The following is a 55,746-nucleotide window of genomic DNA, read 5'->3' as shown; positions in this document are numbered from 1 at the left end:
ATTTTTATTTTCTGATATTGCTAGATTTTTTAGTATAAATATAATATTTGGAGCATTAGTGTCAGGTATATTAATTGGAGTTATGCCTCCGGAGTTGTTTGATAGAGAAAAAAATTATATCAAAGATATATCTCTATCTTTCTTTATTCCAGTATATTTTGGGATTGTTGGATTAAAACTTAACTTAATTTATCACTTCGATATTCCATTCACTTCATTTTTTATATTATTTACAACAATTTTTCAATTTATTGGAACTATAATTGCAGCAAAGATTTTACGAAAAGATTGGTTGAGTAGCCTAAATTTAAGCGTTGCAATGACTACAAAAGGTGGTCCTGGAATTATTCTAGCGAATATCGCATATGATCTTAGAATTGTAAATGAAACTTTCTTTGTAACCATTGTGCTTACAGCAATAGTCACATCTTTGTTAGCAGGAGTTTGGTTTAGATATGTTTTAGCCAAAGGTTTTGTTCTTCTGGGGTAGTGTAAAATCAGGGAGCCGGTGCAGTTTAGTCTCTAGAAACTATTCGGGAAGTGTGTACTAGTATAACTGCTGAAATCCTTAATAAATAAACATTTCAGCAGTTTTTACTCCCGGTTTTTCAGAATTTGTGAGAAAACTGGGTTTTGCTCTCCAATTCAATCTCCAGTTGGGACGACTGTGCTCCCTTCAATCATCAGCATTGCTGTTCGCTCTGGTGCTCTAGTTCGATGCAGTACGCCTTTCGGAACTGTAAATCCTTGTTTGGGAGCAAGCTCGACGGTTTGATTTTCCAAATCAATGATGAGCCGACCATCGACTACATAAAAAAACTCGTCCTCGTTATCATGCTTATGCCAGTGAAATTCACCCTTCACAATGCCAAGCCGTACAACACAATCATTGACCTGGCATAACGTTTGATTAAACCAATCTTCTTTGCATTCTTCCTGTAGCTTTTGGACATCAATAAGATTTAGGAAGCCAAATTTTACCTCAGTGTTAATGGTGTATGGAAGTTGAGTACTCATATTCAGTCTCCATTATTAGAAAAACGTTGCACTAACGGGACTTAAACAAAAATTAAGCCCAAATCAAACCTATAGGACTTACGTATTGTGCATAAGTAGTAACCCAAGTTGCTGCTTATTTGCAGCCATTAATTTGGCCTCTTGTAGAACTTTCTCTGTAAAAGCAGAATTTTTCTGCATTTGTTCAAATAAGATAGTCAATGCTTCTGGGTTCCCTTCAACATTAATACGGACACCAGCATAGGTCAGTTCAAAAGTCTGAGCTATATTTGTGACTAACTTTGGGTTTTGATGTTCAATATTAAGGACACGTACATGATTGCTGTGCTCAGGCTGTAATTGGGCCGGAACTTCTAAGTATTGTTTGGGAACCGAGTCAATTTTTTCAATAGCTTTCTGCTCTAATCTCTTTTCCCATTCTATTGTCGCTGAATTAGCTTCATCTTTTGGTTCTAGTTGAGAATGAGTGTTTTGAGATTGGCATGGCTGTGATGGAGTAAATGAATTGCCTTCCTTAGCCTTGACAATTGCCTTAGCCTTGTTGAAGGTGATGTTCTCACCTTTTTTAGCAAGTTCTAAGGCTTGTTGACGAGCTTTTTGAGGGGTAGATGGTTCTGCCAAAAGATAAAGGGCTGAAACAGCAATGTTTAAATTTGCCAGTTCAGCAGATTTAAATTGAGTAGCTACTTGCATAAATCTACCTGCTGTTCTTACACTCCAATCAAACTCGGCTTTTAGCCAAACACCGAAATTTCCGTGACCTAACTGTTCTTTTACTTCGGTTAACTTTTGCCCAATATCAATTAGATCTTGAGCACTCCGACGCATTAAACTCTTCAGTTCAGAGGTTTTACTTTGGACAAGAATTCGGACTTGTGGGCTGAGAACAGCATAGTCAAAGTCTTTTTCTTGAGTTAACAGTTGTTGTGATTGTTTAGATGATAATCCATGATAAAACTCTGTTGTTTTATCCGAATTAGAAAAGCTCATAGTGATTTACCTCCAGTTATTAATTAGTGAAGATTCCTTACTGTGCGTTCGCTTATTTTGAGATCCGAAGGGGAATTAAAGCCTTAATGTAAAAGGAAAAAGGGGATTTTTACGTGAACCATTATTGTGATGTAAAATTTGCCACTATCACCAAAGGCTAAGAGAGGCGATGATTTAAGGCGTAGGCATAGGAGAAATCATAAAATGACTAAAAGCTCCATGCGACTAAAAATGCCTGAATCCACTGCAAAGCCTAAATTAATTGCCCTGTAAGGCTTAATTAAATCTTGCGGTTAAAAATGAGCGAACGTACAGTCCTCAAGTTAACTTTTTTCTAAAACTGCGCTTTTTTAGCCTCCCATACAAGGGATAATTTCGTCAAGCTGCCTACACACATTGAGGTAAAGCCCATGATGCAACATTTGAACTTCGAGATGCGATACTGTTGACGCGTAATGTCTACAGCTTGGCCGACTTATCTTTATCGCCAGTGTTTAGACGCTGAGGGGGAATTCCTTAACCGAGCAGTATTGCCTGCGGAGCCGCTTCGCGAACGCTATAATTAGAAGTAAAGATATTAAACGATTTCCGGAAACCTTACTATCCTCTAAACTATAACCGCCACTCTTGAAATCTCGAAACATTTCTTCAATATCAAACCTTTTTTTATAGCTAGCGATCGCTAACTCTAGATTATCCTTTCTTTGTGAGAAGAAACCATCCTTCATGAGATGCTGCTTCTCGAAGTTGACGCTAACTCACTTCTTTGATATCCTGCAAGATATTAATGAGAATTTTTAAAAACAATAATTTTGATGGCTTTAGTTGTTTTTCCAAATGCGTTTGATACAATAATGGCATCATATTATCAATCTTATTGGTCTTGTTGAGAATGACAGACCTATCTTTTCTACCACAATTCGGTCAAATCTTTACCCCGTATATATTTTGGGGCGCTTGTCGCCCCGTCAGGTTTAGACGCACTCCTGCCAAGTATCTATGAAGCCATACAAGATACCAAAACAACATTAGACTACTGAGAATTTAATCAAGTCCCATGCCAATGTTCCGCTTTGCCACCATGTAGCGAAAAATATACTCTGTTAGTTCCACATAGTTACTTGCGCCTTCCAGTGAAGAAGCCCATACAGTAACTCCGTGGTTGCGAATGAGCAGAGCTGGCACCTGCGGTACTGTGACCTTAAAGCGAGCGCAAATCTCATCAGCAATCTGAGACACCTCTAAATAATTGGCAAATATGGGCATTGTTATCTGTGGGTTTTCTTCCCTGACTCCTAGACCTTTGAGCATTTCCAAAGGCGGTAAAGGCAGGGCATCACCGATTACAAAGAGAGAAACCAAGTTGGCCTCAATGGAGTGGACGTGATAGCAGGCTTGGGCATCTGCAAACAGCCTGTAGATAGCTGCATGGATGCTCGTCTCAGCTGATGGTCGTCTGTCGGGATAAGGCAGCGTAAGGGCGAGGCATATCTCGTCCTTACAGGTATCCAAAGTCATAAGGACAAAGTCATCGGTGGTCAACTGACCTTTGGGGCGTCCACTAGCAGTAATCCAGAAGCTGCCATCCGGCATTCTCGCTGAGAGATTACCTGCTGTGCCCATCATCCAGCCCATCTGGTAGAACTGACGAGCAGCAGCCATGAGAGTGGGGCGGGGATCGATACTCATACGATTTTGGATTTTTGATTTGAGATTGGTTGCTCGCGCAAATCTAAAATTGCTTTTACCACATTTGGGTTAAGCGATCGCGCGCATCAAAAAAATCATTCCACGGGATGTAAGGCTAATGACACAGACTACTAGTGGGAAGCAGTAATCAACTTCAATAGCCATAAAACTGTTTTGGGTGTTGAGTGTTCGCTATGAGAAAAACCTTCTAATAACTAACAACTGAAGCAGGGCGCAAGCGAATTTCCGTATCAGTATACTCAGGTACCCAGCCCTCTGTGGTTGTAAAGTAGCGCACAGCTTTTATCTGACACGATGCTCTCAGATAGAACCAGTGTTCGGTACCGGAAGGCACGCTGATATAATCTTCAGGCTCCACTGTCAATTCTACCTGGCTGCCGTCAGGACGTACAAACCCAAACACGCCCTCACCGGCGATAATGTAGCGCACTTCGGGATCAGCGTGAGTATGGCATCGATCAAATTTTGATAGTAGAGCGTCGAGATTGGGGACGCCGGGATGCAGCACGATCAGGTCGCAGGACTGATAGCCAGCAGTTTGCAGCAACTGCTGGAAGTAGATGTTAAGCGCTGTGAGTACGTACTCCTTCTCGGCATCGCTGAGGACTTCCTGAGCGAGGATTGCCTTTAATTTTGGGTCGTCTACTATTGGCCAGCGGTTGATCTGGATATTCAGAGGAACAAGCTCACGCACAATGTTACTCAGTTGGGTGTAGGTAGTACCGTTCTCAAGTTGCAAGATAGCCATAGCTTACCTTATCATAGTACCAATGAACAATTGACAGGCAGACGTTACAGAAATTAGAGTTAATGTATCTTCCGGAGCTTCATAGCATAGTTCGTCACCATCAGCCCACAATTCTATATCTTTGGAGTGAAGATTTTCGAGCAACTCTGTTAAATTCATAATTTACCTCTAATTCTGCTTTTCTTAGTAGATGTGGTGGTGGATGGAACAGGTGCATTTGAAGTGGAATTATCTTCCACAAGTTGCTCACTTATAAATTGAGTTAAACCAACAACATTCACCCCATCCAAAAATTTCGTGATTGGGATATTGACTTCCAACTCTGCTCTCAGGCGATTTCTCAATTCAACAACCATGAGGGAATCAAGTCCCATTTTGTTGAGAGGCTCATCAACATTTAACGATAGAGCCGTGATTCCTAGCACTCTAGCTATGTGTTCCCCCAGGTAATTCATCAAAAGTGATTGGCTTTGCTCTAGTGAAGCAGCTTTAATTTGGTCTAAGAGTTGTGAGGTATTGACTTTCTGCTGAACAACTTGGGTACTAGCAACTTTCTGAGCTTGTGGAGCGATTTCGCAAAAGAAGCTCGGATAAGATGTGTTGGAGAATTGCTCAAAAAACTTTGACCAGTCAAGCTGCATCACCCCTACCTGAGTCGCATCTATTGAAAACAAATTTTCCAGGATGTCTAATGCTTGTTGTGGTTCTATAGGCTTTATTCCCTTGCTTGCCCATTGAACTTCACTCTTGCTAGCAGCAGTCTTTGCCATGCCTACCATTGACCAGGGTCCCCAGTTAATACTTAACCCTGGTAAAGAAAACGACTTCCGATAATGAGCCAAAGCATCTAGAAAGGCATTAGCAGCAGCATAATTTGCTATACCCGCAGAACCAAGTATGGATGCAACCGAAGAAAAAAGCACAAAGAAGTCCAAAGGTATGTCTTGTGTTTGAGTATGCAAATTCCATGCTCCACTTACCTTAGGTGCAAACACATTCGCGAACAGTTGCCATTGATGATCCACGAGTAGCCTATCTTCAACAACACCAGCAGCATGAATAATACCCCTTAACTGTGGCATCGATGCTTTAATTTGAGTTAGTAAAGAGGTAACTTCTTCCACTACGGACACATCAGTTTGAATGACTACAATCTGAGTTCCGTTCTCTTCAAGTTGCTTCAGGGTTTGTTGAACAGCTTCTTTAGGTTTGCTACGCCCTACTAGAACCAAGTGCTTCGCCCCGTGTTCAACTAGCCATTGTGCTAGCAGCAAACCAATTCCACCAATCCCACCTGTAATCAGGTAGGTACTATCGCCTTTGAGATGCAGAGATTTCTTGACAATTTTATTGCTACGTACTAATCGGTTGATATAGCGTTGTCCATTGCGAAAAGCGATATGAGTTTCACGAGGAGTTAACTTGGGTGAACAAATTTCTGCCAACAGGCTCTGTGCATTGTCATTTCCTTGTGGATCTAAATCCACCAGAGTACAGTTAAATTCTGGATGCTCGCTTGTAATGACTTTTCCTAATCCCCACATGGGCGATTGCGCCACTCCAACAAGAGTAGACTCTACACCCACACGTTGTGCTCCTTTTGTCACCAGCCATAAGGTAGGAGGCGAGGAAAACCCTTTACCGATCGCAGACTGGACTAAGGATAAAACACCACCACATCCTATAAGCGACGCAACTTCTAAGTCTGTGACTGTTAGGCTGTCTGCCTCAACTGTATTTAAGCTCCACAAATAAACGACTCCATGCAGTCGGGGACTCGGTAAAGATTTGCTCCCCGTTTCAAGGTCTGGCATTGACAATACGAGTCGCTGAAAGTCTTCTGGTAAAGCAGGGTTGAGCGTGAATTCTTGCTCTGCTATCTGTTTATACTCACTACCTGGAAAGACAAGGGTACAATTTTTTTGTTGCGATCGCAACAAAAAACTTAACTGCTCACCAATACCTTGATTGTCAGCAAAAATCAGCCAATGCTCTGCTCGAAGCTTTTGCCGATGCTCCCAAGCAACCGTTTCTCGATCGCTAATTTCTGGAGGAGATTGTATGTTCCCTTGATTGCGCCATACTACTTCATAGCACAAGTCTTGGATGTTGTCTAGGTGTTGGTATTGCTTGTGTTCCCTGACCAAAACTGCCAACACTTCAGGTAATAGTTTTATTTGTTCAGGTGAGAAATTTCCTGCCTTTTGCACTAGCTCAACTAACTCTTGAGTCTTTTCTTGATTGAGAAAGTTGGTAATGGGACTCTGGATATTTTCTGGTGATAAAGACTGTGCTTGTGGATGACGAGGGGGTGTATTCTCAATCCAATAGCGCTGTCGTTGAAATGGATAGGTTGGTAGTACCACTTTGTTGCGCTCATAGTCTCCCTCAAAACCTAACCAATCTACTGACACTCCCCGCACGTATAACTCACCCAAACTAGAGAGCAGTTGTTGCCACTCTGGCACTCCCGGACGTACAGAAGGTAACCACGAAAGAGCACTGTCTGGTAAACACTCACGCCCCATACCCAACAAAATTGGCTTCGGTCCTATCTCTAGGAAAACTTCACACCCAAGAGTACGCGATGTCTCCATACTTATAGCAAAAAGTACACACTGATTGACATGGTTTACCCAGTACTGTGCTGTGGCAATGTTCTCATCTGCTAGTTTTCCTGTAACATTAGAGACTAGCGGTATCCGGGGTTGATTGTAAGTGACACCATTGGCGACTTGCTCAAACTCCTTCAACATCGGTGCCATCAATGGAGAATGGAAGGCATGGGATACCTCTAAGCGCTTCGTCTTCACGGACAGAGTTGACAGCTGGTCGCAAATAGTACTAATATCTTCTGATGCCCCAGAAATCACCACACTTTCAGAACCATTAATGGCGGCGATCGCCACTGTGTTACGAAATGGCGCTATCACTTCCCTCACCAATTCATGTGAAGCAATCAGTGAAACCATTTCACCACAAGAGGGCAACTGTTGCATCAACCTTCCCCGTTGAGCAATCAGTTTCAGTCCATCTTCCAAGCTAAAAACCCCTGCTATAGTTGCAGCAACATATTCGCCTACGCTGTGCCCCATCACCACATCTGGTTCAATACCCCAAGATTTCCACAGTTGATAGAGAGCATACTCAAAGGCAAACAGCGCCGGCTGGGTAAAGGCTGTTTGATTGAGCAGTAATGAAACTTCCTCTCCTGCTTGGGTAGGATACAGAACCTCCAACACAGAATGCTCCAGGTAAGGGTGCAGGATTTCATCGCACTGCTGTAAAGTTTGGCGGAACAGGGGTTGGCTCTCGTAGAGTTGGCGTCCCATGTTTACATATTGGGAGCCTTGCCCAGTGAACAAGAATGCTATCTTTAGTGTCTTTTGATTGGGTGATTGACTCTTTGTGATTGTCAAATCAGCAAGTTGAGCAACCAACTGTTCTCTAGAGTCAGCCACAACAGCCAAGCGGTGGTTAAAATGCTCACGCCCCGTATTCGCCGTATAACAAACATCTGCCACCGATACTTCAGAATTAGATGTTAACAATTGTAAATAAAGGTGTTGTAAGGAAGCCAAAGCCTGCTCATTCTTAGCTGAAAGTGCCAGTAAGTGGTAAGGACGCTCAATTGCTCCCCCTGCTCCCCTACTCATTCTAGAGGGTGCTTCCTCCAGAATGACATGGGCATTCGTACCACCGATTCCCAAAGAATTGACTCCAGCACGACGAGGATAATCTTGAATCGGCCAATCCTTTAAAGTCGTATTAACGTAGAAAGGAGTATTGGGTAAATCGAGTTGAGGATTGGGCACATCAAAGTGCAGACTAGGTGGGAGCTTTTTATGGTACAGTGACAGAACTGTTTTCATAAAACCCACGACACCAGATGCAATTTGGAGATGACCGACATTAGTTTTTACTGAACCAATGGCACAAAAGTTCTTGGACTGAGTACTCGCACGAAATGCTTGGGTGAGTCCGCCAATTTCAATGGGATCTCCCAGTGGTGTTCCAGTTCCATGTGCTTCCACGTAGCTGATAGTGTTTGCATCAATTCCAGCCATTGCCATTGCTTCTGTGACTACAGCTGCTTGACCATCCCCATTGGGAGCCATGTAGCCAACTTTTGTACCACCATCATTATTAACAGCTGAGCCTTTGACAACAGCGTAGATGTTGTCACCATCGGCGAGCGCATCCTCCAGACGCTTCAAAACCACAATCCCCGCACCGCTACCAAAAATAGTCCCTTGAGCGCGAGCATCAAAAGCCCGACAATGTCCGTCAGAAGAAACAATCATCCCCTCTTGATACAAATGACCTACTTTTTGCGGTACATTCACAGAAACCCCACCTGCTAAAGCCATGTCACTTTCGCCACTCAGTAAGCTGCCGCAAGCCATGTGAATTGCTACCAAAGATGTAGAGCAAGCGGTTTGCACATTCACGCTCGGGCCAGTGAGGTTGAGTTTATAAGAAATCCGTGTAGTGAGATAATCTTTATCATTAGCAACCATCATTTGCAAACCACCCATGGAGTCCATGGTAGCGACATGCAAATTATCGTTCACATCAAGGTGATGGCGGTTGGGATAAATATTATTGAGTAAGTAAGTGTTCATAACGGCACCAGCATATATGCCAATGGCACCATCATAAGTCAGAGGATTATAGCCGGCATTTTCTAGACTTTCCCAAGCACATTCGAGTAAAAGACGCTGCTGAGGGTCCATTAATTCTGCTTCTTTGGTACTATAGCCGAAGAAATCAGCATCAAAGGATTCCACATCTGATAATATAGGCTTGGCTTTAACGTAATTAGGGTTTTTCACCAGTGCAGGGTCTACACCTGTGGCGATAATTTCTTCCGTAGTGAAAAACGAAATCGATTCAACGCCATTGCATAAATTTTGCCAGAATTCATCGATATTGTTAGCGCCGGGGAAACGACAGGACATCCCAATGACGGCAATATCTGATTTATGAGCAGCATGGCTTTGGCTACGAACCTTGGCGCGTTTTTGACCTTGCGCTACAGAAGCCGATTCTGTTTGTCCCTGACTTAAATACTTAGCTAAGCTACTGATGCTGGGATATTTAAACATATCCACAATGGACACGTTGGAACCAAACAATTGGTGCAATTTACTCTGAGCCTGTACCAGAAGCAGTGAATGTCCTCCAAGCTCGAAGAAATTATCATGAATCCCCACGGATTCTAAACCCAAAACTTCTTGCCAAATTTGTGCAACTTGACGTTCAATGTCTGTTACTGGTTGTGCTTGGTCGTTGGGGAGTTCACTTAAATTCCCTTTGGTGAGTTTTTCTCGATCAATAGTGCCTGTCTGGGTTAACGGCATCTGTTGTAGCTGCACAAAATCGCAAGTACTGGGTGAGCCAAAGTGATCGCGCACTACCAATTTGGACAATTGTTCTGTCACCGAGGAATCACTGCTTGCCGTAAAATAAGCAGTGAGTTTCTCCAATGGGTAAGTATCTTCCACACGACCACGAATATGTCGGTTGCTGCCATCTAATCCGATGAACAACTGCACCTGATTATGGTGTAAACCAACGAGCAAAGAATACAATCCTTGTCGTGGAGTTATGGCACAGTAACCCTTGCTAGTCGCCAATTTACTTCTTTGGGTATCTTGGCTAATGCCGATCCCATCCCATAAACTCCAGCTAAAGCAATAGCTTTTTAAGCCACACTGAGTGCGCTGGTAGTGTGCAAAACTTTCTAGAAACTGATTGGCACAGACAAATGCCCCAACAGTTGCTCCTCCCAAGAAACGACTCACCGAAGAAAAGCTGATGACAAATGCTTGGGGATGATTTTTGAGGAGTTCATTAAGTACCCAAGCTCCTCCTACTTTCGAGCGTAAGGCTGCTGACCAACTTTCTTGGTTTTCTTCGGTGAGCGATCGCTCCTGATAAGTCCCCGCCAAATGCAGCACCCCATCTAGTTGGCATCCCCAGCAGTTTAAGGTTTGTTCAACCACCTGTTGCAAAGCTTGCAAGTCACAGACATCCACTGTCTCATAGGCAATGTCTCCTCCTAACTGCTCTAGTTCTTGATAAGCCGCAATTTTTTGAGCTATGGAATCTTTGTGCCCTCTGTAAGTCTCCCATGTACTTCTTGAGGGTAAAGAAGTTCTACCAACCAACAACACCCGTACTTTGTAGTGCTTGAGCAAATACTTAGCAATTTCAACACCAACGCCTCCTAAACCACCGCTTATTAGGTACATTCCACCTGGTTTGAAGGCAACATCTTGCTTTTGTGGAGCGCGAAAATTCACTTTCTCTAATAGAGGAATCCAACGCTGTCCGTGGCGATAAGCGACCTCAGACTCCTCAGATAACACATGCATCTCTTGCAGAATCAGCTTAGCATTCACTGCTGGTTCATCAACACTCAGGTCTATATGACGACTTGTCAACCCTGGTATTTCCTGGGCTATGACTTTCACTAACCCAAGCAGAGGTGATTTTTCATAAGCAATCTCCTCATCAGGCGATGTAAATTGGGTGTTGTTGGAAACAACTAATAGCTCGATAGTCTGATGAGATTTGTGGATATTGGATAAGGCTTTAACTAAGGACAGTAGGCTGTAGACTCCATGGGTTTGAGCTTCTTCCAATGACTCTAGACTGGAAATCTGACGAATGCCACTTTCATAAGTCCACAAGTGTATAATTTTATCGATTTGAAAGTTGTTAGCTTTGAGAGCAGACAGCAACTGCTGATAATGTTCGGGATTATTTGGCGCAACGGAATAGCGATTGTTGCTTTTTTGTTTAAAGTCTACCCCTGCTTCAATGCCAATCCACTGCTGTCCACGGTTTTGAAGTTCTGTACCCAAAGACTCCCCTAACCCTAACCGATCGAGGAATATGAGGAACTGACCATTCATGGTAGGTATTTGGGTTATGGGTTGTTTCCTTCGCCAAGAGGGGCGATAAAACCAGTCTGGTAGCAAGTTAGGATTATCTAAATTAATGCCCAGTTGTTGAATGATAGTGTCAAATTCACCATCAGAGAACATTCTGCTCAATTGCGATCGCTGAATTTTACCAATCGCAGTTTTGGGTATCATCTCCTTTTTCACTGGAATAATGTAATTCGGATTGACCCCAATATTTTTGACAACTGTCCCACGAATTTTTTTGATAAGTTCTTTCACCCTGATTTTGTCAGAGATAGTAGAACTAAAAAAGATTGCCAGTTGCTCGGCGTTCTCACCAACTCGCACCGCACAAGCAGCTGTATACGAAACCTCTACACCCTCAACTTCTTCAACCACTGATTCAATTTCATGGCTGTAATAGTTGATCCCATTAATAATAATGTCATCTTTATCTCTGCCTGTCAGCACAATACGTCCTGACTGTAAATAGCCTAGATCTCCCGTGTTAAACCATCCATCTGGAGTAAAAGCCTCACGATTGCGTTGGGGATTTTCGTAGTAGCCGGAGGTAACAGAAAGCCCTTTCACTTGAAATTTACCAATCACCCCTTCAGCAACGATTTGATTATTTTCCTCAGTGATGCGGATTGATGCTCCAGGAATCGGTGAACCGAGTTCGACAAATGACATATCATCTGATGAAGTTTCCAAAGAAAACCCCTCAGATAAAAAGGTGATACCTGAGGAAGTTTCCGACATCCCAAAGGCGGGACGAACAGCATTAGATGGCAAACCATGTGGCTGGAGCAGATGAAGAGCGCGCCTTAAGGTTTTCGGGACTATTTGCTCCCCGCCGTTCACTAGACAGCGCATAGACGATAAATCCCATGAGCGCTGATTAATCTCGCTTGCTCGTTCATTAAGCAGTGAAAAAGCGAAATTTGGTACCCAGGAAATTGAAGCTTTATAGCGCTGAATCAACTCCAACCACCGGATGGGATTTTGCAGGATATATTCTGTAGATACATGGATTTGTGTACAACCTAAATCCACCGCCATCAATCCCAGAGATACAATTGCACCCACATGCTCTAATGGCATCCAATTCAAGATTATATCTTGAGCATCACAATTGTTCACTTGGGCTTTGCCAGCGGTCATGCTTAAAAGATTGCGATGAGTTAACATCACACCTTTGGGAAAACCAGTACTGCCTGAAGTGAGTAATATCAGAGCTAAATCATCTTCTTGGCTTTGATAAATATTGCTATCTGGTTGATTTTGGCGTAAGTTATCTACTGTTTCGACTTGAAAGTTTTCTATCTTTAAAAGTTTCGGTAATTTCTCAAGGCTTGAAGCCAATTTTGAGGTTGTCAGAACAATAGGTTGCTTTAGCATTTGCCAAGCACTGTGCAATTTACTGACAGCACTGTTCATCTGCTCGTAGGCTGGAGCAATAGAAATCGGTACAGGAATAAAACTACCTAATATACAGCCCCAAAAAGCGGGAATAAAATCTTGACTTTGAGGAATTTGAAATATTACTTTGTCTAATGGCTTTAAACCGAGTTTTCTTAACCCAGCCAATATTTTTTGAGCGTCTAATAATAAATCTTGATAAGATTGAACGATTTGAGAGCCATCAGATTGAATATAAATCAGTTGTTTGTCTGGGAATTCAACAACCGTTTTTTGCAGCGCTTGTGTCAATACCTTTGGGGCATTTTTTTCTCGCTTGAGTTCTCCTCCATGACTGATAGCTAGTCTGCTGGCACTGGAATCCTGGTTGTGAGTTGAGTGAGATAATTGAGTTCTTACTGGAGTCTTACTTTCTTCACTTGTCAGAGTTTTCCACTCAGTCAGCAAGTCTGATAGACGTAGTGACTGTTGCTGCTTGAGGTGTTCTTGAACGACTACCGCTACTTGTTTGACTTTAGGTACTAACTTGATTTGCTCTTCCCATTGCTGCGCTAAGTCAGTGTCTGTGATTTCCAGATGAGAAAGAGCAGTTTTATCTATCTCTCCGGAGAAGGTCAAAGGCAGAGCCGATACTGGTACTATTGTGGGTAAGCATTCACTAGGTAGAATGGTTTGCAGGTGAGATAATAACGCTTCTGCGGCAAATAAAGCCTCAGGGACTACATAAGCAATAAATTCTTGTTGGAAATTTTCTGTCTGCCTCTTTATGACTATACAATCCTCTACCGTCAAACTTGACCGGATAGCAACTTCTATTTCCCTGGGTATATACTCTTGTTGGCGCTTCTTTGCTAAAGAAGCACTTCTATCATCTAATTGCATTACTTTCTACATCCTGCCTAAACTTCGCTTTTGTTAGAATTGACATTTTTATGATTGCTCTACCGTAAATATCTTAGCCTATGTTTTTGCGATTAAGAATATTTTTTACATAAATTATGAGCCAAAGTTCTTGACAAATCAAGAATTAAAAGTTTAAGTTTGATTTGGGCTTGATTCTTGTTTAAGTCCAGTTAGTGTAACCTTTTTTCTCATAATGGAGACTGAATATAAGTACTCAACTTCCATACACCATTAATACTGATGTACAATTCGGCTTCCTAAATCTTATTGATGTACAGAAGCTACAGGAAGAATGCGAAGAAGATTAGTTTAATCAAACGTTATGTCAGGTCAACGATTGTGTTGTACGGCTTGGCATTGTGAAGGGTGAATTTCAGTGGCATAAGCATGATAACGAGGACGAGTTCTTTTATGTAGTCGATGGTAAGCTCATCATTGATTTGGAAAATAAAACTGTCGAGCTTGCTCCCAAACAAGGATTTACAGTTCCGAAAGGCGTACTGCATCGAACTAGGGCACCAGAGCGAACAGCAATGCTGATGATTGAAGGGAGCACGGTAGTCCCAACAGGAGGTTGAATTGAAGAGCCAATAAGTGCAGATAAATCAACTAAAAATTACTTTATCGTTGTATGACGAAAAAAGATGGTGAGCACTCTTTGGGCAAATTGAGAGCCTCGCGTTGGTGAGCGCGAGGGCAATTATTGACACTCAAAGCGTCACAAATGTGGTGATAGGTTGAAACAGCGCAGCTATGTTTAATTTTGCCAATTTGGCAGATTTAATTTGGGTGTTGCATACATCAAATAATTCGTCATCTCCCCCGCGACTCCGACCCACCCAGTGCTAAAAAGCGCCAAAAGAAAAAGAACAGGGGCGAAAAACGCGAGGGACAGACAGGGCATAAGGGTCACAGCAGATTTTTATACGAGCCATCTGAGTGTAAAGAGGTTTTCGACCATCATCAAGATATCTGTAGCTGTTGTGAGGAGAAATTAACATGAGTTGATGCTTTCCCTTATCGTTGTTCGGACGCAGCCAGAAATCTACTTGGTGAAGATTTTAGCGGTATTTTAAACTCAATCTTATTGAGCTTGTTGAGAATGACAAACCTATCTTTTTTACCACAATTAGGTCAAATCTTTACCCTGTATATATTTTGGGGCGCGTGTTGCCCCTTGAGATGAGTTACTGTTCATGAACCACTAAAGTCCAGTTGTTGCAGCAAGTAATTTGGCTTCTTCTAAAACTTTCTCTCTAAAAGCAGAATTTTTATGCATTTGTTCAAATAGAATAGTTAATACCTCTGGGTTCCCTTCAACATTAACACGGACACCAGCATAGGTCAGTTCAAAAGTCTGAGCTATATCTGTGACTAACTCTGGGTTTTGATGTTCGATATTAAGGACACGTACATAATTGCTGTACTCAGGCTGTGAGCGGGACAAGACTTCTAAGTATTGTTTGGGAACTGAGTTAATTTTCTCAGTAGCTTTCCGCCCCGATCTCTCGTCCAATTCTGTTGTCAATACAGTCTCAACCGACAATGGAATTGTCGCTGAATTAGCTTCTTCTTTTGGTTCTAATTGAGAATGAATCTTTTGAGATTGGCTTGGTTGTGATGGAGTAAATACATTACCTTCCATAGTCTCAGCAGAGATGTCAATAGTAGCAGACTTGAAAGTATTAGGTTGAGCTAGCTGCTGATGACGATTGACAATTGCCTTAGCCTTGGTGTGTGTGATGTTCTCACCTTTTTTAGCAAGTTCTAACGGTCGGTTCGCTTGTTTGAAGAACGTAGTAGCCTAAAAATTAGTTTAGGGTCTTGAGGCTGACTGATGGATTATTCCAAGACACCATTTTTCCATAGCTCTAACACTTCGTTGGCTGTAAAATAGCGTTCTTGTTCAGTAGCAAGAGATTTGATTGCCGATCGCATTTTCTCGTATTGCTCTCTCGGTTGGGGATTGTGCAGTTTCTTTTCAAATAGATACTGAAAATTACTGATTCCACTCCATTTGCCAAATACAACATCTATCGTATTATAAGGTAATGCTGCATAGCTGTTAGAATCGGAAAGCAAAGAATTGACATGAATACCTGATTCGTGGCGTTGAGCAGCTTGAGAATAAGGGGGGGCAGGACGAATGCCCAGTTGCTCAATGCGATCGGTCACGGCGGCGATCGCATCGTAGTTAATCCCCTTGACTTCAATTCCGAAGCGGACTCGCAACCCATTTAACACCTGTTCGAGAGCAACATTTCCGGCTCGCTCTCCTATACCACCAAATGTACCCGATACTAAAGTTGCTCCTGCCATAAGGGACTGGAGGGTATTTTCCAGTGCCATACCCATGTCATTGTGATAGTGTACTCCGAAAGCGACTCCTGTTGTGGATTGGAGCAGGTCGTTAACCCAGATGTAGCTTTTTTCTGGACTCAGAATCCCCACTGTATCGCAGAGCAAAAAGTGTTCGATATAAGGACTGCATGAACGGATACATTGCACCAAAAAGTCAAAATCGGCTCTAGAAGCATCTTCGGCTGCAAAGTCTACTCTAAGTCCAGCAACCCTTGTGGCATAGTGCAAATTTTCCACAATGACATTAATAGCATTTTGGCGGATTCTATTAATGACCTCAATTGAAATGCCATCATCAATGGTTTTCCCTTTGAACTCTCTCATAAGGCGGATTTGGGGATCTCGCAGAAACAGCAGTCGATCGGAAACAGCATGGAACAGGATGATGCGCTTAACTCCGTGGCTTTTGGCGCGATCGATGTGCTGCTTTCCCATCAAAGTAGAAGCAGCAATTAAATAATCGAGTCCCTCTGATACTAATGTTTTGACTAGCTCTTCTTCTTGTTCGCAAACACTAGGCATGATGGCAAGTCCATGAACTCCCGTTTGAGCAATTAAATGGGCAAGTTTTTGTTTGGTTGGGTAAGAGAAGAAAATCCCTGCTTGTTGTTCTCCATCCCGCAGGGTTTCATCATCAATTTTGAGAGTTGCGGTTTCCATTGTTGTATACCAATAAATTTTGGATTTTAGATTTTGGATTTTGGATTGAGAAATTATGTGTGGACTTGATTTCGACTCACTATCTATCTCATTCTTTGTCCAAATTGGTATGACTTTTTTATGAGTGTGTGCCTTGATTTGAAGTCATTTCTACCCTGTTGCTTCTACCATTGCTGCTTGTAATTCTTTGGCTAATATTTTTACATTGGGTTCATAAAGCATTCCACCGTGGTTTCCAGGTACAGATATCACTTTGACAGGTTTTTTAGTGTAAGATTGCCACCCCCAATCTGGTAGCTCGTAATCGGACATAGCTTGGAGTTCTTGTAAAAGAATCTCATGAACTTCTCGAGCGCGGAATAAAATTATGGGGGCAGCAATTCGATAGTGAGGACGATAATTTGCGTAATTGAGTGTCAGCATTTTCATCACTTTCATATTAGTTTTGAGTAAAGACAGGGTTGAGTGTTCTGGTAGGATATTATGATGGTATAAATATTTTGCTGCTTTGTCCCAACGAGCTTGGTCATCGACTTCTGTAGCTAAATCATTGTATTTCAGTCCTAAAGAAACTCCCTTTAAGGCTTCAATCCGTTGAATCAATTGCCAAATCCAATCAATATCTTCTCTATTAGTTAAATACTCAGGCTGAGAAACTAGTCCGGCGTCAAAGAGAGCCAGTAAACCTACCTTTTCACCAAGCTGTTCTAGTTGGGCAGCCATTTCAAAAGCAACAACACAACCCGAAGAGTATCCTGCTAATAAGTATGGGCTTTTGGCTTGCTGCTGGCGTAATAACTCAATGAGTTGGCTCGCATGAGCTGCTACTGAGTTAGGAATCGGGCTAAGTCCATCTCTTCCTGGTGTTTCGAGTCCATATACTGGTCGTTCAGTTCCTAAATTGATTGCCAAATCTCGAAAATAGAAGCCGTGTCCGTTTGCGCCAGGAAGACAAAATAGAGGGGCTGCATCTCCATCAACTGACCAGTGACCGGGTTGGAAAGATAGTAAATCGGGATGATACTGTTGATGGGTATGGCAAAGTTGTTGTGCCAGTTGAGCAATAGTTGGGTTCTGAAATAAACTGCTTAAGGGAAGTTGTTGCCCAAACGCTATTTGAATATTATTGAGCAGTTTCATTGCCAATAAAGAATGACCACCCAAGTCGAAAAAGCGATCGTGAATCCCAATTTCTTGACGTTCGAGTACAGCAGACCATATCTGTGCTAGTTGTTTTTCAACTTCGTTGCGTGGAGCTTCATATGAGCCTTCAACGCCAATATTGGGAGCAGGTAAAGCTTTACGGTCAATTTTGCCATTGGGAGTGAGAGGCAACTTATTTAGTACCACGATCTGAGCGGGTACCATGTAATCTGGCAGACGGGATTTGAGATGATTTTTAAGTTGGGTAGATAGATTGGTGGTAATTCCCGTTACGTAGGCAATTAAACTCTGGTTTCTCTCAGTTTTATATAAGGTGACAGCTGCTTCTTTAACTGATGGATATTGTAACAAAATTGATTCAATCTCACCGAGTTCAATTCTAAAGCCCCTGAGTTTAATTTGGTCGTCAATACGACCCATGTATTCTAAGTTACCGTCGTGCAACCATCGTGCCAGATCACCAGTTTTGTATATTCGCTCAGTTTTGCCAAATAATTCCACTTCAATGAATTTTCCCTTGGTAGTTTCAAGACGATTGAGATAGCCTCTTGCTAAACCAACGCCAGCGATACACAATTCTCCTGGTATTCCTAGGGTTAACGGTTGATTGTTTGCATCTAAAATGTAGATACGGGTATTGGGCAACGGTTGACCGATGGACGGTTTTTTGCCATTTGGTTCACAAAGAGCGATACTTGCACAAACTGTAGATTCCGTCGGTCCGTAGCCATTAAAAAAACGCCGTCCCTGCGCCCACCGGGTAACTAATTCTGTTGGGCAAGCTTCACCTGCAGTCACTACGATTTGCAAATCAGGTAACGTTGCTTGAGGTAATAGGGATAAGACTGAAGGAGGTAACGTGACATGGGAAATTTTGCATTCTCTTAAAAAGAGTAGTAAGTCAAGACTTGGTAACAAGATTTCTTTTTTAGCAAGATATAAACAAGCACCTGCGGCGAGGGCAGTAGAAATTTCCCAAATTGAAGCATCAAAGCTGAAAGAAGCAAACTGTAGCAAACGGCTTTGGGGTTGAATTTGCAAAATTTGACCAACTGCCAAAGTCATATTGACTAGTCCTCGATGCTCGATCGCCACCCCCTTGGGTGTTCCCGTCGAACCAGAGGTATAGATTGCATACGCTAAATCATGAGGTGTACTTTGAGGACTGGGATTATCTGTTAACTCTTTGGCAAAAGTTTCTCGATCTAAACAAATTATCTGAAGGGAGTTTTCCAGTTTAGTGAGTGGTAATTGGTCTAGTAGGGAACTTTGGGTCAACAACACCGATGTCCCAGAATCTTTTAGCATAAACTCAATACGCTCTTGGGGATAATTGGGATCGATCGGCACATAAGCAGCACCCGCTTTAAGGATACCGAGTACACCAACAATCATTTCCAATGACCGTTCAACGCATATACCAATTAATGTATCTGGCTGAATTTGGTAATTTTGAATGAGATAATGAGCCAGTTGGTTTGCTTTTTGATTCAATTGCTGGTACGTTAAGCTTTGGGATTCAAACACCAAAGCAAAACGATCGCGATTTTTTTCAACTTGAGCTTCAAACAGGTCAACTAAAGTTTGATTGAGAGGATAATCGGTGTGAGTTTGATTCCAGCGCTGTAGTTGCACAAGTTCTGCCACGGTCATTAAAGGCAGAGTCTTGATAGGTTCGTTTGGGCGATCGACAATTCCCTTAAGCAGAACTTCAAACTGTTCCGCCATTCGTTGTATGGTACTCTTCTCAAAGAGATCTGTAGCGTATTCCCAAGAGCAATTTAATTGGTTGTCAGATTCTATAACCAGAAGTGTTATGTCAAACTTAGCAAACGGACAGGTTGAGCCGAGCCATTGAATCTCCAGTCCTGGCAAACTTAGGTTCGGGCTTTCATTATTTTCCAGCGCCAACATGACTTGGAATAAGGGATTATGGCTCATGCTGCGCTCTGGTTGTAACCTTTCTACCAGAAGTTCAAAAGGAATATCTTGATGAGCATAAGCATCTAAACAAGTGTGGCGAGTTTGTTGCAGGAACTCAATAAAACTTTGTTCGGGGTTGATTTGGTTACGCAGTACCAATGTATTGACAAAAAAGCCAATTAATCCTTCCGTTTGGCTGTGAGTACGGTTAGCAATGGGAGAACCAATACACAGATCGTTTTGGCGACTGTAACGAGAAAGCAGAATACTAAAAGCTGCCAACAAGGTCATAAACACGCTTACCCCTTGTTGTTGGCTGAAGGTTTTAATGGCAGTGCTTAATTCCAGCGTGAGAGAGTAGAGATAGCGTGTACCTCGGTAGCTTTGCTGTGCTGGGCGAGGATAATCGGTAGGTAATTCCAGTAATGGGGAAGCATCCTTGAGTTGATTTTTCCAATAGTCGATCTGGTTTTCTAATACCTCCCCTTGTAACCAATTTCGTTGCCAGTTTGCGTAATCGCTGTATTGAATGGGTAGGGGAGCCAGGTTTGGGGTTTGACCTTGGGCAAAGGCGGTATAAGCTTGCCTTAACTCCCGGACAAACACCCCTATTGACCAGCCGTCACTGACAATATGATGCATATTAACAAGCAACACATATTTCTCCTCCTCCAGTTGCAGCAGTTTTGCTTTAAACAAAGGACCAGTATTTAAGTCCAACGGTTCATGAGCATGAGCATCAATTAGACTCTGGAGGGATTTTGGATTTTGGATTTTGGATTTTGAATTTTGGATTTTGGATTTTGGATTTTGGATTAGTAAAACTTCCCTGTCCCTAGTCCCCAGTCCCCAATCGCCAGTTCCTGATTTTATCGTTAGAACTTCGATTTCGTCTAAATTTTTGATAACAACTTGAGGTTGTCCCGCAACTGTAGGAAAACACATCCTAAGACTGGCATGACGGTTAAGCAGATAAGCTAAACTAGAGCGCAGGGCGTCAATATTGAGGTCGCCTTCCAGTTGTAACGCTATCGGCATATTGTAAGTTGCTGACGATCCTTGGAGTTGTGCTAACAACCACAGACGTTGTTGAGCATAGGAAAGGAGTTTTGGTTCATCAGCGCTCATGAGGGGAATTTCCTCTGCCATGACAGTTCTGGCTTTGGCAGCATTTAAGAATGCTAATATATCCGCTTTGTTGGTTTGAATTTCCTGCTTCAGCTCGGAAGTGAGGGCGTTTTTGCTAGTACGAATTCGTAACTTATCATCTTCAGCCCAAATTCGACAGCCTATGTTCTGCAAACGAAGCATTAAAGAAACTACTTGCTCGTTTTGTCTCATAGTTCAATTTCCTCTTCGTCTGAGTTTAAAGGTTGCATATCTACGGCGGCGGAATTAACCCAAATGCAAGTATCGAGATAATTTGCCAATTCGCTGAGGGTGGGGTACTCAAATATTTTACGCAGTGGCAATTCTATTTTGAATATGTTGCGGATACGGGCGCATAATTGAGTGGCTAATAGGGAATGTCCCCCCAAGTTGAAGAAGTTATCTTGGCGGCTAATCGCTTCATGTTTCAGCAACTTTGCCCATAATTGAGCTAGCAATTTTTCTGTCGGTGTTACGGGCAATTCAATGTCTGTTGATGAAACTGCTGTATCTATTGCAGGCAAAGCTTTGCGGTCTACTTTTCCATTTGGTGTGAGTGGCAGTCGTTCTAATACTATAAAATGACTGGGAATCATGTATTCGGGGAGATTTTTTTTCAGAAAATCTCGCCATTCGGCTAATAATACTGAATCGACTTGATTTGTGTGATGTTGTAACGGTTGATTTGCGTAATGTTGCCAAGGTTTCAACCGGAAATTTTCCTTTGTTGCAAATCGTGGTACTGCCACCTGTCCGGGAATATTCCTTTGAAAAACAACATCGTAATAGGAAAACCCTGTGGAGCTATATTGTATAAAAGGCGTATAAGGTAAATTTTGCACTAAAGTTCGGAATGCTTCAGGTTCTATCCCTAATTGGGCTTGTGCAACAGCTACTTTCAAATCTAAAACAGTACCATCTAATTGAGCAATTTGTTTTAACAGCACCATTTCCGAAGTCAGACGAGCATTGGGAATATCCTTGATGCCTAGCAAATCCGGTTGCTGAGTCGTTAAAATTCTCTCGATTGTTTCCAGATTTAACTGTTGATGGCTTTGCCAATCTAACCATTCGGGTTTAGCCAAGGGAATATCTGCCCGATCCAAATGTAAAATAACGTTATAACGAAAACGGCTCATCTCCGTTTGAGCGTAACCTCGTTGCAATTGAATCTCCACCTGACTAATCCGAGGAAATTTTTGTTTGAGGGCAATAAAGAAATCGGGATCAATGAGTAATTGGCTTTCAGTATTTATGCTTTTTTGAACGTGTTGACGCAAGTCCTGAATCGATAAGTCATCGGGGGCACGATAAAACTCAACTGTCGTGTGAAATGCTTCCAGCAGATTGAGATTTCGCACATCCCCAATAAAGATTGCTCCGTGCTTCGCGACAGCATTAACAGCCCCCTCCAAAACTTCCAAAAAGTAATCCAAGGAGGGAAAATACTGAATGACAGAATTCACGATCGCTAAGTCATAAGCACCTGTTTCAATCCCGTCAAACTGGTGGGCTGCACTGGCTTTTAAGGTCACTCTGTCATGAAAAGATTCTCCTTTGAGATGTTGTTCAATATACTGCAATGCGCTTGGTGAAAAATCTGTCCCTAGATAATGCTGACAATAAGGTGCAATTTTAAACAATAACATCCCCGTACCGCAACCAATTTCCCAAACTCGTTTTGGTTCAAGTTCTAGAATTTGGTCAACTATCGTATCTCTCCATTCTTGCATCGCCGCTTTGGAATACGGTTTTCCCGTATATCTGTCATTCCAGCCCGCTAGATTGAGAGTTGGATCGTCTAATGAATTCAGGTTTTTAAAGTAAGTATCATTGAATACTTTTTGCCAACAGGCTACCTGTTGACTTTGGAAATCTTCATCCTCTGTTGGTGTTGGGACAATATATGCTACCAGACAACGATCTCGATCGCTATCTTCTCGTACAATGACAACAGCTTCCTGAATTTTTGGATGTTTGACTAATGATGCTTCAATCTCACCCAACTCAATGCGAAAACCACGGAGTTTGATCTGATTATCAATGCGACCTAAGTATTGCAAATTGCCGTCAGGTAACCAACGGGCTAGATCGCCAGTTTTATAAACCCGCTCAGTTTGGTCGAACAAGTTAAGGTTAATGAATTTTTCAGCGCTCAGATCGGGACGGTTCAAATAATCCCGTGCTAAACCTGTACCTGCAATACAGAGTTCTCCAGGAATGCCAGGAGCAAGGGGTTGGTTGTAGCTATCTAAAATATAAATGCGGGTATTGGCGATCGGCTTACCGATAGTTGGTTCATGCTGAGCATTTTTAGCAACTTTTGTAAAAGTAGAATAAGTCGTGTCTTCAGAAGGACCGTAGAGATTATAAACTGCTGTCACAGATGTGCTTTGATATAAAGCTTGTACCAAACTATTTTTTAATGGTTCGCCAGCTAAATTGATAACTCGGACACTTGCTGGAATCACATTTATATTTAGCAATTCAACAGCAGCACTTGGTACAGTATTAATCAGCGTAATCGGTACAATACTCTTACGTGCTTGCTCAATATAGAGTGCATTTTCAACTACAATAACACTACCACCTTGAGTCAGTGGGACAAAAATTTCAAAAATAGAGAGGTCGAAACAAATTGAGGTTGATGCTAAAACTCCTGCAAGCTGTTCTGTGCTAAAGACGGAATGCGCCCACCCGAGCAGAACCACCGGACTATAGTGGGAAATGGCAACACCTTTAGGTCGCCCTGTGGAACCAGAAGTATACATGACATAAGCCAGATCGTGAGGGCTACTTTGTAAGTTGGGATTCTCTGTTGAGCGATCGCCCCTTGGACGGCTCTCTCTGGAAGCATCGCACCATGTTTCTTGCTCCAGACACACGGCTTGACAGGGATTTTGCAGTTTTTCTAGGGGAAGTTGCTTTTTAATAGAGTTTGTTGTTAGTAATACACAAGCATGACTATCTTCAAGCATTAAATGAATGCGTTCTTGGGGATAATTGGGATCGATCGGTACGTAAGCCCCACCTGCTTTGAGGATAGCGAATATACCAATGACCATTAACAGCGATCGCTCTACGCAGATCGCGATCGGTGGATTATTCGGTAACTGTTTTTCTCTTTTAAGTTGCAACAGGTAATGAGCAAGCTGATTGGCTTTTTGATTGAGTTCTTGATAGCTGAGGCTGCGATCTTCAAAAACTACTGCAATTTTATCGGGAGTTTTTGCCACCTGTTGTTCAAACAAAGTCACCAGAGTCTGGTCTTGAGGATAATCGATATCGGTTTGATTCCAAACTTGCAGTTGTTGGATTTCTGATGCTGTTATTAAGGGTAGCGTACCGATGGACTGTTGGGGATTTTGGGCAATCGCTTCGAGCAAAACTTCAAAGTGTTCTGCCATGCGCCTAATCGTTTCAGCCTCAAATAGATCGGTGGCATATTCCCACATACAGTGCAGTTGGTTGTCCCTTTCGCAAAGATCCAGTGTTAAATCAAACTTGGCAAATGGATAACTTTGCTCCAAGTATTGAATATCAAGCAGAGGTAAACTAACATTCGTCCCCGCACTTTCCGTGTTTTGCAACACCATCATGACTTGGAATAAGGGGTTATGACTCAGGCTGCGTTCTGGTTGTAACTGTTCTACCAAATACTCAAAGGGAATATCTTGATGAGCATAAGCATCTAAGCAAGTTTGGCGAGTTTGTTGAAGTAACTCGCTAAATCCTTGCTCTGGATTGACTTTACTCCGCAATACTAAGGTATTGACAAAAAAGCCAATTAACCCTTCTGTGTAGCTATGAGTGCGGTTAGCGATCGCAGTACCGACACATAAGTCTTCTTGGCGGCTGTAACGAGATAATAAAATACTAAAAGCCGTTAACAGGGTCATAAACAAACTAACCCCATGTTTTCGACTCACTATCTTAAGTTTCTGAGTCAGTTCATTACTCAAAGGATATTCCTCGCGCCCACCCTGATAACTTTGGGAAGTGGGGCGGGGACGATCGGTAGGCAAATTCAGCAATCGGGGAGCACCGCTAAGTTGTTGAAACCAGTAATTTTCCTGACTTTTCAAAATATGCCCTTGTAACCAACTGCGCTGCCAAGCTGCATAATCGCTATACTGAATCGGTAACTCCTCCCAATTCGGGGCTTGACCTTGAGCGAAAGCACAGTAAGCTTGTTGCCATTCCCGCTTAAATACACCCATTGACCAGCCATCGCTGATAATGTGGTGCATATTAACAAGCAGTACATATTTCTGCTGTTGTAGTTGTAGCAGTTTTGCTTTGAACAGGGGGCCAGTATTTAAATCAAAGGGTTCTTGGGCATGGCTATCGGCTAACCGTTGTACCGTTTCTGCTCGAGTCTGGAGATCGAGTTCTTGTAAATCTACAATCTCCAGCACTTCTATATCCTCTGGATTATGGACGAGTACTTGAGCTTTTCCTTCTAAGACTGGAAAATATGTGCGTAAACTTGCATGGCGTTTGAGGACATAGGCAAAACTTGCACGCAACGCTTCTATATTCAAATTGCCCTCAAGTTGCAGAGCGATTGGCATATTGTAGGTAGCCGAGGTTCCCTTCCCCTCAAGTTGGTCTAAAAACCAGAGTCTCGATTGGGCGAAGGACAGAACTTTGGGTTCATTTTCCGGTTGCGGTGCGATGGGGGTAGGGGCGCAAAGCGTTGCGTTCAGGGCGTAAGTAGGGGCGCAATGCCTTGCGCCCAAGGCGTCAATTTCTGTTGCTAACTCAGACAAAACGCTCTGCTCAAATACCTTGCGGACAGGCAATTCTACCCCAAAACTATCACGAATACGAGCCACCAATTGGGTAGCTAATAGAGAATGTCCGCCCAGTTCAAAAAAGTTATCTTGACGACCAACAGAGGGAGTTTTTAAGAGAGATTGCCATAAAATAGCCAGCAGTTCTTCTGTTGGAGTGACTGGCATTTCTTTCTCTACAGAAGTAGCTATATCTGGTGTTGGTAGCGATCGCCGATCGAGTTTGCCGTTAGGGGTCAGGGGCAACTTATCCAATACCATAATCTGGCTGGGAACCATATAATTCGGCAGCCGTGTTTTGAGGTAGTCCTTAAGTTGAGCCCTTAAATTGACAGATTTTTCTGCCGCCGTAACATATGCCACTAATATAGGATTATTATCATTTTGATATAAAATAACGATAGCTTCTGTAACTGATGGATAATGCAATAATAGCGATTCAATTTCACCCAATTCGATACGGAAGCCCCGCAGTTTTACTTGGTTGTCAATGCGTCCTAAGTATTCTAAGTTCCCATCGTACAACCATCTTGCCAAGTCACCCGTTTTGTAAATTCGCTCAGTTTTCCCAAATAATTCCACTTCCAAGAATTTTTCGGCAGTGATTTCAGGACGGTTGAGATAGCCTCTTGCTAAACCAACGCCAGCAATGCACAATTCTCCTGGTATTCCAGGGGGTAATGGTTGATGGCGTGCATCTAAAATGTAAATGCGGATATTGGGTAACGGTTTACCGATGGGTGGTTTTTTGCCATTGGGTTGACATTGAGCTACCGCCGCATTCACCGTCGCTTCCGTCGGTCCGTAGCAATTGAAGAAACACCGTCCCCTTGACCATTGTGCCACTAATTCTGCAGGGCAAGCCTCACCACCAACGGTTAAGCATTGCAAATCACTCAAGGTAGCTTTAGGTAAGACAGATAAGGCTGAAGGAGACAAAAAGCTGTGGGTAATTTTGTGCTCAGTTAAGAAGTCAACCAAGATTTGACTGGGTAACAAGGTGTCTTTGTTGGCAAGATACAAGCACGCACCAGTGACGAAGGTAGTCGCAATTTCCGCCACAGAGAGATCGAAACTAAAAGACCCAAACTGAAGCAAACGGCTTTGGGGTTGAACTTGAAAAGTGTTAGCCCAAGCCAAGCTGAGATTGACAATTGCGCGATGCTCAATCATTACCCCTTTAGGTTGTCCGGTGGAACCAGAGGTGTAGATGACGTAAGCTAAATTATCAGGCGTACTTTGGGGACTAGGATTATCTGTTGATTCAGAGGCAAAAGTTGCCTCATCTAAACAAATGACTTTATGTGGGTGTAAGGTGTTCGCGCCAAGTAATTGGTCAGTGAGGAAACTTTGGGTTAACAACACCGATGTCCCAGCATCTTCTAACATGAACTGAATCCGTTCTTGGGGATAATTGGGGTCAATCGGTACATAAGCCCCACCTGCTTTAAGGATACCGAGTACACCAATAATCATCTCACTAGACCGTTCAACGCAGATACCAATTAAAGTGTCTGGCTGAATGTGGTAATTTTGAATTAAATAATGAGCCAGTTGGTTAGCTTTTTGATTCAGTTGCTCGTAAGTGAGGCTTTGGGATTCAAACACCAAAGCGAGATGATTAGGGTTTTTTTCAACTTGAGCTTCAAATAGGTCAACCAAAGTTTGATTGACGAGATACTCCCGAACCGCTCTTAAATTACCTCTCTCTTTCTCTGCGTACTCTGCGCCTCTGCGGTTATTAATAAGTATTCTTTGGGCGGGAAAAGAGTAGTCGGTTTGAGTTTGATTCCAGCGTTGTAGTTGCAGAAGTTCCGCCACTGTCATCAAAGGCAGAGTATTAATAGGTTGGTTTAGGTTCTCAACAATTCCCCCAAGCAGAACTTCAAAATGTCCCGCCATCCGTTGAATGGTTTTAGCTTCAAACAAATCTGTTGCATATTCCCATTCTCCTCTCAATCCCTGGAGCGTTTCGCGAAACGTCACCAATAAATCCAACACAGTTGTTGTATTTTCCCACTGAAAACGGGTAACATTTAATCCATTGATTTCCAGTTTTTGCTCGGATTCATTTTGCAAGCTAAAAGCCACTTGAAACAGAGGATGGTGAGAAAGCGATCGCTCCTTACCCAGTTCATCGACTAATTTCTCAAAGGGTAAGTCTTGGTGGTCATAAGCATCCAGAGTGACTTGCTTCACCCGGTCAAGTAATTCTGAGAAGGTTGGATTCCCTTGCAAGTGAGTACGCAAAGCTAGAGTATTGACAAAAAAGCCAATCAGTGGTTCTATTTCCCGACGGTTGCGATTGGCGATCGCAGAACCAACGACAATATCCTCTTGTCCGCTATAGCGCGACAGTAAGAGCATAAATGCAGCCAGTAAAGTCATAAACAGGGTAGTTCCGGACTCCTGACTCAAACGCTTCAGTTTCTGTGTTAAATCTCGATCGAGTTGTAAGAAGATACTACGCCCCCTGAAACTTTGAACTGAAGGGCGGGGTCGATCTGTAGGTAATTCTAACAGGGGCGGGGCGGTGGCTAATTGTTTTTGCCAGTAATTGAGTTGGGTTTGAAGTACCTCACCCTGTAACCATTGTCTTTGCCAGTGGGCAAAATCAGCATACTGTAGCGGTAATTCAGGTAAGGGAGACGGTTCCTTAGCGCAAAACGCAGTATAAAGGGTGAACAATTCACGGCGGAATATGTTCATTGACCAACCATCACAAACAATATGATGGATGACAAGCAACAGCAGATGGGATAGGTCAGCCAATTGCAACAACTTTACCCGCAGCAAAGGCGGATTTGATAAATCAAAAGGTTGTTGCAATTCTGCTGTAGCTAACTGCTGCGCTTTGCTTAACCGATCTTTTTCCGTCAATTGTCGCCAGTCCAGCACTTGTATCATCAGTTGGGGATGAGCGTGAATTACCTGTATTGGGACTCCATCAACAACTGAGAAAGTCGTGCGTAATACCTCATGACGTTGAACAATTTCCCTAATAGCTTGTTCTAAAGCACTTGTATTCAGAAAGCCGCTAATTTGCCAGAAAAACGGGATATTATAGACACAGTTTTCGCCTTCTAATTGGTCGAGAAACCACAATCTTTGTTGGGCAAAAGAGAGAGGAAGAGGTTGTTCCCGCGATACGGTAAGCAGAGGAGTTAGCCTGCGATCGTTTTGGGGAGATTGCTGTTGCTTTTTCAGTTTTTGTAGGACTAATTCCCGCTTTTCTGGTGACAGAGTTTCAAGACGTTTTCTTATATCGCTCATAATAAATCCTCATACTAATTGCTCGTTAACTCTCTCACCTCTTACCTCTGTGTCCTCTGCGTCCTCTGCGGTTCAATAAATTACTTTTTAACCGCAGAGACGCAGAGAGCGCAGAGAGAAGAGTGGAAATAAAATTTTTCATAATTTTTAAAATCTAAATTTAAAGAAGTAATTGCTGCATGACTTCCTCCTCTGATAAATCATCAACTTCCCCTAAAATCTCTTCTAAGGCATCATTTTCTGCCTGTTCCAATTGCCGATCGCTCACTTTTTGGGCAAGCTCAGCAATCGTTGGATTGTCAAACAGCTCGCGCAAAGGAAAATCAATAGCAAAAGCTTCTCTTAATCGAGAAACAACTTGAGTTGCCAATAAAGAATGTCCTCCTAATTCAAAAAAATTATCATAAATTCCAACCTGTTTTAATCGAAGAACTTCAGCCCAAATTTTGGCTAATTCTTGTTCGCTCGGCGTGCGAGGAGCAACAAAATCAACTTCTAGATTTCTTTGAGAAATATCCGGAGCAGGTAAAGCACGGCGATTTATCTTACCATTAGGCGTTAGAGGGAATTCCTCAAGAAACACGAAAGCACTAGGAATCATGTAACCGGGTAGCTTGTTCTTAAGGAATTTTCGCAGTAGGGGCGCAATGCCTTGTGCCCCTACAGTTGGTGCATTCTCACTCAGAAGATAAGCAACCAAATACTTGTTTGCAGGCTCATCTTCCCGCACAACAACCAAGACTTGCTTTACATCTGGATGTTGAATTAAAACCGCTTCAATTTCTTCTAATTCAATGCGGAAACCCCGAATTTTTACTTGTGTATCAATTCGACCTATAAATTCCAGATTTCCATCAGGAAGATGGCGGGCTAAATCCCCTGTTTTGTAAAGCGTTTCACCCTCAACAAAAGGATTGGGAATAAATTTTTCACGGGTTAATGTTGGTTGATTTAAGTAACCTCTAGCAACACTTGTTCCACCCACATAAAGTTCTCCAGGAACCTCAAGAGGAACCCTGCGTAAATCACTATCCAGTAAATACACTGTCCTGTCGCCAATGGGTTTTCCGATGGGAATTGAACGGACATTTTGAGGAAGTTGTTTGGGGAGCGGGTAACAAGAAGTGAAAACTGTACATTCCGAAGGACCATAAGCATGAATAATTTGGGTTTTGGGCAATAATTCCAAGGCGCGACGAACATGAAGTATAGAAACAACTTCACCTCCAAACAGCAGTTGTTTCACTCCTGACAAACCTTCCGGCATTTTATCAATTGTAAGATTGAATAAAGCCGTAGTCAAAAACAGGGTGTTCACTCCTTGCTCTTGAATAATGCGGCTTAAGCCTTCTGGTGTGGGAATTTTATCTGGGTAAAGCACGCAACGCCCCCCATAAAGCAGGGGTGGCCATAGTTCTAGGGTTAGTCCATCCCAGGAAATGGATGAATGTTGTAACCAAACTAGCTCTGCATCAAGGTGAATGTAATCAACCCCAAACATAAAACCAATGAAGCTACGATGAGGAACTTCTGTTCCTTTTGGTGTTCCCGTTGAGCCAGAGGTATAAATGATATAAGCTAAATTTTCACAGATTACTTCAGTGGATAAATTTTCTTCTTTGTATTGAGCAATTATTTCCCAATCTGAATCAAGATTCACTACAGTTTGATTTTGGATGGGAAGGCGATCGCACAAATGAGTTTGTGTGAGTAAGATGGATGCCTGTACATCTCCTAACATAAACGCCAGTCTTTCGGAAGGATAAGCCGGATCTAGAGGAACATACACCCCACCCGCTTTGAGAATAGCAAGTATTCCTATTACCATTAAAGGCGATCGCTCGACACAAATTCCCACTCGCACTTCGGGTTTAACTCCCAACGCTTGTAGGTAATGGGCTAATTGATTGGCACGGTTATTCAACTCCCGATACGTTAAGTTTTGCTTTTCATACACAACTGCGACTGCCTTGGGAGTTTTTTCTACCTGTTCTTCAAATAAACTATGAATACATTTATAATGAATAGAATCTATTTTTTGTTGATTCTCTAGCAAAATTATTTGTTCTTCTTCGGCTCTACTAAGCAGAGATAATTGGGAAATCTCTTGTTGTAGACTGGCTGTCATTCCTTCTAACAACGTTTGGAAATGTCCGATCGCACGGGCAATTGTTTGTTCCTCGAAGCGACTGGTATCGTAGATAATCCTGCCAGACAACTGCGAGCCTGGATTAATCACTACCGTTAAAGGATAATTCGTGCGTTCAAAACAACGAAGATGGTTAATTTCTAAAGTTTTTTTGCTTTCTTTTTTGGTAGAATCAAGCGGATAATTCTCAAATACTAAAAGGCTCTCGAACAATGAAATTCCTGGGGTAACGTCACTGAGGCGTTGAATTTCCGCTAGGGAGAAGTAAGCATACTGTTCCTGCTCAAGTGCTTGGGTTTGTAAATTCTTGAGCCAGAGCAATAATTCTGTCTTGGCTGTAACTTGTACTCGTATGGGGATGGTGTTGATTAATAGCCCGACTATTGAATCCACTCCCGTCAACTTCGGTGGGCGACCCGATACAGTTGCCCCAAAGACCACATCGCTTTCCCCACTGTACCGGGAAAGGAGCAACCCCCATGCCCCTTGCACTAAATTATTCAAGGTTAAATGGTGCTGTCGCGCCGCATCTTGCAGTTTGTCAGTTAATGTTTGAGATAATTGAAAAAGGTGCTCATCGTATCTTCTTTCTTCCCTGTCCCCTATCCCCTGTCCCCTATTCCCTCCTAAAGAGGTAGGAGCCTCAAACCCCTGCAGATTTTGTTGCCAAAAATTCTTTGCCCGATCGCTATCCTGTTGTTGTAACCAATCAATATACTCTCGATAGGGGCGAGCCGGAAGCAGGTGTAAATGTTCGCCTCGATGATTGGCTTCATAAAGAGCTAAAACTTCTTTAAGGACAATCTGCATCGACCAACCATCAAAGAGAATATGATGATGGCTCCAAATAAATTGGTAAGTCTGTTCCTTTAGGTGGATGACAGTAAAGCGCATCAGGGGAGCAACATCTAGCTCGAAACCTTTTTGGCGATCGCTTTTGAGAAAATCCTCTAGATGCTGTTGTTGTTCGTTGGGTGTTAAATGACGCCAATCCAGTTCCACCCAGGGAAGTTCGACTTGCTTGCTCACCATTTGCAAAGGCTTTTCTATCTCTTCCCAATAAAAAGAACTGCGTAAAACTGGGTGTCGCGCAGCAACCTGTTGCCAAGCTTGTTGAAATGCAGGAACGTTCAATTCCCCAGAGAGAGTGCAAACCAACTGCTCGAAATAAAGTTCTGATTTTGGCGCATAAAGGGTATGAAAGAGCATACCCTGTTGCATCGGTGATAGTTCATAAAGGTCTTCAATATTTTTCATGGGATTGGGAATTGGACATTGGGAATTGGGAATTGGGCATTATGAAAATAACAACTAACAACTAACAATTAACAACTAACTTTTATCTTTGTTAATTTTGGTTAAAAATTTATCAAGCTGTTTTTGATTGAGTTTGGCAGCTGAAAAGTCAGAAGGGGTATAGCCTTGTGATTCTGGGGACTTACAGTGAGCAATCAGAATTTTTAATGCCTCCATAAATCCAAAAGCCAAACGTTCAATGGTGTCTTTGTTGTGAACTTTCTCGCTGTAAGCCCAAGTCATTTCTAGTTTTCCTCCACGAATGAATCCACTGATTCCTAACAAATGGCTGCGACGATTCAATAAGCTCTGTTCGGCTTTAAATTCTTTAACCAAACCCAACATCTCAGATGCTAATAGCACCCGATCGAACTGACCGAGGTAGTTAAAACTCACTTGTGCTTGAGGTAACGCCTGTAGTTTTTTGCGTATCGCAGCGTTTTTGTTCAAATAACGTAACACACCATAACCAATACCTCGGTTAGGAATATGCCGCAGTTGTTCTTTGACTGACTTTAAAATCTCCCCTGGATGGTCAACTTCTTCTAGCTGTAGGCAAATGGGGAACAACGTGGTAAACCAACCCAAAGTGCGCGACAAATCCACATCCTCAAATAAGTCTTCCCGTCCATGTCCTTCTAAATCAACGACTAAAGAACTTTCTCCTGTCCATTGGGCAAAACTTTGTACTAGAGCAGTCAACAGCACATCATTAATTTGAGTGTTGTAGGCAGAAGGTACATCTTGCAATAGGGCGCGGGTCTGTTCTTCACTTAAAGAAAGTGACACAGTAGCGGTTGAGTCTATGGTGTTGTCTTCTGTGGCTGAAAGATAATCTACTGGCAATGCGGGTACTTTAAAATTAGACTCACTCAGCCAGTAGTCCAACTCTCTGAGGAGCACCTCTGATTGTCCGTATTCTATCAGGCGATCGCTCCAATATTGGAAGGAAGTTGTCTTTGGTGGTAGTTTAATAGCTTCACCACGACTCACTTGCTGGTAAGCAGTAGCCAAGTCTTCGAGCAAAATCCGCCAGGAGATTCCATCTACTGCTAGGTGATGGATAATAAACAGTAACCGACCTGGTTGATTGTTGCCCAATTGAAACAGCGCCACTCGTGCGATCGGGCCAGTCGATAAGTTCAGACTAGCTTGAAGTTCTGCATTCGAAGCATTTATCGCTATTTCTTGTGCTTCTGGTGACAAGTGTGATATGTCAAAAACACTCAATAGCAGGGTTTCCTCGGCGGCGTTAATTTGCTGCCAGTGGTCTCCTTCCCGCACAAACCGCAGACGCAGGGCATCATGATGCAGTAACAATTGTTGCACGATTTGCTGCAGTTTCTTGCGTGTCAATTCTGGTGGCACTTCTAGTAGGACTGACTGATTAAAGTAATGAGGTTCGGATAATTTTTGCTCGAAAAACCACTGCTGGATTGGTGTCAGCACTATCTTACCAGTCACTAACCCCTGCTCGGCTTTGACAGAGCGAGTGATACCTGCCACAACAGCTAACTCAGCAATGGTTTGGTACTTAAATAACTGTTTGGGAGCAATTTGGATACCTGCCTGATTGGCACGGGAAATGATTTGAATGCTGAGGATAGAGTCTCCACCCAATTCAAAAAAGTTATCGTGGATGCCGACTTTTTCTAGTCTTAAGATTTCTGACCAGATTGCCGCTAATTTCTCTTCTGTAAGTGTGCGCGGAGCAATAAATGTATCTTCGACACTGCGAGAAAAGTCGGGGGCTGGAAGGGCGCGGTAGTCTACCTTCTGGTTGGGTGTCATGGGCAGCGTTTTTAGCAGAACGAACGCTGAGGGCACCATGTAATTAGGCAATTTCTGCTTGAGGAAATGGCGGCATTCATCGGTGGTTGGTTGCGGTTGGTGCGGTACGATATAAGCTACTAGGCGCTTTTGTCCGGGTATATCTTCACGGGCAATGACAACAGCTTGAAATACCTGTGGATGTTGACGCAGTATTGTCTCAATTTCTCCCAACTCAATGCGGAAGCCCCGCACCTTCACTTGATCGTCAACTCGACCAAGATATTCTAAAGTGCCATCTGCTCGAAATTTTGCTAAATCCCCTGTTTTGTATAATTTTGGATTTTGGATTTTGGATTTTGGATTTTGGATTTTGGATTGGGGATTGTCAAAGGGATTTTCGATAAATTTTTCTGCCGTGAGTTCAGGACGTTGCCAATATCCTCTTGCTAATCCTGCTCCGGCAATGTGCAGTTCTCCAGCAACTCCTATGGGTACTCTTTGCAAATATCGATCTAAAATATAAACTTGAGCATTGCTTATGGGTCTTCCAATTGGAACAGAGGTGGCGGTTGAGGAATTGAGGTGGTGTAGGGTGGTGATAACTGTTGCTTCCGTTGGTCCGTAGCTATTAAATAATCGGGGAGGATAGGGGAGATGAGCAACACTATGATACCAATGCTTGACTTTTTCTACTTGAGCTTCTTCTCCTCCAACGATCGCTATTCTTAAACTTGCTGGAATTCGCGAGTCTTGAGGGTTAAGTTCTGCTACCAATTGATGCCAGTATGCTGTAGGCAGATCCAAAACAGTTAACTGCCATTCTTGGCAACATCGCCAAAATTCATCACTGGAGTGCAACATCTGTTCGGTGCGGAGCACTAATGTTGCACCCACTAATAGAGTAGGAAAAATTTCTTCAATGGATGTATCAAAGCAGATGGAGGCAAATTGGAGAATGCGATTGCTTGCATCAATTCCATATTCATGGATGGCGGTCATGACAAAATTTCTCAGCGACCGATGTTCGATGGCCACTCCCTTGGGTTTGCCTGTGGAACCAGAGGTGTAAATAATGTAGGCAAGGTTGTGGAGTTGAACGTCACTCGTCGGATTGGCTGTACTGTGTTGACTGATAACTGACCAGTCCGTATCCAAACAGATTGTTTTTCCGGTATAATCTGGTAGCTGAGACCGGAATCTTTCTTGAGTCAGCAGAATCCTCAGTTGCGTATCTTGGAGAATGTCAGCCAGTCGCTCCTGGGGATAAGCAGGGTCGAGGGGAACATAAGCACCACCTGCTTTGAGAATGCCGAGTAAGCCAACGATCGCGTCCAGGGAACGGTCAACGCAGATGCCAACTAGGGTTTCTGGTTTGACTCCCAAACTTTGCAAATGGTGTGCCAGTTGATTGGCGCGATCGCTCAATTCACGGTATGTTAATTGTTGACCTGACTGCTCTACTGCCACCGCTTGAGGCGTTAGCGAAGCTCCTCCGAAGGAGGCTCGCTCCACTCGCTCTGCAAATAACTGATGGATACACTCAGTTCCAGGATATTCCCTGTGTGTTTGATTCCATTTCACTAACAACTGTTGTTCAAACTGAGTTAACAGAGGTAATTCTCCAATCTGCTGCTCTGGGTTAGCAATAATTCCCTTCAGTACGATTTGATACTGCTCTAGCATCCGTTGAATTGTGGCAGTATCGAAGAGGTCGCTGTTATATTCTAAGACCAGCGTGATGCCCTTGGCTCCTGTTTTAGAACCGTTCTGCACGCTTTGTTCAAAGCGCGGTATGACTAGGAAATCCAAATCGAACTTTGAAGATTTGTTGCCGATTGGTTCGTGCAAGCTGATGTCCAAACCAGGGAGACTCAAGTTTGGCATGGGGGAATCATGGAAGCTGAACATCACTTGAAACAGGGGATTGTGGCTCAAGTTGCGTATTGGCTTGAGAACTTCCACCACTTTATCAAAGGGTAGGTCTTCGTTAGCATAAGCTTCCAGGGTCACTTGGCACACTCGACTCAGTAATTCCCGAAACGTGGGATTGCCTGACAAATTGGTGCGTAAAACCAAGTTATTGACCATCATGCCAATTAACCCCTCAACCTCACGCATCCGCCGATTGGCAACAGCCGTGCCTACGCTAATGTCGTCTTGCCCTGAATATCGATGCAAGATGACTAGAAACGCTGCCAGCATCGTCATGAAGAGGGTACAACCCTCTCGACGACTGAGAACTCTGAGCGATTCACACAAGTCGATAGGAAGTTCGATCCTGATTTGATCGCCTTGGTAAGTTTGCTCTGTTGGTCGCGGGCGGTCTAATGGTAATTCCAACAGCGGTGAACTGCCTGATAACTTCTGTTGCCAGTAAGCCAGTTGGGCTTGGGCTTCTTGGCTTTTGACCCACTGTCGCTGCCAACTGGCAAAGTCCGCGAACTGCAAGAGTGGTTCGGAAAGCGGGGAAGGATGACTCAAAGAGAATGCTTGATAAAATTGTATTAACTCACCCAGAAAGACGTTGAATGACCAACCATCATGAACCATGTGATGTTCGATGTGGAGCAACAGGTGTTCGCAATCGCTCAACTTCAACAACACCCACCTTACTAATGGTAGTTGATTCAAGTCAAAAGGCTTCTGCACTTCTGTCTCAACTACCTTCTGAGCCTGGGCTTCACGCTCGGTTTCAGGGAATGACTGGAGGTCGATCGCGATAAAATCAATTGGTTGGTGTGGGTGAATGACCTGAAATAGCCGCCCATTGATTGCTGGATAAGTCGTGCGAAAGATTTCATGACGCAGCACAATCTCATTGAGACACCGTTGTAGTACTGCTACATCTAGCTGACCGTGAAATCTCAGAGTTGCCTGGAATTGGTAGGCGTTACTTTCTGGAGCCAATTGCTGGATGAAGTACACTCGCTCTTGGGCAAAGGAAACGGGCAAGAATCCTTCATGAGAAATTCTTTCTATAGCAAGACGTTGCCATTGTTGCTCTGGGTGACCTTGTGCTATGAGTTGAGCTAAACTCCCTATGGTGGGGTTTTCAAATATCTGGTGAAAGGATAACTCGACTTGGAATACTTCGCGCACGCGAGAAAGCATTTGAGTTGCAATTAGGGAATGACCCCCCAGATGGAAAAAATTATCGTTGACTCCAATTTGTTCGAGTCTGAGTAACTCAGCCCAGATGAGCGCTAACTTCTCTTCAATTGGATGACTCGGCGCGATGAAGCTTTCTTCGAGATCGGGGCGCGAGCGCTCGGGGACTGGAAGGTTTTTACGATCCACCTTACCATTAGAGGTAAGGGGTAAAGAGTCGAGAATTACAAAAACTGCTGGCACCATGTAATTGGGCAGCTTTTCTTCAAGGAAGCGTTTTAGGGTACTAGCGTTTGCTTCCGATTTTTGGTTAAGGACAATATAGGCAACAAGGCGCTTATCACCGGGAACATCTTCACGGGCGATGACTGCTACCTGACTTACATCTGGGTTTTGACTCAAAAGCGCCTCAATTTCTCCTAATTCAATGCGGAAGCCGCGAATCTTCACTTGACTATCAACTCGACCAATGAAGATAATAGTGCCATCCGGTAAGAAGCGGGCTAAATCACCTGTTTTGTAAAGCCGTTCAGAACAGGATTGGTCTTCCTGAGCTTCCCTGCTCCCCTGCTCCCCTGCTCCCCTGCTTCTTCTAAAGGGATTGGGAATGAATTTTTCTTCAGTTAACTTTGGGCGGTTGAGGTAGCCTCGTGCTAAGCCGTCGCCGCCAATGTATAATTCGCCAGGAGTCCCAATAGGGACTGGTTGAAGTTTGGAGTCCAGTATATATATTTGTGTATTGGAAATCGGGCGACCAATTGGCAAATGAGTTGCTCCTTCTGCAACGTCTTGCACTAGGTACCAACATGAGAATGTTGTACTCTCGGTCGGACCATAAGCATTTAGCAATTGCTGTGGCGGTTCATTCCTCAGAACCGTTTTAACCGACTTGGGATCTAAAGCGTCGCCGCCAATTAACAAGTATCGCAGGTTTTTAAATGCGTCGGGAACAATGCTTGCTAAGCGATTAAATAAGGCTGGGGTCAAGAATAATACATCAATCTTTTGTTCGCGAATGTACGTTGCGAAATGGTGGGGCGAAAGCACAACATTTTGGGGAACAATGACCAGCTTAGCACCGTGCAGGAGAGCACCCCAGATCTCGAAAGTGGCTGCGTCAAAGGAAGCATTTGAGGCTTGGGCAATACGTAGTTTACCGCCGCAGGCATCGCTCTTGTCTAACTGCACGTAGTTCGTGTTGCATACTAGTCGATTGACAGCCCGATGCGGTACAGCAACTCCCTTTGGTGTTCCTGTAGAACCAGATGTGTAAATAACATAAGCTAGGTTTTCCGCCGTTACGTCGGTAGTAGGGTTCTCTTGGCTGTGGCGATCGAGCAATTCCCAGTCAGTATCCAGACAAACCGTCTTCACGCCGCTTTCGCTAAACCCTGCAACAAACTTTCCCTGCGTCAACAGCACCTGCACCTGCGAATCTGATACCATGAAGCTCAGACGTTCTTGAGGATACGTTGGATCTAGCGGCACATAAGCTCCACCCGCCTTGAGAATAGCTAAGTTCCCCACTACCATTTCCCAAGAGCGCTCAACGCAAATCCCTACCAGAACTTCTGTTCCTACACCCAAAGATTGCAGATAATGCGCTAGTTTGTTAGCTCGGTGGTTCAACTCTTGATAGGTAAATTTCTGCTCATTGAAGACGACAGCAATACTGTCTGGAGTTTTTTCCACTTGTGCTTCAAATAACTGATGTATACACAAATGTTTGGGATAATCTACCGTTGTATCATTCCATTCCACTAACATTTTATGTTTCTCCTGCTCAGTTAAAGCAGAAAAACCATCAACAGAATGAGCAGAACCAATCACAATTTCTTGCATACAAAGATAATTTAACAGTTGAGTCAATTGAAAAAATTAGTCAGAATCAATCTGCAATCATTTTTTCATATCCATCAGCTTGAGCTTGATAGGTTATGAAGAATGGTGAGCGTTCTCGCCCACCAATTTCTTTCATCCTTTAGCTTTCATATTTCAGCCTTTTTGTACAGTGCTATTCGCTCTCAAACAACACCAAATTGAACAGTGAAATTATTCATCAACAATTTCAACTGTCCTTGGTGTATTAGGGACTTCATAAGTATTTTCTGGTGGGCTCAGGTGATGTTTTAGTTTAAGTTTTAGCTCATCTGTAATGGGTAGATCTTTAATTTCTTTAAGGAGAACTCTCACGGATTCGGTTTTGCTGCGTTCTGAATAGATTGCCTTCAGAAGGGCTTCAAGTCCAAATCCGGCGACAGCATCCCCTACAACTGATATCAGACCAAGCAGGGCTATACCACCTACGATGCCAAACGGTCCTCCCCAGGCTGTGAGGGCAGCAGCAACAGCCGCAGAACTACCTCCTAATGAGGCTGTTAAAACTACGAGAATTATGCCAGGAAGACCTAGAGCGGCAATTTTTTTAGCAATTTCGTCCATTGGAACTACCTAAAATCCTTACGTTTTGGTTAAAAAATGACTCAGGGTAAGAGACTAGAACTGTTGTCAAGAAAGAAACTTGTTTCACAACCTAGACTAAGCTAAATAAGAGCCACCCACACTCAGTAATGGTTAAAATTTTACAAATTTTTCTATTTGTCCCGATCTAGGAATTGAGTCTTTAATCAAGATTGTGGCTGATTTTTCCTTTTACGGCTGAGATTGCTACCGTTCTTGGAGAAGCCAAATAGTTTTTGCCTGTTGGATCGCCACTGCGTCCTTTAAAATTGCGATTGGTTGCATAAACCCCCGTTTCTTCTTTTGCCAAAACCCCAAGTCCAGAATTGATACAAGCCCCACAACCTGACTTGAGAATTTGCGCTCCTGCTTGTTCAAAAATCTCAAGATAGCCTAATGCTTTAGCTTTTTCGCGAATCTCCACAGAGGCAGGTACAATAAACAAATTAACTCCATCTGCTAGTTGGCGACCCTTCAAAACTGCCGCAGCCTGAGCCAGATCGTAGAGTTTTCCTCCGGTGCAAGAGCCAATAAAAGCTTTGGTAATGGGAGTGTCTTCTAACTGGCTAATAGGTACTACCCGATCTGGTTTCGACGGGCGAGCAACTTGAGGTTCTAGATGACTGAGGTCAAATTGATACAACCTTTCGTATTCGGCATCAGGATCGGCAATCATTTCTTCAAATTCTTGTGAAGTTCGGCTTCTCACATAATTCCGGGTCATTTCATCGGGAACAATCAAGCCACATATTGCACCGCATTCAACGGCCATATTGGCTAGAGTCAACCGTTCATCAAAGGGCAGTTTTGCAAGAATCGATCCTCTAAACTCCATGACCTTACCAGTCGCCCCAGCGCAACCGATTTGCCCTAGAATAAACAGGATAATATCTTTGGCGCTGATTTGGGGAGGTAGGGTTCCAGACAACTCGAACACTAGGGTTTGGGGAACGCGAATCCACATATCCCCCATAGCATAAATATTCGCCATATCTGTTGTGCCTACGCCTGTGGAAAAGGCTCCCAATGCTCCATAAGTGCAGGTATGGGAATCTGTACCGACAATTACCATCCCCGGTCGGACAAATCCTTTTTCTGGTAGTAAAACGTGGCAAATGCCTGCTGCTTCACCGGGTGAAATTATATCAAATAAGTGGCATCCTTGGTCTTTGGCAAACTGAACCATCTGTTCGTACATGAGATGGGCTTTTTTGTCAGGACGGATGTCGTTGACTTGAATAAAGTGATCTGCTACCAAAACCACCCGTTGAGCATCCCATAACTTTGCTTCTTCTCCATAATGTTTGTAAAACGTCTTGGCGACAGGGGAAGCTACAGCATCATGGGATAACGCTAAATCGACAGAGGCAAACACCACTTCTCCAGGCTGAACGTAAGGATTGCCGGAGGCTTTAGCCAAAAGTTTTTCAACTAAAGTCATGGGTCTTTTTGGAGTTAGGCTCGGAGGAATAGTCATTTTCCCCTGACGACGCATTTGGTTAAAAGACATCAGTCCACCAGCTGCGGCGATCGCATCCACAACTGCGTTCTGTTTTTTTTCCCCCAGAATTTCTATAGACAGTCCAATATTAACACTGTTACGATAAAAAATTTCGGCAAACGACTGCGCTCGAATCTTCTCAATTCCAGCAGCTTTGAGGGCAATGGGGGCAATTTCTCGACTGGAACCACACCCGAAATTTGCTCCGGCTTCAATCGCATTGTATTTTAGGAGTTCTCCGACTCCAATAATATGTTCTAAAGCATACTGTTTTAAATAATCGGGATCGTCTGTGGTTGCTCGATTGGCGGGAATAATATCATCGGTATTGATATCATCTCCTAGGTATAAAACTTTATTTGCATGACTCATGAAGCACTCCTAATTCAGAATGTTGCTCTGCGGAAAGTTCTTCCAGCAAAAGCTCAACTAGGATTTCAGTGTTGACAAAAATTTCCCCTTCTTGAGGAGATAAATCGGCTGTCCGATATCCTTTGGCTAAAATTCGGTCTTGCGCTGCAATCATTCGTTGGGCTGCTCGCGTTTCTCCCCATTGCTCAAGCATTAAAATACAAGCTGCAAAAGTTCCAAGGGGATTAGCAATTCCTTTACCTGCAATGTCACAGGCTGTGCCGTGAATCGCTTCGTATAGCCCAAATCCATCAGCGTTCAGGCTAGCCGAGCCTAACAAGCCAATGGAGCCAACTAATGCACCGCCAATATCGCTTAGTATATCTCCAAACAGATTGCCTGCTAAAATTACATCAAATCTCTGGGGATTTAGAACCATTTGCATGGCTAGGTTATCGACTAGCATTGGTTCAACGAGCACACCAGGAAAGTGCGTGGCTTCTTCTTGCACCAGGCGAGTCCAGGGCAAGTGGGGTAAGGCGTTTTCTTTGTGGGCTACGGTGAGCAGTCCCCGGCGGTGTTGGGCTTGCTCTAAAGCTTTGCGAGCAATTCGCCGAATCTCTTCATCGTAATAGAGCATGGTATGGTAGCCATAACCTCCCCGCTCATCCCAAGACCGTCCACATGGGCCAAAATAAATCCCACTCACCAGTTCTCGAACGATCAGTATATCGAGTCCTTGAACTTTCTCTGGTCGGAGGCTGGATTTATGCAGCAAACTGTTAACAATACGGATTGGACGAAGATTGCAAAAAAAATCGAAATGCTTTCGCAGTTCTAGCAGTCCGGATTGGCTTGTTGCACCAAATACAATCCCATCAGATCCTTCACAGAGTTGAACCGTAGCTTGAGGGAAGTTGCTCCCAAATCGCTCTAAGGCTACAGAACCGAGCCAACCATAATCTACCTGTAAGGTGAATCTTTCAAGTTTAGCAACGTGTTGCAGAATTTTTAAGGAAGATTCTACAACTTCTGGTCCAATTCCTTCTCCTGGAATGGCGACAATCCGATAAGACGGCTTATTTAATGACCTCATTGTTCTATAACAATACGCTTCATACAGATGCCCTGCACCCGATCGACAAACTGCCGATTCATAGATGAGTTTTGAATTGTGCGATCGCGTTTACTCTAGCAAGTACTATACAACTTATCGATTTTTGTAAGTTGAAACTTGCTTACTTTAACAAAAATATAGCACTCCTAAATCATTCGTGAGAATTTGAAATTATTGCGATCCCCCTGTAGTCCCCCCTTACCAAGGGGGAACGGCGTTAGCCAGGATGGTGAATTTTCTCATAAATCACATAGGATTGCTATAGATATTAACCTAAATTTTCGAATAGGTTTATCAGCATTAAGTTATCAAGTTTACCTAGAAAACGCAATAGCATATAGGACAAGATAACTGAATACTTTGCATTAAAAAGCACAATATGTTTATTGTAATAAAATATACAAAATAAAACAAGATTTACTGATAAATAGTTCTCAAAAATCCTGAATTCTGAAGTTTTCAGTTTACTAACATGACTTGTTAGAAGCTAGAAAAAGCAAGCTTGAATTTATCTTTCCACAAATTTTAATCTCTTGTTTTTTACTTATAAGCGAACAAATAGTTTCTTATACTTGGTTTTATTTTTTACATTTATTTTCTCTTTTCGAGTGCAACATGTGAGATGGGTTTGCAGACATTTAAGACAGTTAAGACAGTTAAGAAGATAATTAAAATGTTGGGAGTATCCCAATTTGGAAAAAATACGTGTTTTAAGTATCTGTTTAAATATCCAACTGCCCACTTAAATGTCTAAACTTTCCCTTAAGTATCCTAAGCGTTTAGTTGACGGTTTTAAGTTCTATTGCATTTTTTTGATAAAACTGGGATGATTTATTGTGATAGCTGTCGCTTCCAGTCCCCTCAATAATTTGCCGCCTTACGGATGAGTTTTGAATTGTGCGATCGCCCTTGGCGCAAGCCGTACCCGGCTTATCGCTTTCAGCTTGCTAAAATACTACACAACTCATCGATTTGTTGACTTTGTGCTGCAATCAGTTGGTGGGCTGAGGCTTGTAGCTGACGAATGTTTTCCAGCTTGGCATTATCGATGAGTTCCAATTCTCCTGTGAGGAATGTTTGAAACCGATAATAAGAACCGCTGAGTTCTTTTTGACTCGCCTCAAACCAGCGCTCTAATTCTCCGGCTACCACTTCACTACCACCATCAAATACAATATTTAAAAGCGGTTGTCCCCATTGCAATTGCCCCCAATGTTTGACTTTGTCATAAGAATAGATACTCGTCAGGGAACCCGTTCCCAAGGAAACTATCAACAGATCGTCTGGAGCGACTGGCTTTGTGTCTTGTCTGCTGATTTTCGCCTCCATAATTGCTAAATAGGTGGGATTATTAGCAATTAATCCACCATCCACTAAAGTATAGAAGCCGCTAAAATTCTGAGAACTCGCAACGCGATAGGGAGGAAAATAAGTTGGAATCGCAGTTGTTGCCATGGCTGCATCTGTGAGTGTCAAGCCAACAGATAACTTGCGAAACCTTTTCGATTCTGTCTGTTGTTTTTCAATTTTGTTTGTAAATAATATGGGAATTCGCTGCTCGATATCGTAGCTAGTTACAAACACTTCTTTGAGATTCCCCTCTAGAGGTGCATCTCCAAAATATTCTCGGAAAATTTCCTCTCTGCTCTCCGCCGCATATTTTGGCTGGATAAATACATCTTCTATCGGTCCGAATATTTTTTCCCATGCTGGCTCGTAAAACATGGACGGTCCATACTCAACAAAGAGTTCTACCAGATCCTCTGCACTGTATTGAGCGACTGGCGTGCTATCGGATAGCTCTAAATTTAATTGGGGTTTAGTCAGTCCAAGCGCTAGAACTCCTCCGGTGGAAGTGCCTGCAATTAAATCAAACAAACTAAATATCTGCTTTTGTGTCCGCTTTTCAATTTCTGCTAGTATCAGGGCTGGAATAATCGCCCGAATACCGCCTCCATCGATGGCTAGGATTTTATATTTAGCATTGGCTTTTGGATTCATAGCTTCTTGGGATTGCTCCTGAGTCAATGCTTCCGAACGCTCCTGCTGTGGGATATTCTCCGAGACTTCGCTTTGACTTAAAGCTGTCGTCTCTTGAGGTGCGGTCTCTTCCTCCCGCACCACAGTTTCTGTTAAAGGAGTGTTTTCCTCTAAACAATTTGCTGTCTCATCTTGTGTTTCGCCCTCATTGGAGGATTGTGCGGTTATATACGGAAGTTCTGCTAAATCCCAAGTGGGATTGCCATGCAACGTTCCACCATAGCCATTTCCAGTTTGGTCTCGGACAATTGCCCCTTCTCCTTCGTTTAATCTCCAGTAAGCGACTAATCCAAGTTCATTTCCAACTAGTGGCTGATACCGTTGTGTTTGGATTTGCGTTTGATTACAAGCGTAATTCCAGACACTTATGTTAGCTATTTGGCCTGTATAATAGTTGTTGTTGTGTAAAGTCGCGCCCAGAGTTACAAAACTCGTTGCTTTGTTTAACGAGGCTCCTCTCAACGAGCCTGAATACTCATGCTCATCAAGATATATAGTGAGTTGACCCCGATCGAAGACAATTGCAAAGAAGTGCCATTTTCCGATTGTTAGTTCTCCGTTGCCAAAGGTTTTGAGAGCGTTGTCGAGCTTCTCATCAATATAAACATCCAGATTTCCTGTCTCACTGATGCCAAACTCAAAATTATCACTGTATCTATCTGAAGAACGGGCAAAAAAAACATTGCGTGTCCCATAGGTAGTGGCTTTACTTGTGAGCTGATGCGGATTCACCCATCCTGAAATTGTAAAGGCAGAACTCCCCTCAGCAAAAACACCACTGATATCATTTTTACCAAAATCTATGTAATCATCCTGACCGTCAAATGTCAGAACTGCTTGCGTATATACCTTGTTTGTCACAACATTTTCATCTCCAAATCATACCTGGACTTACGCATTGATAGAAAGCTGACGAAAGTAGATTGAAACTTGTTTAGTATAACTCCACTAGATTTTAACCTAAGCTTCCTAATAATGAGGATGTCTCAAAAGTATCAAATCTGAATATCCCCCTAGCACCCTTAAAAAGGGGAGAAAATACTCTCAAATTTCCCCTTTTTAAGGAGGATTTAGGAGGAACTGTGAAACTTTGATACATCACTCAAAACTTTTCAGACATCTTCCGATCCAATACTGCAAGGGATCTCGGAAATTGTAGGTTGGGTAAACCCAGTGTGAAACCCAACAAATGTTGGGTTTCGTTCCTCAACCCAACCTACGTGTTTTCGTATTTTTAGGCTTAACCGACAAGTATTGTTTTCCGATGGGCATCAAGGTATCAAGTTTATCAAGAAAATGCAATAGAAGTTATTCCTCGACAACTTCAACTGTTCTGGGTTCGTTAGGTGTTCCAGGATAAGTACTAGTGGTTTCCGGGCTAAGGTGATTTTTCAGTTTGAGTTTTAGCTCATCTGTAATGGGTAAATCTCTAATTTCTTTGAGGAGAACTCTTATAGATTCGGTTTTGCTGCGTTCTGAATAGATGGCCTGAAGAAGGGCTTCAACTCCAAATCCGGCTACAACATCCCCTACAACTGATATTAGACCAAGCAGGGCTATACCGCCTACGATACCAAACGGCCCTCCCCATGCTGTTAAGGCAGCAGCAACAGCCGCAGAACTACCTCCTGATGAGACTGTTAGAATCACTAGAATTATGCCAGGAAGACCTAGACCGGCAAGTTTTTTAACGATTTCGTCCATTGCAATTACCTAAAATCCTTACGTTTCGGTTGAAAAATGACTCAGGGTATGAGACGGTTGTCGCGCTTGACGATGAAACCTGTTTCAAAACCTAGACTAAGCTAAATAAAAGCTGTCCACGCTCCGATCGGTTAACATTTTACAAATTTTTTCTATTTTAAGGAGGCTTCTACAACTTCTGGCTTAATCCCTTCCCCTAGAATGGCGACAATCCGATAAAATCGCCTTCAGCTTGCTAAAATACTACACAACTCATCGATTTGTTGACTTTGTGCTGCAATCAGTTGATGGGCCAAAGCTTGTAACTGACGAATGTTTTCCAACTTGACATTATCGATGAGTTCCAATTCTCCTGTGAGGAATGTTTGAAACCGATAATAAGAACCGCTGAGTTCTTTTTGACTCGCCTCAAACCAGCGCTCTAATTCTCCGGCTACCACTTCACTACCACCATCAAATACAATATTTAAAAGCGGTTGTCCCCATTGCAATTGCCCCCAATGTTTGACTTTGTCATAAGAATAGATACTCGTCAGGGAACCCGTTCCCAAGGAAACTATCAACAGATCGTCTGGAGCGACTGGCTTTGTGTCTTGTCTGCTGATTTTCGCCTCCATAATTGCTAAATAGGTGGGATTATTAGCAATTAATCCACCATCCACTAAAGTATAGAAGCCGCTAAAATTCTGAGAACTCGCAACGCGATAGGGAGGAAAATAAGTTGGAATCGCAGTTGTTGCCATGGCTGCATCTGTGAGTGTCAAGCCAACAGATAACTTGCGAAACCTTTTCGATTCTGTCTGTTGTTTTTCAATTTTGTTTGTAAATAATATGGGAATTCGCTGCTCGATATCGTAGCTAGTTACAAACACTTCTTTGAGATTCCCCTCTAGAGGTGCATCTCCAAAATATTCTCGGAAAATTTCCTCTCTGCTCTCCGCCGCATATTTTGGCTGGATAAATACATCTTCTATCGGTCCGAATATTTTTTCCCATGCTGGCTCGTAAAACATGGACGGTCCATACTCAACAAAGAGTTCTACCAGATCCTCTGCACTGTATTGAGCGACTGGCGTGCTATCGGATAGCTCTAAATTTAATTGGGGTTTAGTCAGTCCAAGCGCTAGAACTCCTCCGGTGGAAGTGCCTGCAATTAAATCAAACAAACTAAATATCTGCTTTTGCGTTCGCTTTTCAATTTCTGCTAGTATCAGAGCTGGGATAATAGCCCGAATACCGCCTCCATCGATGGCTAGGATTTTATACTTAGCATTGGCTGTTGGATTCATAACTTCTTGCGATTGCTCCTGAGTGAATGTTTGCGATCGCTCCTGCTGTGGGATATTCTCTGAGACTTCGCTTTGACTGGTTTGGTCTATTTTTATTTCCCCCGCCTGTTGTTCGGGGGTTGAAGATGTTTGGTCGCGAGCAGATTTTTTCCTTGTCTCTTTTTTTGCTTTTGGTTGACCCTCATCCCTAGCGACCACTGGGGCTAAAGCCGTCGTCTCTTGAGTCGGGGTATCTTCCTCCCGCACCGCAGTTTCTGTTAAAGGAGGGTTGTCCTCTAAAGGATTCGCTGTCTCATCTTGTGTTTCGCCCTCATGGGATGCTTGTGAAAGCAGCTCTTGGCTTGAAGCTTGGCCAAAGGTCGGCAGTTCGGCTATATCCCAAGTCGGATTGCCACGCAACTTGCCATCATGAGCGTTTGCGGTTAAGTCGCGGACAGTTGTCCCTTCTCCTTCGTTTAATCTCCAGTAAGCGACTAATCCTTCTTCATTTCCAACTAAAGGCTCAGACCGTTGCCTCTGGATTTCTACCTGAGAACAAGCGTAATTCCAGACACTTATGTTAGCTATTTGACCTGTATAATAGTTGTTGTTGTGTAAAGTCGCGCCCAGAGTTACAGAACTCGTTGCTTTGTTTAACGAGGTACCTCTCAATGAGTCTGTATACTCATGCTCATCAAGATATATAGTGAGTTGACCCCGATCGAAGACAATTGCAAAGAAGTGCCATTGTCCGGTCGTTAGTTCTCCGTTGCCAAAGGTTTTGATAACGTTGTCGAGCTTCTCATCAATATAGACATCGAGATTTCCTGATTCACTGATGCCGAACTCAAAATTATCACTGTATCTATCTGAAGAACGAGCAAAAAAAACATTGCGCGTCCCATAAGTAGTGGCTTTACTCGCGAGCTGATGCGGATTCACCCATCCTGAAATTGTAAAGGCGGAACTCCCCTCAGCAAAAACACCACCGATATCATTTTTACCAAAATCTATGTAATCATCCTGACCATCAAATGTCAGAACTGCTTGCGTGTGTACATTGTTTGTCACAACATTTTCATCTCCAAATAATACGAGGGCTTACGCACTGGTAGAAAGCTGGCTTTGTAGCTCGAAACTTGTTTACTATAACTAAAGTAGATTTTAACCCAAGCCTCCTATTAATGAGGATGCCTCAAAAGTATCAAATTTTATTTATATTCTGCCCAACCACCCTTAAAAGGGGAGGACAATACTCTTAAAGTCCCCCCTTTTTTAGAAAATACTCTCAAAGTCTCGCTTTTTCAGAAAATACTCTCAAAGTTCCCTTTTTTCAAAGGAATTTTGGTGGCTCTGCGAAACTTTGACACATTGCTCAAAAATTTTCAGACATTTTCTAAGCTTATCAGCATCAAGGTATCAAGTTTATCAAGAAAATGCAATAGCAGATAAGACAAGATACCAATATTTTGCCTTTAGCAGAATTAGCACTGAATCTACAATTTCAATATAAAAAATATATACAAATTATTAAATTTTTTTAACAAAACAAAGATGTTGGAAAGGCTTAATTCCAAATTTTTCTGTTTACTGACCTGACTGGGTGGAAGCAGCGCAAACTCAGCTTGAATTTATCTTTCCGCAAATTGTATAGTCTTGTTTCTTACTTGAGAGCGAACAAATATTACCTCTTCCACGCAGTCACGTATTTGATATTTATATTTCCCAGTGCAAGATGTGGGATAGGGCCGGTGATTGTTAAGATAGTTAAGACATTTAAGACCTTTAAGACATTTAAGTGATTGATTAACACAGTTAAAATATGCCGCTTTAAAGTTGATTTTAAATTAGTAAACATATAGATGACTATTGAGAATTTCGCAGGCAGCTAGTTTTACCAAGCATACATCAGGCAATCTACTTTTAGACATATAACTAAAGATTTAAGCTTTGAATATACACTTCACTTTATTAAAAGTCTTAAATGTCTTATTTGTCTGCAGACCCAGCCATCGGTATGATGACTTGATATTTTGATTTCTTGTGTTTTTTTTGAAGAAATGGTATAAATAAAACGGTCAAGTAAATTTTCCAGGGGAAAATAATATGTCTACAAAGACAGTAGAATCACCAGGTATCAAGACCGTCCCATTTTTTGCCCGCTTCTTGGAAGATCAATCTCCATTATTAGCAGAGTCAGACAAACCTCCTGCAGATGCTCCTACAGAGCCTCCTAAAGTTCCTCCTTATCTTCCTCCTTTGCCTTTCACCTACAAGTTTCCCTCTGATTGGGAAGATTTCTAGATTTAGTACAAAAAGGTTGAAGTATAAAGGCTAAAGTGATGAAAGTAATAGCCTTATACTGCAAGCTGTATACAAATTTACAATGATAGTCTTATTTCTCTGACTGATGTACTAGTGGTCTATCGCATTAATTTTGATAGGCTGCCACCTCGTTCCCATGCTCCGCCTGGGAATGCCTTGCCATGGGCTGCCGCCTCCCGAATGCGAGGCAGCAGCCCACCCGAGTGCATTCTGTGGTAGAACCACCGGAACGAGAGAGGAAAAATCCTTTTACCCATCGAAATTAATGTGGTAGACCACTAGTAGTCAATCATACCCGCTATAATGGGTTAAGTGGATAGATTTCCAACTAGAGAAAAAAATCGTTTCACCCCTCAAAACTTGATTTCGTCCTAACAGTACTCTAAGAAAATGTTTTATGCACCTATCGCGTAATATTGTTTTATTAATCACCCACAGTGGTGATTTCTTCACAATAGATAGAGTAGCAGAAGCTTTGTCAAAGAGAGGAGCGCAGCCATTTCGCTTGAACACTGATAAATTTCCTTTAGACCTACAACTAACAGCACATTTTGACAAGTCCAAAAGCTATCACAAGATAGAAGATGGCATCCACTCTATAAGCACAGAGCAGGTGCAAGCTGTTTGGATGCGTCGCATTTGGGAACCACAATTGGGTAAAGAATTAGCTCCAAAGTTCCAAGAAGCCTGCATTCGAGAATCACAGGCAACCTTAGATGGTTTTTGGGACAGTCTCAGGGAAGCTCATTGGGTAGATGATTTAGAGCGGATAAATTTTGCACACAATAAGCTGCGTCAACTGCGGGTTGCTTCTGAAATAGGTTTTGTCACTCCTCGGACTCTTATCACCAACAAAGCTGAAGCAGTACGGGAGTTTTTCCAACACGTCAACGGAAGAATGGTGAGTAAGTTGCTAACTACTCTTTCTCGCAGTATGGAACCTACCTCGTTCTTCCTTTACACTAGCATCGTTAAAGAAGAAGATTTGCACGATGCTGAGTCACTGCGCTATTGTCCTATGGTTTTTCAAGAACAAATTCCCAAGCAATGGGAATTGCGGGTAGTGTATGTGAATGGCAATGTCTTTGTGGGGGCGCTTAATGCGTCTGTCGATCCAGCATCACAAGTGGATTGGCGTGTTCCTGGTGTTGAGCTTGGTTCATGGCAACATCACGAGCTTCCTGATGAAGTCGTTTGTCGTCTCAAAACCTTTATGGCTAGATTTGGGCTTTTGTTTGGAGCCTTTGATTTTATTCTTACACCCTCAGGAGAATATGTCTTTTTGGAAATTAACCCCATAGGAGAATGGGGAATGTTGGAACGAGATTTAGACTTGCCTATATCTGATGCGATCGCAGACACATTAATGGCTAATGGCTAATGGCTAATGGCTAAAATTTTATAATTCATAATTCATAATTCATAATTCATAATTCATAATTCATAATTCATAATTCCTATGACAGTCTTAATAGTTACTTTTAGTCAAGACAATGAAAGCATTCCTCTGGTTATTAAAGCAATTGAGGCTTTAGGAGAAAAAGCATTTCGTTTTGACACAGACAGATTTCCGAGTGAAGTGCAGTTAGATATTTACCATGGTGATTCGGAGCAAGCAATTATTACTGATGGCGCACAGAAGTTAGATTTAAGTGAAGTGTCTTCCGTTTGGTATCGGCGGATGCGCTACGGAGAAAAAATTCCCGACACGATGGACAAGCAATTTAGAGAAGCCTCTATTAAAGAATCTCGCGCTACTGTTAGGGGTTTGATTGCTAGCATCAAGGGATTCCACTTTGACAAAATGTCAAATGTGGATCTGACCAATAATAAGCAATTACAGCTGCAAGTCGCACGAGAGGTTGGTCTTTTGACTCCGCGTACCTTAACTTCAAACAATCCAGAAGCAGTGAAGCAATTTGCCTCTGAGTGTCAGGAGCAGGGGATAGTCACAAAAATGCTTTCTTCCTTTGCCATCTTTGGCGATCGCGGGGAAGAGTTCGTGGTTTTCACCAATCCAGTGACAGATGACGATTTGGAAAATCTTGAAGGATTGCGTTTTTGTCCGATGACGTTTCAAGAAAATGTGCCAAAGGCGCTAGAGTTGCGGACGACTATTGTGGGACACCGTGTATTTACTGCCGCAGTAGATTCCCAACGATTGGAGAGGGCTACTTACGACTGGCGCAAAGAGGGGAGAGCTTTAAGCGAGAGTTGGCAACCTTACAACTTACCTGAGGATGTTGAGAAAAAGCTTCTTAATCTAATGGCTTATTTTGGTTTAAACTATGGAGCGATAGATATTATCGTCACACCTGATGGCCGACATATATTTCTTGAGATTAACCCAGTTGGGGAATTTTTCTGGTTGGAGTTGTTTTCACCACACTTTCCCATTTCTCAAGCAATTGCCGAAATTCTGCTTACTGGTGTGCATTTGTCAAGAGGATGTTTGTAACGCCTTGACGAATAGAATTCGCACGGCAGGTGCTACAACGGGGGGAACCCCCGCAACGCACTGCCTTGGCTATACAAGCAAAACCCACCTGCGTGGGTTTTTACAATCCTTAATTTTTCATGAGTCCGCGCAGGCGGACTTTATTTGTGTAGTAGTGAATTCTATTCGCTCAATACTTTTATTCGCCCAATACTTTACAAAGGTCTTTATTCACAATTCTATTTTTAGAATATGCAAACTCAAGTTGCTCGCGATCGAGAAATGACAAATCCTCTTTCAGGTTTTACTCAATTTTGGGAGGATGTCCGCGTGGTAGCTCAACCTTATTGGTACCCAACAGACCCAAAAGGAAGAGCATTTTCAGAAGTGATTCGCTCATGGGGGATGCTTGCTCTCCTGATATTATTAATAATCTCGCTCGTGGGCGTAACTGCCTTTAACAGCTTCTGGAATCGCCGTGTACTGGATATAGTTATCGAAGAAAAAGACCTTGCTAAATATCTTGATACGTTATGGGTTTCTACCCTTGGTATTGTGGTAGTAACACTCTTGGTAGCATTTTCTAAGTATATCAGAAAAAGAATTGCTCTTGATTGGTATACATGGCTGAACAATCACATTTTAGAAAAATATTTGAGCAAGCAAGCCTATTATAAAATTAATTTTAAATCTGATATTGGTAATCCAGATCAACGCATATCTCAAGAAATTGAACCAATTACTGGCAGTGCTTTGAGCTTTTCAGCTACTTTCCTAGAAAAAGTGCTGGAAATGTTGAGTGTTTTAATCATTCTCTGGACAATTTCCTCACAAATCACAATTTATCTAGTTATTTATACGATTGTAGGTAATTTGATAGCTGTTTACTTAACTCAAAAACTCAATAAAATTAGTCAAGAAGAACTTGAGTTTAAAGCTGACTTTGCTTATTGTCTGACTCATGTTCGCAAACACGCTGAATCGATAGCTTTTTTTCAGGGAGAAGAAAAAGAATTAAATATAATTAACCGAAGATTTAATAATGTTCTGAAAAGTGTTGAACACAGGCTGAGTTGGGAAAGAGGGCAAGATGTTTTTTACAGAGCATATCAGTCTGCAATCACTGTATTTTCGATGTTTATACTCACACCTTTATTTATTAAAGGTGAAATTGATTATGGAGAAATTAACCAAATCAGTTTCTGTTGCTTTCTGTTTTCTAGTGCTCTAGGAGAATTAATAGCTCAATTCGGGAATTCAGGGCGCTTTTCTAGTTACGTTGAACGTTTGGCTGAGTTTTCGGATGCCCTAGAAGTTGTTACTCAAAAACCAGATAATGTAAGTAATATTAAAGTCATAGAAGATAAGCGTTTGGCTTTTGAGAATGTCACCTTACAAACACCAAACTACGAACAGGCGATTGTCGAAAACTTGTCATTGTCTGTTCGAGCGGGAGAAGGGCTATTGATTGTAGGACCAAGTGGAAGAGGAAAAAGTTCTCTATTGAGAGCGATCGCTGGGTTGTGGGATGCAGGAACTGGTCGTTTGGTGCGACCTCCCCGACAAGAAATCCTATTTTTGCCCCAACGTCCTTATATAATTCTAGGAACATTACGCGAACAGTTACTCTATCCTCATACAATAGAGCAAATGAGCGACCCCGAACTTGAGGAAGTTTTGCGACAAGTGAATCTCCAAAATTTGCTTACCCGTGTGAATGGCTTTGACACAGAAGTTCCTTGGGAAAATATATTGTCGTTAGGAGAACAGCAACGTCTTGCTTTTGCACGAATATTCATGACTCTTCCTAGTTTTACTATCTTAGATGAAGCAACAAGTGCTTTAGATTTGAACAATGAAGAGAATTTATATCGAAAACTACAACAAACGAAAACCACTTTTATCAGTGTTGGGCATAGGAAAAGTCTAGTGAACTATCATCAATGGGTTTTAGAGCTTTCAGAGGGTTGTAGTTGGCAACTTCTGACCGTAGAGGATTATCAAAAACAAAAAGAAATTGTCATTGCTCCACCTGAAAAGGCTCAAACCACAGTAGCTACTTCCCCAAAATAATCCCCAAATTAATGAGTTCCAAATACAACCAACAACATCAGCAGTTACAACCACAACCGCAGGCAATACTGCAAGGGCAGAGAATATTAGTAGGTTGGGTTGAGGAACGAAACCCAACAAACACATTTTTATTTTTTAAGCAAAACTTACGCAGTATTGTAACCGCAAGGCTTTCTTATTATTAAAAAAGGGAACAAGGAATAGGGAATAGAGAACAGGGAAAAACATAAAAGGTGTTAAAATGGGAAAGAGAGTTTATTGAAACTTGGCGATCGCACAGTTCCCAATACTGCAAGGGCTGAGAATATTAGTAGGTTGGGTTGAGGCTTTGGGAAACCCAACAAACTGAAAAAAATGTTGGGTTTCGTTCCTCAAACCAACCTACACGTTTTGATTTTTTCAGCTTAACCGAGCAGTATTGGCAAAGTTCCATCGTATTAACAGCAATGCTAAGTAAAAAAGCAAAAAAAACGAATTACTTATGAATTTATTACAATTTATGAAAAAACTTATCAATTACCCATTTTAAAAAATCCCAAATTAAAAAATTCAAAAAAAATTAGAGAATGTCAAATTTTACTGAAAGAAGGTATTAAATATCATTCTTACTTTTGGGGAAAAATTAAACGAAAACAAGAAATAAGTCAAGGGCAAACTTTTGCAGAAATCAAATCATTAATGAGAGATTACACTCAAATTATTGATTTTGTAGAAAATTATAAAGATAGTTATCAAGAGTTTTTGTTAAAACTGACAGATGACTGGAAAAATTTATTCATTCAAAAATATGTTGAAATTAAGAAAATAAATGATGAAAGAAACAAGTTAGAAATAAAAAATCAGAAAAATCCTCAAATTCTTGAGAAACTGAAATGGGAGAAACAAGAAAACTTAAAATCAATTTTACTATTAAGCAATACTAACTTTTTGATGTTAGAAAAAATCCAGTTGTTGACTGAAGGAATTAAAAATATAGCAGAAGATACAAAAAAGCAAAAGCAAACTATTCAGCAAATAGTTAAAGGTTTAGAGGTTTATCAAGAGATTTATGAATAACAGATAGGAGCCACAAAAATTAGTCAAGAGATAGCAACAATAGCTGAAACAGCAGTCA

The 55,746-nt window shown here is 42.4% G+C and carries 26 protein-coding genes and 1 pseudogene; 8 read left to right on the top strand and 19 right to left on the bottom strand.

The window, feature by feature from the left end; all coding sequences use genetic code 11:
• Positions 1-490: cation:proton antiporter (locus tag F7734_RS31160; protein ID WP_207714255.1), on the top strand; the 490-nt coding region annotated here is incomplete at its 5' end.
• A 155-nt stretch (positions 491-645) separates the two neighbouring features.
• Here the strand turns inward: F7734_RS31160 and F7734_RS31155 are convergent.
• The 7 genes and pseudogenes from F7734_RS31155 to F7734_RS31125 all read right to left on the bottom strand — a co-directional run bounded on the left by F7734_RS31155 (position 646) and on the right by F7734_RS31125 (position 13,683).
• A complete protein-coding gene (locus tag F7734_RS31155) occupies positions 646-1,017 on the bottom strand; it encodes a cupin domain-containing protein (protein ID WP_155748433.1) in 372 nt (123 codons plus the stop codon).
• A 78-nt stretch (positions 1,018-1,095) separates the two neighbouring features.
• Complete coding sequence (locus tag F7734_RS31150; RefSeq protein WP_155748432.1) at positions 1,096-2,007, bottom strand: DUF3102 domain-containing protein; 912 nt, start codon at positions 2,005-2,007, stop codon at positions 1,096-1,098.
• A 554-nt stretch (positions 2,008-2,561) separates the two neighbouring features.
• Positions 2,562-2,733, bottom strand: a pseudogene (locus F7734_RS31145) (IS4 family transposase); the annotation flags it as partial.
• A 318-nt stretch (positions 2,734-3,051) separates the two neighbouring features.
• A complete protein-coding gene (gene mtnB / locus F7734_RS31140; RefSeq protein ID WP_155748431.1) occupies positions 3,052-3,696 on the bottom strand; it encodes a methylthioribulose 1-phosphate dehydratase in 645 nt (214 codons plus the stop codon).
• 208 nt (positions 3,697-3,904) lie between these two features.
• A complete protein-coding gene (locus F7734_RS31135) occupies positions 3,905-4,465 on the bottom strand; it encodes a cupin domain-containing protein (RefSeq protein WP_155748430.1) in 561 nt (186 codons plus the stop codon).
• A 3-nt stretch (positions 4,466-4,468) separates the two neighbouring features.
• Complete coding sequence (locus tag F7734_RS31130; RefSeq protein WP_155748429.1) at positions 4,469-4,624, bottom strand: hypothetical protein; 156 nt, start codon at positions 4,622-4,624, stop codon at positions 4,469-4,471.
• Positions 4,621-13,683: a type I polyketide synthase gene (locus tag F7734_RS31125; protein ID WP_155748428.1), complete on the bottom strand. Its 9,063-nt coding sequence runs from the start codon at positions 13,681-13,683 to the stop codon at positions 4,621-4,623. Before F7734_RS31125 ends, F7734_RS31130 begins: the two co-directional genes overlap by 4 nt.
• A gap of 380 nt (positions 13,684-14,063) precedes the next feature.
• Between F7734_RS31125 and F7734_RS60945 the strand changes: the two genes are divergently transcribed.
• Positions 14,064-14,282, top strand: a complete 219-nt coding sequence (locus F7734_RS60945; RefSeq protein ID WP_207714254.1) for a cupin domain-containing protein — start codon at positions 14,064-14,066, stop codon at positions 14,280-14,282.
• Positions 14,283-14,908: 626 nt separating this feature from the next.
• Here the strand turns inward: F7734_RS60945 and F7734_RS31115 are convergent.
• The 12 genes from F7734_RS31115 to F7734_RS31060 form a co-directional block, all read right to left on the bottom strand.
• Positions 14,909-15,349 (bottom strand): hypothetical protein, encoded by a 441-nt coding sequence (locus F7734_RS31115; protein WP_155748427.1) that lies wholly within the window; start codon positions 15,347-15,349, stop codon positions 14,909-14,911.
• Between the two features lie 197 nt (positions 15,350-15,546).
• Positions 15,547-16,725: a 2-isopropylmalate synthase gene (locus tag F7734_RS31110; RefSeq protein WP_155748426.1), complete on the bottom strand. Its 1,179-nt coding sequence runs from the start codon at positions 16,723-16,725 to the stop codon at positions 15,547-15,549.
• A 150-nt stretch (positions 16,726-16,875) separates the two neighbouring features.
• Entirely contained in the window at positions 16,876-21,153 is a 4,278-nt protein-coding gene (locus tag F7734_RS31105) for a non-ribosomal peptide synthetase (protein WP_155748425.1), read from the bottom strand.
• Positions 21,150-29,030, bottom strand: a complete 7,881-nt coding sequence (locus tag F7734_RS31100) for a non-ribosomal peptide synthetase (RefSeq protein ID WP_155748424.1) — start codon at positions 29,028-29,030, stop codon at positions 21,150-21,152. Before F7734_RS31100 ends, F7734_RS31105 begins: the two co-directional genes overlap by 4 nt.
• A gap of 160 nt (positions 29,031-29,190) precedes the next feature.
• Positions 29,191-32,436, bottom strand: a complete 3,246-nt coding sequence (locus F7734_RS31095) for a non-ribosomal peptide synthetase (RefSeq protein ID WP_155748423.1) — start codon at positions 32,434-32,436, stop codon at positions 29,191-29,193.
• A gap of 75 nt (positions 32,437-32,511) precedes the next feature.
• Positions 32,512-39,225: a non-ribosomal peptide synthetase gene (locus F7734_RS31090; RefSeq protein ID WP_243147188.1), complete on the bottom strand. Its 6,714-nt coding sequence runs from the start codon at positions 39,223-39,225 to the stop codon at positions 32,512-32,514.
• Positions 39,226-39,408: 183 nt separating this feature from the next.
• Positions 39,409-39,798 (bottom strand): hypothetical protein, encoded by a 390-nt coding sequence (locus F7734_RS31085; protein ID WP_155748422.1) that lies wholly within the window; start codon positions 39,796-39,798, stop codon positions 39,409-39,411.
• A 181-nt stretch (positions 39,799-39,979) separates the two neighbouring features.
• Positions 39,980-41,689, bottom strand: coding sequence for an aconitase/3-isopropylmalate dehydratase large subunit family protein (locus tag F7734_RS31080; RefSeq protein ID WP_155748421.1), 1,710 nt, complete (start codon positions 41,687-41,689; stop codon positions 39,980-39,982).
• A complete protein-coding gene (gene leuB / locus F7734_RS31075; protein WP_155748420.1) occupies positions 41,673-42,764 on the bottom strand; it encodes a 3-isopropylmalate dehydrogenase in 1,092 nt (363 codons plus the stop codon). Before leuB ends, F7734_RS31080 begins: the two co-directional genes overlap by 17 nt.
• Before the next feature lie 960 nt (positions 42,765-43,724).
• Positions 43,725-45,686 (bottom strand): patatin-like phospholipase family protein, encoded by a 1,962-nt coding sequence (locus F7734_RS31070; protein WP_166482262.1) that lies wholly within the window; start codon positions 45,684-45,686, stop codon positions 43,725-43,727.
• A gap of 447 nt (positions 45,687-46,133) precedes the next feature.
• On the bottom strand, positions 46,134-46,529 hold the full coding sequence (locus F7734_RS31065) for a hypothetical protein (protein WP_155748419.1): 396 nt from the start codon (positions 46,527-46,529) through the stop codon (positions 46,134-46,136).
• 227 nt (positions 46,530-46,756) lie between these two features.
• On the bottom strand, positions 46,757-48,868 hold the full coding sequence (locus F7734_RS31060; protein ID WP_166482261.1) for a patatin-like phospholipase family protein: 2,112 nt from the start codon (positions 48,866-48,868) through the stop codon (positions 46,757-46,759).
• Positions 48,869-49,903: 1,035 nt separating this feature from the next.
• Here F7734_RS31060 and F7734_RS31055 point away from each other — a divergent pair.
• The 6 genes from F7734_RS31055 to F7734_RS62300 all read left to right on the top strand — a co-directional run bounded on the left by F7734_RS31055 (position 49,904) and on the right by F7734_RS62300 (position 55,688).
• Positions 49,904-50,101, top strand: coding sequence for a microviridin/marinostatin family tricyclic proteinase inhibitor (locus tag F7734_RS31055; RefSeq protein ID WP_155748418.1), 198 nt, complete (start codon positions 49,904-49,906; stop codon positions 50,099-50,101).
• Positions 50,102-50,519: 418 nt separating this feature from the next.
• Positions 50,520-51,503 carry an MvdC family ATP-grasp ribosomal peptide maturase gene (locus F7734_RS31050; RefSeq protein WP_155748417.1) on the top strand — a complete coding sequence of 328 codons (984 nt, stop codon included), beginning with the start codon at positions 50,520-50,522 and terminating at the stop codon, positions 51,501-51,503.
• Positions 51,504-51,581: 78 nt separating this feature from the next.
• Positions 51,582-52,580, top strand: coding sequence for an MvdD family ATP-grasp ribosomal peptide maturase (locus F7734_RS31045; protein ID WP_155748416.1), 999 nt, complete (start codon positions 51,582-51,584; stop codon positions 52,578-52,580).
• A gap of 231 nt (positions 52,581-52,811) precedes the next feature.
• Positions 52,812-54,632 carry an ATP-binding cassette domain-containing protein gene (locus F7734_RS31040; protein ID WP_155748415.1) on the top strand — a complete coding sequence of 607 codons (1,821 nt, stop codon included), beginning with the start codon at positions 52,812-52,814 and terminating at the stop codon, positions 54,630-54,632.
• 11 nt (positions 54,633-54,643) lie between these two features.
• Positions 54,644-54,817, top strand: a complete 174-nt coding sequence (locus F7734_RS31035) for a hypothetical protein (RefSeq protein WP_155748414.1) — start codon at positions 54,644-54,646, stop codon at positions 54,815-54,817.
• Between the two features lie 493 nt (positions 54,818-55,310).
• Complete coding sequence (locus tag F7734_RS62300) at positions 55,311-55,688, top strand: hypothetical protein (protein WP_207714253.1); 378 nt, start codon at positions 55,311-55,313, stop codon at positions 55,686-55,688.
• Positions 55,689-55,746: the final 58 nt, after the last annotated feature.

The sequence above is a fragment of the Scytonema sp. UIC 10036 genome, from assembly GCF_009725235.1.
Note: the sequence above shows the minus strand (reverse complement) of the source record. Positions and strands in the feature narration are given on the sequence as shown.

Excerpts from the sequence above, each read along its gene's own strand:
- F7734_RS31155 (WP_155748433.1), bottom strand. The coding sequence starts at position 1,017 with ATGAGTACTCAACTTCCATACACCATTAACACTGAGGTAAAATTTGGC.
- F7734_RS31150 (WP_155748432.1), bottom strand. The coding sequence starts at position 2,007 with ATGAGCTTTTCTAATTCGGATAAAACAACAGAGTTTTATCATGGATTA.
- mtnB (WP_155748431.1), bottom strand. The coding sequence starts at position 3,696 with ATGAGTATCGATCCCCGCCCCACTCTCATGGCTGCTGCTCGTCAGTTC.
- F7734_RS31135 (WP_155748430.1), bottom strand. The coding sequence starts at position 4,465 with ATGGCTATCTTGCAACTTGAGAACGGTACTACCTACACCCAACTGAGT.
- F7734_RS31130 (WP_155748429.1), bottom strand. The coding sequence starts at position 4,624 with ATGAATTTAACAGAGTTGCTCGAAAATCTTCACTCCAAAGATATAGAA.
- F7734_RS31125 (WP_155748428.1), bottom strand. The coding sequence starts at position 13,683 with ATGCAATTAGATGATAGAAGTGCTTCTTTAGCAAAGAAGCGCCAACAA.
- F7734_RS31115 (WP_155748427.1), bottom strand. The coding sequence starts at position 15,349 with ATGGAAGGTAATGTATTTACTCCATCACAACCAAGCCAATCTCAAAAG.
- F7734_RS31110 (WP_155748426.1), bottom strand. The coding sequence starts at position 16,725 with ATGGAAACCGCAACTCTCAAAATTGATGATGAAACCCTGCGGGATGGA.
- F7734_RS31105 (WP_155748425.1), bottom strand. The coding sequence starts at position 21,153 with ATGAGACAAAACGAGCAAGTAGTTTCTTTAATGCTTCGTTTGCAGAAC.
- F7734_RS31100 (WP_155748424.1), bottom strand. The coding sequence starts at position 29,030 with ATGAGCGATATAAGAAAACGTCTTGAAACTCTGTCACCAGAAAAGCGG.
- F7734_RS31095 (WP_155748423.1), bottom strand. The coding sequence starts at position 32,436 with ATGAAAAATATTGAAGACCTTTATGAACTATCACCGATGCAACAGGGT.
- F7734_RS31085 (WP_155748422.1), bottom strand. The coding sequence starts at position 39,798 with ATGGACGAAATTGCTAAAAAAATTGCCGCTCTAGGTCTTCCTGGCATA.
- F7734_RS31080 (WP_155748421.1), bottom strand. The coding sequence starts at position 41,689 with ATGAGTCATGCAAATAAAGTTTTATACCTAGGAGATGATATCAATACC.
- leuB (WP_155748420.1), bottom strand. The coding sequence starts at position 42,764 with ATGAGGTCATTAAATAAGCCGTCTTATCGGATTGTCGCCATTCCAGGA.
- F7734_RS31065 (WP_155748419.1), bottom strand. The coding sequence starts at position 46,529 with ATGGACGAAATCGTTAAAAAACTTGCCGGTCTAGGTCTTCCTGGCATA.
- F7734_RS31055 (WP_155748418.1), top strand. The coding sequence starts at position 49,904 with ATGTCTACAAAGACAGTAGAATCACCAGGTATCAAGACCGTCCCATTT.
- F7734_RS31050 (WP_155748417.1), top strand. The coding sequence starts at position 50,520 with ATGCACCTATCGCGTAATATTGTTTTATTAATCACCCACAGTGGTGAT.
- F7734_RS31045 (WP_155748416.1), top strand. The coding sequence starts at position 51,582 with ATGACAGTCTTAATAGTTACTTTTAGTCAAGACAATGAAAGCATTCCT.
- F7734_RS31040 (WP_155748415.1), top strand. The coding sequence starts at position 52,812 with ATGCAAACTCAAGTTGCTCGCGATCGAGAAATGACAAATCCTCTTTCA.
- F7734_RS31035 (WP_155748414.1), top strand. The coding sequence starts at position 54,644 with ATGAGTTCCAAATACAACCAACAACATCAGCAGTTACAACCACAACCG.
- F7734_RS62300 (WP_207714253.1), top strand. The coding sequence starts at position 55,311 with ATGAGAGATTACACTCAAATTATTGATTTTGTAGAAAATTATAAAGAT.